This is a genomic window from Halosolutus sp. YCN4, assembly GCF_059736495.1.
On sequence record NZ_JCASSM010000002.1, the window covers coordinates 615634 to 671275 of the forward strand.

Annotated in this window: 54 protein-coding genes, 2 tRNA genes and 4 pseudogenes (2 of these 60 running past the window's edge); 27 read left to right on the forward strand and 33 right to left on the reverse strand. The window is 65.1% G+C overall.

The features are described 5' to 3' along the window. A protein-coding gene (locus AC6I6X_RS09300) for an aldo/keto reductase (protein WP_497930230.1) crosses the window boundary here: on the forward strand, positions 1-283 show its final stretch. Its footprint begins 599 nt before the window's first position; 283 of the gene's 882 nt are visible here — the last part of the coding sequence; its start codon lies beyond the left edge, outside the window; the stop codon is at positions 281-283. Positions 284-438: 155 nt separating this feature from the next. Here AC6I6X_RS09300 and AC6I6X_RS09305 read toward each other — a convergent pair whose 3' ends face one another. Both AC6I6X_RS09305 and AC6I6X_RS09310 read right to left on the reverse strand, forming a co-directional pair. After that, on the reverse strand, positions 439-1740 hold the full coding sequence (locus AC6I6X_RS09305; RefSeq protein ID WP_497930231.1) for a DUF2238 domain-containing protein: 1302 nt from the start codon (positions 1738-1740) through the stop codon (positions 439-441). Between the two features lie 115 nt (positions 1741-1855). Continuing rightward, on the reverse strand, positions 1856-2032 hold the full coding sequence (locus AC6I6X_RS09310) for a hypothetical protein (RefSeq protein ID WP_497930232.1): 177 nt from the start codon (positions 2030-2032) through the stop codon (positions 1856-1858). Between the two features lie 84 nt (positions 2033-2116). Here AC6I6X_RS09310 and AC6I6X_RS09315 point away from each other — a divergent pair. From AC6I6X_RS09315 to AC6I6X_RS09325, 3 genes and pseudogenes are all read left to right on the forward strand, one after another. Beyond that, positions 2117-2537: pseudogene (locus AC6I6X_RS09315) on the forward strand (cupin domain-containing protein). Between the two features lie 100 nt (positions 2538-2637). Beyond that, positions 2638-3492 carry an alpha/beta fold hydrolase gene (locus AC6I6X_RS09320; RefSeq protein WP_497930234.1) on the forward strand — a complete coding sequence of 285 codons (855 nt, stop codon included), beginning with the start codon at positions 2638-2640 and terminating at the stop codon, positions 3490-3492. A gap of 84 nt (positions 3493-3576) precedes the next feature. Beyond that, the gene (locus AC6I6X_RS09325; RefSeq protein WP_497930235.1) at positions 3577-4566 is read left to right on the forward strand and encodes an aldo/keto reductase; all 990 of its coding nucleotides are present in this window, start codon (positions 3577-3579) and stop codon (positions 4564-4566) included. A gap of 127 nt (positions 4567-4693) precedes the next feature. Here the strand turns inward: AC6I6X_RS09325 and AC6I6X_RS09330 are convergent. After that, positions 4694-4765 (reverse strand) — tRNA-His (locus tag AC6I6X_RS09330). Positions 4766-4938: 173 nt separating this feature from the next. Here AC6I6X_RS09330 and AC6I6X_RS09335 point away from each other — a divergent pair. Then, positions 4939-5394 (forward strand): DUF5814 domain-containing protein, encoded by a 456-nt coding sequence (locus tag AC6I6X_RS09335; RefSeq protein WP_497930236.1) that lies wholly within the window; start codon positions 4939-4941, stop codon positions 5392-5394. Positions 5395-5475: 81 nt separating this feature from the next. On the opposite strand, the gene AC6I6X_RS09340 is transcribed toward AC6I6X_RS09335, so the two are convergent. The 3 genes from AC6I6X_RS09340 to AC6I6X_RS09350 form a co-directional block, all read right to left on the reverse strand. Beyond that, the gene (locus AC6I6X_RS09340) at positions 5476-5889 is read right to left on the reverse strand and encodes a DUF8146 domain-containing protein (RefSeq protein WP_497930237.1); all 414 of its coding nucleotides are present in this window, start codon (positions 5887-5889) and stop codon (positions 5476-5478) included. Between the two features lie 208 nt (positions 5890-6097). Next, a complete protein-coding gene (locus tag AC6I6X_RS09345) occupies positions 6098-6730 on the reverse strand; it encodes an RPA family protein (RefSeq protein ID WP_250139377.1) in 633 nt (210 codons plus the stop codon). A 1-nt stretch (position 6731) separates the two neighbouring features. After that, complete coding sequence (locus AC6I6X_RS09350) at positions 6732-7661, reverse strand: replication factor A (RefSeq protein WP_497930238.1); 930 nt, start codon at positions 7659-7661, stop codon at positions 6732-6734. Positions 7662-7875: 214 nt separating this feature from the next. On the opposite strand from AC6I6X_RS09350, the gene AC6I6X_RS09355 reads away from it, so the two are divergent. The 4 genes from AC6I6X_RS09355 to nadC all read left to right on the forward strand — a co-directional run bounded on the left by AC6I6X_RS09355 (position 7876) and on the right by nadC (position 12722). Beyond that, the gene (locus AC6I6X_RS09355) at positions 7876-8859 is read left to right on the forward strand and encodes an LLM class flavin-dependent oxidoreductase (protein ID WP_497930239.1); all 984 of its coding nucleotides are present in this window, start codon (positions 7876-7878) and stop codon (positions 8857-8859) included. Between the two features lie 274 nt (positions 8860-9133). Further along, on the forward strand, positions 9134-10267 hold the full coding sequence (gene nadA / locus AC6I6X_RS09360; protein WP_497930240.1) for a quinolinate synthase NadA: 1134 nt from the start codon (positions 9134-9136) through the stop codon (positions 10265-10267). A 5-nt stretch (positions 10268-10272) separates the two neighbouring features. Further along, complete coding sequence (locus AC6I6X_RS09365; protein ID WP_497930241.1) at positions 10273-11844, forward strand: L-aspartate oxidase; 1572 nt, start codon at positions 10273-10275, stop codon at positions 11842-11844. A gap of 5 nt (positions 11845-11849) precedes the next feature. Continuing rightward, the gene (gene nadC / locus AC6I6X_RS09370) at positions 11850-12722 is read left to right on the forward strand and encodes a carboxylating nicotinate-nucleotide diphosphorylase (RefSeq protein ID WP_497930242.1); all 873 of its coding nucleotides are present in this window, start codon (positions 11850-11852) and stop codon (positions 12720-12722) included. A 25-nt stretch (positions 12723-12747) separates the two neighbouring features. Here the strand turns inward: nadC and AC6I6X_RS09375 are convergent, their stop codons facing one another. After that, positions 12748-13236 (reverse strand): GNAT family N-acetyltransferase, encoded by a 489-nt coding sequence (locus tag AC6I6X_RS09375; RefSeq protein ID WP_497930243.1) that lies wholly within the window; start codon positions 13234-13236, stop codon positions 12748-12750. Positions 13237-13303: 67 nt separating this feature from the next. Here AC6I6X_RS09375 and AC6I6X_RS09380 point away from each other — a divergent pair. Beyond that, a pseudogene (locus tag AC6I6X_RS09380) lies at positions 13304-13502 on the forward strand (aldehyde dehydrogenase family protein); the annotation flags it as partial. Between the two features lie 28 nt (positions 13503-13530). Here AC6I6X_RS09380 and AC6I6X_RS09385 read toward each other — a convergent pair. The 3 genes from AC6I6X_RS09385 to AC6I6X_RS09395 form a co-directional block, all read right to left on the reverse strand. After that, positions 13531-13773 (reverse strand): hypothetical protein, encoded by a 243-nt coding sequence (locus AC6I6X_RS09385; protein WP_497930244.1) that lies wholly within the window; start codon positions 13771-13773, stop codon positions 13531-13533. 284 nt (positions 13774-14057) lie between these two features. Then, the gene (locus tag AC6I6X_RS09390) at positions 14058-14186 is read right to left on the reverse strand and encodes a hypothetical protein (RefSeq protein ID WP_497930245.1); all 129 of its coding nucleotides are present in this window, start codon (positions 14184-14186) and stop codon (positions 14058-14060) included. A gap of 104 nt (positions 14187-14290) precedes the next feature. Further along, positions 14291-14905, reverse strand: coding sequence for a hypothetical protein (locus tag AC6I6X_RS09395; protein ID WP_497930246.1), 615 nt, complete (start codon positions 14903-14905; stop codon positions 14291-14293). A 343-nt stretch (positions 14906-15248) separates the two neighbouring features. Between AC6I6X_RS09395 and AC6I6X_RS09400 the strand changes: the two genes are divergently transcribed. Further along, positions 15249-15542 carry an amphi-Trp domain-containing protein gene (locus AC6I6X_RS09400; protein ID WP_497930247.1) on the forward strand — a complete coding sequence of 98 codons (294 nt, stop codon included), beginning with the start codon at positions 15249-15251 and terminating at the stop codon, positions 15540-15542. A 405-nt stretch (positions 15543-15947) separates the two neighbouring features. Here the strand turns inward: AC6I6X_RS09400 and AC6I6X_RS09405 are convergent. The 5 genes and pseudogenes from AC6I6X_RS09405 to AC6I6X_RS09425 form a co-directional block, all read right to left on the reverse strand. Next, positions 15948-16031 (reverse strand) — tRNA-Leu (locus AC6I6X_RS09405). A gap of 69 nt (positions 16032-16100) precedes the next feature. Then, positions 16101-16445: a ferredoxin gene (locus AC6I6X_RS09410; RefSeq protein ID WP_497930248.1), complete on the reverse strand. Its 345-nt coding sequence runs from the start codon at positions 16443-16445 to the stop codon at positions 16101-16103. An 82-nt stretch (positions 16446-16527) separates the two neighbouring features. Further along, on the reverse strand, positions 16528-17502 hold the full coding sequence (locus AC6I6X_RS09415; protein ID WP_497930249.1) for an oxidoreductase: 975 nt from the start codon (positions 17500-17502) through the stop codon (positions 16528-16530). A gap of 76 nt (positions 17503-17578) precedes the next feature. Further along, a pseudogene (locus AC6I6X_RS09420) lies at positions 17579-18145 on the reverse strand (sensor histidine kinase); the annotation flags it as partial. After that, on the reverse strand, positions 18145-18663 hold the full coding sequence (locus AC6I6X_RS09425) for a peptidylprolyl isomerase (protein WP_497930250.1): 519 nt from the start codon (positions 18661-18663) through the stop codon (positions 18145-18147). The gene AC6I6X_RS09425 and the pseudogene AC6I6X_RS09420, both read right to left, overlap by 1 nt. A 149-nt stretch (positions 18664-18812) precedes the next feature. On the opposite strand from AC6I6X_RS09425, the gene AC6I6X_RS09430 reads away from it, so the two are divergent. Next, positions 18813-19790 (forward strand): succinylglutamate desuccinylase/aspartoacylase family protein, encoded by a 978-nt coding sequence (locus AC6I6X_RS09430; protein ID WP_497930251.1) that lies wholly within the window; start codon positions 18813-18815, stop codon positions 19788-19790. Positions 19791-19832: 42 nt separating this feature from the next. On the opposite strand, the gene AC6I6X_RS09435 is transcribed toward AC6I6X_RS09430, so the two are convergent. Together AC6I6X_RS09435 and AC6I6X_RS09440 are read right to left on the reverse strand one after the other, a co-directional pair. Next, positions 19833-20495, reverse strand: a complete 663-nt coding sequence (locus AC6I6X_RS09435; protein WP_497930253.1) for an HAD family hydrolase — start codon at positions 20493-20495, stop codon at positions 19833-19835. Between the two features lie 81 nt (positions 20496-20576). Next, positions 20577-21338: an SDR family NAD(P)-dependent oxidoreductase gene (locus tag AC6I6X_RS09440; protein WP_497930254.1), complete on the reverse strand. Its 762-nt coding sequence runs from the start codon at positions 21336-21338 to the stop codon at positions 20577-20579. Between the two features lie 656 nt (positions 21339-21994). Between AC6I6X_RS09440 and AC6I6X_RS09445 the strand changes: the two are divergent. After that, positions 21995-23363 (forward strand): annotated as a pseudogene (locus AC6I6X_RS09445) (MATE family efflux transporter). Between the two features lie 577 nt (positions 23364-23940). Here the strand turns inward: AC6I6X_RS09445 and AC6I6X_RS09450 are convergent. After that, the gene (locus tag AC6I6X_RS09450; protein WP_497930255.1) at positions 23941-24714 is read right to left on the reverse strand and encodes an IclR family transcriptional regulator; all 774 of its coding nucleotides are present in this window, start codon (positions 24712-24714) and stop codon (positions 23941-23943) included. Positions 24715-24908: 194 nt separating this feature from the next. Here AC6I6X_RS09450 and AC6I6X_RS09455 point away from each other — a divergent pair, with 194 nt between their 5' ends. Next, positions 24909-26105 (forward strand): acyl-CoA dehydrogenase family protein, encoded by a 1197-nt coding sequence (locus tag AC6I6X_RS09455; protein WP_497930256.1) that lies wholly within the window; start codon positions 24909-24911, stop codon positions 26103-26105. Between the two features lie 9 nt (positions 26106-26114). Further along, positions 26115-27113 carry an MBL fold metallo-hydrolase gene (locus tag AC6I6X_RS09460; RefSeq protein ID WP_497930257.1) on the forward strand — a complete coding sequence of 333 codons (999 nt, stop codon included), beginning with the start codon at positions 26115-26117 and terminating at the stop codon, positions 27111-27113. On the opposite strand, the gene AC6I6X_RS09465 is transcribed toward AC6I6X_RS09460, so the two are convergent. From AC6I6X_RS09465 to AC6I6X_RS09475, 3 genes are all read right to left on the reverse strand, one after another. Beyond that, positions 27086-28075, reverse strand: a complete 990-nt coding sequence (locus AC6I6X_RS09465) for a TIGR03617 family F420-dependent LLM class oxidoreductase (RefSeq protein WP_497930258.1) — start codon at positions 28073-28075, stop codon at positions 27086-27088. The two genes, AC6I6X_RS09460 and AC6I6X_RS09465, sit on opposite strands and share 28 nt — an antisense overlap. A gap of 96 nt (positions 28076-28171) precedes the next feature. Next, positions 28172-29110, reverse strand: a complete 939-nt coding sequence (locus tag AC6I6X_RS09470) for a D-2-hydroxyacid dehydrogenase (RefSeq protein WP_497930259.1) — start codon at positions 29108-29110, stop codon at positions 28172-28174. A gap of 3 nt (positions 29111-29113) precedes the next feature. Then, complete coding sequence (locus AC6I6X_RS09475) at positions 29114-30688, reverse strand: class I adenylate-forming enzyme family protein (protein WP_497930260.1); 1575 nt, start codon at positions 30686-30688, stop codon at positions 29114-29116. A gap of 176 nt (positions 30689-30864) precedes the next feature. Between AC6I6X_RS09475 and AC6I6X_RS09480 the strand changes: the two genes are divergently transcribed. After that, positions 30865-32013: an acetyl-CoA acetyltransferase gene (locus AC6I6X_RS09480; RefSeq protein ID WP_497930261.1), complete on the forward strand. Its 1149-nt coding sequence runs from the start codon at positions 30865-30867 to the stop codon at positions 32011-32013. Next, complete coding sequence (locus AC6I6X_RS09485) at positions 32010-32435, forward strand: Zn-ribbon domain-containing OB-fold protein (protein WP_497930262.1); 426 nt, start codon at positions 32010-32012, stop codon at positions 32433-32435. Before AC6I6X_RS09480 ends, AC6I6X_RS09485 begins: the two co-directional genes overlap by 4 nt. A 14-nt stretch (positions 32436-32449) precedes the next feature. On the opposite strand, the gene AC6I6X_RS09490 is transcribed toward AC6I6X_RS09485, so the two are convergent. Beyond that, the gene (locus AC6I6X_RS09490) at positions 32450-33466 is read right to left on the reverse strand and encodes an FAS1-like dehydratase domain-containing protein (RefSeq protein ID WP_497930263.1); all 1017 of its coding nucleotides are present in this window, start codon (positions 33464-33466) and stop codon (positions 32450-32452) included. A gap of 406 nt (positions 33467-33872) precedes the next feature. Between AC6I6X_RS09490 and AC6I6X_RS09495 the strand changes: the two genes are divergently transcribed. From AC6I6X_RS09495 to AC6I6X_RS09530, 8 genes are all read left to right on the forward strand, one after another. Further along, on the forward strand, positions 33873-34643 hold the full coding sequence (locus AC6I6X_RS09495; RefSeq protein WP_497930264.1) for an SDR family NAD(P)-dependent oxidoreductase: 771 nt from the start codon (positions 33873-33875) through the stop codon (positions 34641-34643). 86 nt (positions 34644-34729) lie between these two features. Then, positions 34730-35491 (forward strand): class I adenylate-forming enzyme family protein, encoded by a 762-nt coding sequence (locus AC6I6X_RS09500; protein ID WP_497930265.1) that lies wholly within the window; start codon positions 34730-34732, stop codon positions 35489-35491. A gap of 42 nt (positions 35492-35533) precedes the next feature. Further along, positions 35534-36826, forward strand: coding sequence for an MFS transporter (locus AC6I6X_RS09505; RefSeq protein WP_497930266.1), 1293 nt, complete (start codon positions 35534-35536; stop codon positions 36824-36826). Between the two features lie 119 nt (positions 36827-36945). Then, the gene (locus tag AC6I6X_RS09510) at positions 36946-38475 is read left to right on the forward strand and encodes a molybdopterin-dependent oxidoreductase (protein ID WP_497930267.1); all 1530 of its coding nucleotides are present in this window, start codon (positions 36946-36948) and stop codon (positions 38473-38475) included. A gap of 323 nt (positions 38476-38798) precedes the next feature. Further along, positions 38799-40151, forward strand: a complete 1353-nt coding sequence (locus AC6I6X_RS09515) for an ABC transporter substrate-binding protein (RefSeq protein WP_497930268.1) — start codon at positions 38799-38801, stop codon at positions 40149-40151. Between the two features lie 105 nt (positions 40152-40256). Then, the gene (locus AC6I6X_RS09520) at positions 40257-41210 is read left to right on the forward strand and encodes a carbohydrate ABC transporter permease (RefSeq protein WP_497930269.1); all 954 of its coding nucleotides are present in this window, start codon (positions 40257-40259) and stop codon (positions 41208-41210) included. Then, positions 41207-42079: a carbohydrate ABC transporter permease gene (locus AC6I6X_RS09525; RefSeq protein ID WP_497930271.1), complete on the forward strand. Its 873-nt coding sequence runs from the start codon at positions 41207-41209 to the stop codon at positions 42077-42079. The genes AC6I6X_RS09520 and AC6I6X_RS09525 overlap by 4 nt, the downstream gene beginning before the upstream one ends. A gap of 43 nt (positions 42080-42122) precedes the next feature. Then, positions 42123-43208 carry an ABC transporter ATP-binding protein gene (locus AC6I6X_RS09530; RefSeq protein WP_497930272.1) on the forward strand — a complete coding sequence of 362 codons (1086 nt, stop codon included), beginning with the start codon at positions 42123-42125 and terminating at the stop codon, positions 43206-43208. 29 nt (positions 43209-43237) lie between these two features. Here the strand turns inward: AC6I6X_RS09530 and AC6I6X_RS09535 are convergent, their stop codons facing one another. The 4 genes from AC6I6X_RS09535 to AC6I6X_RS09550 all read right to left on the reverse strand — a co-directional run bounded on the left by AC6I6X_RS09535 (position 43238) and on the right by AC6I6X_RS09550 (position 46940). After that, a complete protein-coding gene (locus AC6I6X_RS09535; RefSeq protein ID WP_497930273.1) occupies positions 43238-43813 on the reverse strand; it encodes an RDD family protein in 576 nt (191 codons plus the stop codon). 95 nt (positions 43814-43908) lie between these two features. Beyond that, entirely contained in the window at positions 43909-44190 is a 282-nt protein-coding gene (locus AC6I6X_RS09540; RefSeq protein WP_497930274.1) for a hypothetical protein, read from the reverse strand. Between the two features lie 178 nt (positions 44191-44368). Then, entirely contained in the window at positions 44369-45619 is a 1251-nt protein-coding gene (locus AC6I6X_RS09545) for an acyl-CoA dehydrogenase family protein (RefSeq protein WP_497930275.1), read from the reverse strand. 172 nt (positions 45620-45791) lie between these two features. After that, positions 45792-46940 (reverse strand): thiolase family protein, encoded by a 1149-nt coding sequence (locus AC6I6X_RS09550; RefSeq protein ID WP_497930276.1) that lies wholly within the window; start codon positions 46938-46940, stop codon positions 45792-45794. A gap of 161 nt (positions 46941-47101) precedes the next feature. Between AC6I6X_RS09550 and AC6I6X_RS09555 the strand changes: the two genes are divergently transcribed. Then, positions 47102-47887: an SDR family NAD(P)-dependent oxidoreductase gene (locus tag AC6I6X_RS09555; RefSeq protein ID WP_497930277.1), complete on the forward strand. Its 786-nt coding sequence runs from the start codon at positions 47102-47104 to the stop codon at positions 47885-47887. A gap of 89 nt (positions 47888-47976) precedes the next feature. Here the strand turns inward: AC6I6X_RS09555 and AC6I6X_RS09560 are convergent, their stop codons facing one another. The 6 genes from AC6I6X_RS09560 to AC6I6X_RS09585 form a co-directional block, all read right to left on the reverse strand. Further along, complete coding sequence (locus AC6I6X_RS09560) at positions 47977-49413, reverse strand: amidase (RefSeq protein ID WP_497930278.1); 1437 nt, start codon at positions 49411-49413, stop codon at positions 47977-47979. Positions 49414-49419: 6 nt separating this feature from the next. Further along, positions 49420-50640, reverse strand: coding sequence for an acyl-CoA dehydrogenase family protein (locus tag AC6I6X_RS09565; RefSeq protein ID WP_497930279.1), 1221 nt, complete (start codon positions 50638-50640; stop codon positions 49420-49422). 24 nt (positions 50641-50664) lie between these two features. Next, positions 50665-52302 (reverse strand): long-chain fatty acid--CoA ligase, encoded by a 1638-nt coding sequence (locus AC6I6X_RS09570; protein WP_497930280.1) that lies wholly within the window; start codon positions 52300-52302, stop codon positions 50665-50667. 77 nt (positions 52303-52379) lie between these two features. Beyond that, positions 52380-53543, reverse strand: coding sequence for a CaiB/BaiF CoA transferase family protein (locus AC6I6X_RS09575; RefSeq protein WP_497930281.1), 1164 nt, complete (start codon positions 53541-53543; stop codon positions 52380-52382). 72 nt (positions 53544-53615) lie between these two features. Then, a complete protein-coding gene (locus AC6I6X_RS09580; protein WP_497930282.1) occupies positions 53616-54548 on the reverse strand; it encodes a ferritin family protein in 933 nt (310 codons plus the stop codon). Between the two features lie 77 nt (positions 54549-54625). Continuing rightward, on the reverse strand, positions 54626-55165 hold the full coding sequence (locus AC6I6X_RS09585) for a hypothetical protein (protein WP_497930283.1): 540 nt from the start codon (positions 55163-55165) through the stop codon (positions 54626-54628). Here AC6I6X_RS09585 and AC6I6X_RS09590 point away from each other — a divergent pair. Then, the gene (locus tag AC6I6X_RS09590; RefSeq protein ID WP_497930509.1) at positions 55119-55262 is read left to right on the forward strand and encodes a hypothetical protein; all 144 of its coding nucleotides are present in this window, start codon (positions 55119-55121) and stop codon (positions 55260-55262) included. The genes AC6I6X_RS09585 and AC6I6X_RS09590 overlap by 47 nt on opposite strands. On the opposite strand, the gene AC6I6X_RS09595 is transcribed toward AC6I6X_RS09590, so the two are convergent. Beyond that, on the reverse strand, positions 55259-55642 hold the 3' portion of the coding sequence (locus AC6I6X_RS09595; RefSeq protein ID WP_497930284.1) for a hypothetical protein. The gene runs 48 nt beyond the window's last position; only the last 384 of its 432 coding nucleotides appear in the window; the start codon falls outside the window, past its right edge; the stop codon is at positions 55259-55261. The two genes, AC6I6X_RS09590 and AC6I6X_RS09595, sit on opposite strands and share 4 nt — an antisense overlap.

Genomic DNA, 55642 nt, shown 5'->3' on the forward strand with positions numbered 1-55642 from the left:
GGACGTCCTCGCGGTCTGTGACGAACACGACATCGGATTCATTCCGTGGGCACCGATCGACGGCGACGACCTCGCGGAACACGGCGACCGCCTCGACGCCGTCGCCGAGGACCACGACGCGACCCGCCGACAGGTCGCGCTCGCGTGGCTGCTCGAGCGATCGGACGTCGTGCTCCCGATCCCGGGGACGTCGGATCCGTCCCACCTCGAATCGAACCTCGCGGCCTCGCAGGTGTCGCTGACCGACGACGAGGTGCAGGCGATCACCGAGGCGGCGGACTGATTACTCGCGGTTCCGATTCTCGCATCGCGGCCGTCGAACCGATTCTCCGGACCGCGCGCCGATCGCACGCGTCTCATACGGACTACTGGAAGTCATTCCCGGTGCAACCACGATCGCCCTGCGGTTGCACAGGGACATCGTTCCAGCAGACCGTATCAGCCGTCGAACCGATCGGCGATGCGGTGCGTGAGATCGGTGAGGTAGATCGATCCCCAGACCGCCGCGACGGCGGCGCCGACGACGTCGTAGACGAGGTCGACGATCGTATCGTTCAGCCCGTGCTGGGCGAGAACCGCGTCGAGGCCGAGCAGGGCGGCGCTCCAGTCGATGGCGAACTCCAAGAGTTCCCAGAGGACGCCGAACGCCAGCACGAACACGAGAATGAACGCGAACAGCATCGACGTCGGGAAGTACACCTCGTCCGTGTGAAGGTCGATCGCCCGGACGACGGCGTAGCCGCCCGCGGCGACGATCGTCGCGGAGATAGTGTGCGTGAGGCTGTCCCACGGGCCGACGGCCGCGTACAGGCCGGCGGACCCGAGCGCGTGCAGGAAGACGGCCGCGGTCAGCCAGAACACGAGTTCGGGTTCGAGCGGTAGCCGGTAGTCCCGCTCGAGGACGGCCGGGAGGAACGTGATCGCCAGCGCGATCGCCCCGTTGGCGACCGTCGTCAGGTCGCGAACGACGAGTCCGTAACAGAGAATCAGCGCGAGTGCCGCCTGCATCGCCCGTGAGAGTCGCCACACGGTCCGTTCGGACACGTCCAGTCGATCGCGGACTAGCGAGGGGACCGGAGCCGATTCCGACTCGGGCGCCGATCGTTTCGGCTCGGACGTCCGTTCGGCCGTGCCCCTCGCGGAGTCCTCGGCGAGGCGGTCCGTCGTGGACCGACCGTACCGATCGAAGACGACGCCCGCGAGCAGGCCGGCGACCGCCGCGTAGGCGAAGTCGTACATCAGCACCCGGTTGGCCGCGTCCTGCGATCGCCCGTCCAGCACGTAGCCCGTCCCGAACGCGACGTCCGAGGCCCACTGGGCGACGTTCCACGCGCCCGCGACGGCGAGCGTCGTGAGCACGACGAACGCGATCGCGAATCCGTGGTTCATCCGGACCGCGGTGAAGCGATCAATTTCGACGGCGACGACGAGGGCGACCGCGGCGACGGCGACGTAGACGGCGATCGTCGTCAGGAACGATTCGCCGAGGATCGTCGCGTCGACGACGGGAAGCAGGACGAGCACCAGCAACTCCCAGGGCGGCACCGCCAGCGGATCCCGGAACGCGGCGACCGGGGCCAGCACGATCGCGATCGCGAGCGCAGTAAAGACGAACCAGCGGTACGATCCCGCGAGCGCGTGGTTGACGGCCAGGACGGCGAGGACAGCCGTGACGATCCAGCTCAGGATCGCGTTTCGGTGCGGACTGTCGACCATCCCGTCGAGTCGGGCGTCCGCCATACGCCCGCTACGGGGCGGAGCCCCTAAACGCGCGACCTTGCGCGACCCGCGGCGCGACCTCGTGCGACCCGCGTACCGCGGCGCGTGCGATCCGCCGTTCGCTCCCGGTGCTCGCTCACTCGCCCACGAATACCGTCTTCAGGCGGCTCCCGCAGTTCGGACAGCACAGCGTCTGCCACTTCGCCGGATCCAGCCCGCCGATCGTCTTCGTCCGGCGGGCGTCCTCGAAGGGGATCACGGCCCCGCAGGTGTCACACTCGAACTCGTCCCCCGTCCCGTCGTGCTCGGACATCGACGTTCGGGACGGTACGGGACCGCCGGTGTTAGCGTTATCCGCGGCGGGTCGATTTTGGGGGCGGGACGCGGACGATCGGGTGTGGGCTACGACACCGCCGCGAAGACGGACGTGGACTCGGTCGTCCCCGAGGAGTGGGGCGGCATGTGGTTCCTGAAGGACGCACTCGAGACCGACGAACTCGGGTTCACGGTGCTCGAACTCGAACCCGGCGGCAAGGGGAACGCACACGACGAGACCGAGAGCGGCCAGGAGGAAGTCTACTACGTCGTTAAGGGGACCGTCGAGATCGAACTCGCCGACGAGACGCTCTCGCTCGAGGCCGATACGGATTGCTGTACCGATGTACCGGCGCGACCGCCGCCGGGATCGCAGTTGCGCCGGAAACGACTTACAGTATACCGTAGAGGAGGCGATCCGGCTCGACCCCGACGAACGCCGACAGATCCGCAACCGCGGCGACGATCGGACGACGCTCGTGCTCGTCGGCGCGCCATTGTAACGCCGTCCTGCACCGCCGGCACGCGCCTCGCATCGGTCCCCGCTCGATCGCGGCCCAAACACGACGGAAGGGTGATACGTTCGTGCGGGAATACTGAAACATGGTCTCAGTCGACGACGTCGAACTCGAACACGGGCTCGCCCGGGTCAACCGGGTCAAGATCCACTACGTTACCGCCAGCGACGCCGACGGCCCGCCGCTGGTCCTGCTCCACGGCTGGCCACAGACCTGGTACGAGTGGCGCGCGGTCATCCCGGATCTCGCACAGGAGTACACCGTCATCGCGCCCGACCTCCGCGGCATCGGCGATTCCGGCACGCCCCGATCGGGTTACGACAAGGACACCGTCGCGACGGACGTCCGGGAACTCGTCGCCCACCTCGGCCACGACGACGTCCTGCTCGTCGGCCACGACTGGGGGATGCCGACGGCCTACGCCTACGCCGCCCAGTACCGCGACGAGGTGCGCGCGCTGGCCGTCCTCGACGCCGGCCTGCCGGGGATCAACGAGGAGCACAAGCGACGCCTCTGGCACACGCGCTTCCACAGCGTCCCCGACCTGCCCGAGCAACTCGTCGCCGGCCGTGAGCGGCTGTACCTCTCGTGGTTCTTCAAGGAGGGTGCGTACGATCCGTCGGCGATCGACGCCGACGCCCGGGACGAATACGTCCGCTGTTACGCCCAGCCTGGCGGCCTCCGCGGCGGTTTCGAGTACTACCGGGCCTACGAGACGGACGCCGAGCACAACCGGCGCCACGCTGAGGACCCGCTCGCGATCCCCGTCCTCGCACTGGGCGGGACGGAGTCGTTCGGCGACCTCCCCATCCGGGACATGGAGGCCGTCGCCGACGACGTCGACGGCGAAGTCGTCGATCGGGCCGGCCACTGGATCCCCGAAGAGCGGCCCGGGTGGCTGGTCGATCGGCTGACGTCGTTCTTCGGGGACGCGACGTAGCGACGCTGCTCGCCTCCCGTCTCTCCTCCGCGGTCGATTGCCCCCAGGCCAAGACATACCCGGCGGTAGGAACATCGACCACACATGAACCATCGACGACTCGGTTCGACTGGGTACGACGTCTCGGAGGTCGGACTCGGCACGTGGAACGTTGGCGGGGGCTGGGGCGACGTCTCGGACGAAACCGGCCGCGAGGTCGTTCGCGCCGCCCTCGACGCGGATATCGACTTCATCGACACCGCAGACGTCTACGGCGACGGCCGCAGCGAGCGACACATCGGTCACGTGCTCGACGAACGCGACGCACACGACGACGTCGTCGTCGCGACGAAGGCCGGCCGACGGCTCGATCCCCACGAGGCGGATCGGTACACGTACGACACCCTCTCCGCGCACGTCGATCGGAGCCGCGAGTACCTCGGCGAGGACACGCTGGATCTCCTGCAGTTGCACTGCCCGCCGACCGAGGCGTACTACCAGCCGTCGACGTTCGAGGCCCTCGAACGGTTCAGCGACGAGGGGCGGATCGCCCGCGCCGGCGTCAGCGTCGAGAAAGTCGAGGAGGCGCTCAAGGCGATCGAGTACGACGTCGTGGAGACGGTCCAGATCATCTTCAATCCGTTCCGCCAGCGCCCGAAAGAGTTGTTCTTCGAACAGGCCAGGAAAGAAGACGTCGGCGTCATCGTCCGCGTCCCGTACGCATCGGGACTGCTGACCGGCGCGCTCGATCGCGAGCAGTCGTTCCCGGAGGACGACCACCGCAACTTCAACCGCGAGGGCGAGGCCTTCGACGTCGGCGAGACGTTCGCGGGCGTCCCCTACGAGACGGGCCACGACGCCGTCGAGGCGCTCGAGGCACACGTCCCCGGGGACCGCTCACTGGCCGAATTCACCCTCCGCTGGATCCTCGACCACGAGGCCGTCTCGACGGTCATCCCGGGCACCACGTCGCCGGCCCACGTCCGGGCGAACGCCGCGGTTTCCGACCTCGACCCGCTGTCCAACCAGGCTCACGGTGCGACGCGAGACGTCTACGAGGAATACGTCGCGGCACACGTGCACCATCGCTGGTAGGCCGGATCGATCGGCAGAACGGGCCCGGATGCGAGAATCGAACCCGACTGTGAGACTCGTAACGCTCGTCTCGCGTGGTTCGATTCACTGACGACTTCTGTGGCTCACGAGTTGTTCGCCACAGAAGGTCCGGGTGCGAGAATCGAACCCGCGTCTCAGCCTCCACAAGGCTGAAGGATAACCACTACCCCAACCCGGACACGCGCACACCTCTCTCTAAACGCGGATGGCCTGAAATACGTTACGACTCGGGGACGGTAGTGTGCGACTCCGTACCGCGGGTTTTGGTCCGTGCGATCGTCACTGCCCCTCGCTCCCGATCGCCCGGGACCGGGACGCTTTTCGGCCCGACCCCCGTAGCACCGCCAACGCGTGGCCATCACCGACAAGATCTACGTCAAGAACCACCGCCAGCTCAGCTCCCAGCTCGAGACGAACATCCCCAAGGGCGCGTTCAAGGGGGCGACGCTGGACATGCTCTTCCGCGGCGACGGCCTCGAGAAACTCGACGACACGACTCGCGATCGGGTGCTCGACTTCGCCGAGGACTTCCTGGACTGCGACTGCGACGACAACCCATACTGTGGCTGTCCGGAGCGGAAGTTCGTCCGGTACCTGCTGGAGTTGCGCGCGCAGGGGCTGGGACCAGATGCGATCGTCGACGTGATGACCGACGACTACATGGTGTACGCCTACTCCGGGGACGTTCTCTCCTTCCTCGACGATGGCGTTCGAACCCTCGAAGCGGCGGAATCCCTCGCGCGCGTCGACGGTGCGGACGACAGAGCCGACGAGATCCGGCAGTCGAAACGGGATCTCGCGCGGTAGTCCGCCGGCTCTCGATCGCTCAGGGTGTTTCTCCCGGGCCCGGACTCGACTCGTCCCAACTCGACGCGCACAGTCGATCGGCTACCGGAGTTGTGAGGGGCCGTCGGCCTCGTCGAGGTCGTCGAGCAGGAGGACCTCGTTTTCCTCGTCCTCCAGGCGGTCCCGCAGGTCGGTGACGTAGGCCTTGTACTCGTCGAGTTGCTCCCGAAGGTGGTCGGCCTCGAGTTCGAGCCGCTCGTGTTCGCGGATGAAACTCTTCGAGACCTCGACGGTCGGTGGGAACGCGAGGTCTCCGTCCCCCTCGCCCCCGCCATCTGTCCCCTCGAGACGGGCCTCCGGCACGACCGCGACCTGTCCGTCGTGTTCGACGAGCTGATCGACGTAGTCCCGGAAGACCGCGGACAACGAGATATCGCGCTCTTCGGCGATGTCCTGGAGCGCCTCGAACGCGTCCTCGTTCACGCGAAACGAGATCGTCTTGTTCTTGTTGCCCATTGATTCGGCTAGTTGACGTTCACCATACTTAATAATTTGTCGGACGCTCGCGGTCGACCGCCCAGCACCCGATCGAGACGTCGAAAAATTGCGGCCCGAGGTGGTGTATTAGACGGTCTGCTGTAACGAGTTCCCCGGCACAACCGCGAACCGCCCGCGGTTGTGCCGGAACTGACTTACAGCGGTCCGTGTCGGACGAGACGGCCGGTCAGGCCGTGGCGTCCGTCTCGATCTCTTCGAGGCTCTCGAGCGCCTGAATCACGTCACGGCGGTAGTTTTCGACGGGCGAGTCGTACCGTTCGCGGGCCATCTGGGCGTACTCGTTCGTGGGCGCAGTCGACCCGCTCTCGGGCGCTTCCTGCTCGGCTTCCCACTCGCGGAACGCCTCGATCCGATCGAGCGTGCGCTCAGCGGTTTCGACGACCCAGCGGTCGCGGGTGTCGTCGTCGACGACCGCGATCGACTCGGGTCGTACGGAGACGTTGACGGTACCGTCGTCGGTCTCGTAGGTGCGGGGTTTGCCGACGATGGAGACGTACGCCGGCGGCTCCGTATCACGGAGGACCGAGGCGGCCTCGGGCTGGTACTGGCCGGCGTAGACGAAGAACGTCCCCGTCGGATCGACGACGCGGCCGCGCCAGTACTCGCTGTCCTCGCCGACGTCTTCGGTCTCGGTCAGGGTGCCGACGATGAACACGCGGTTCGCGCGATCGCCCGTCGGGAGGAGCGCGTAGTTCGGTGCGCGCTCGTCGTCGCTCTCTTTGAATGCGTACGTCGCGTCGTTGAATTCGGAGGCGAAGACGCGGCGGGCGACTTCGCGGGTGAGTTCTGCCTGGCTCATGTCACATCGACCTCGCTTTGATCAGCAGTTCCTCGGGATCCGTCGGCCCGTCGAGTTCGGTGACGTCGTCGGCCAGCACGTACCGGCCGAACGTCGGCCCCTCGATGCGGTAGTAGGTGCCGACGACCTGGTCGCGGATCTCGTCGGCGACGACGGTCGTGTCGAGCGCGTCCATCGCCATGTCCTTGGCCTCTTCCAAACTGATGCCGGTTAGGTCCTCGGTGGCGTCCTTGTCGAAGATTACCTCGTGGGCGTCGATACCGTCGTCGACGACGGCCTTGATCCGGAGGTCGAACTCGCCCTCGACTTCGCCGTGTTCGTTACAGCGCCCGTTCTGGAGCACCCGGGTGCAGTCCTCCTCGGGACAGCGTTTGATGAGGCCGCTGCCGCTTTGCATGTCCACGAGTGCGCCCTCGATCTCGCTGGTGTCGTCGCCGACTTCGATGTCCTCGTCGAGTTCTTCGATGACCGTCGTCGAGTTGAGTTTGACCGAGTACCGGCCCTGGTACTCGTCGGTGACGACGTTTCGCAGTTCGTAGACGCCGCCTTCCTCGAGCGCGGGGAGGTCCGATTTGGCCCACTTGGTGAACTTGATCGTCCCCGTCGGATCGCCCAGCAGGCCGACCTGCGCGACCGAGTCGCTCCGGGGATCCCAGAGTTCGATGACCTTCGCCGTGAGGTCGATCCACTGCTCCGGTTCGTCGACGGCTTCGATCTGGACCGCCTCGCTCGACCCGCTCGAGAGGTCCTCCCGATCGAGCCCCGCCTCGTCCAGGTAGTGGTTGGTGACGCTCCGGCGCGCCTCGTCGATCGGGACCGTGTACTCGTCGACGAGCGTTCGCAGGCGCTCCTCGACGTCGTCGACGCTGATGTCGAGATGGTCCGAAAACTGGTCGTGTATGTCGTCCGCGTGCTGTCGTACGTCGCTCATGGTGTCACGCCTCCTCCTTGGTTTCACTGGGAGGCATACGCCGGTTCGTTCCCGATCGTATTTAAAATACCGCCACCGGAGCGAAAGTGAAGCGGACCCCGATCGACGGACGAATCGCGATTCCCGCCGCGGGTCCGCGTGGTGGTACCGCGACGACCCGCTCGCGTTCCGAACGACCGGACCTGTTTTCGTGCTGGCCGTTTACGACCCGGGCATGGACGTTGGACTCATGGTGACGGCCTTCGGCGACGTGGATCTGGCCGACGTCGCCGTACGAGCGGAGGAGCGGGAGTACGACGCGGTCTGGGTCGGCGAACTCTGGGGGGCCAGCGGCGTCGTCCAGCTGACGGAGATGGCCTGTCGAACCGAGTCGATCGACCTCGGGTCGGCGATCCTGAACGTCTACTCGCGGTCGCCGGCCGTCCTCGCGATGACGGCCGCGTCGCTCCAGGACGCCTCGAACGGACGGTTCACGCTGGGCCTCGGGACCAGCACCCCGAAGGCGGTCGAGGACCTCCACGGGATGTCGTTCGATCGCCCCGTCCGCCGCGCCCACGAAACGATCGAGATCGTCCGCGAACTCACCTCCGGCACCGGCGATCCGGCCGCCTACGACGGCGAAGTGCTCTCGGTCGCGGACTTCCCGTCGATCGACGCCGACGTCCCGGTCTATCACGCGGGGCTGGGTCCGGCGAACCGCCGCGTGGTCGGGCGACTCTGTGACGGCTGGATCCCGCACAACATTCCGTTCTCCGAACTCGACGACGCGTTCGAGGTCGTCGCCGACGCGGCCCGCGAGCGCGACCGCGATCCGGCGGCGATCACGATCGCGCCCTACGTCCCGTCGGTCGTCAGCGACGACCCCGACGAGGCCCGAGACGTGCTCCGACGGCACGTCGCCTACTACGTCGGCAGCGGCGAGGGGTATCGACGAGCGGTCGCGACGCGCTTCCCCGAGGCCGCCGATCGGATCGCCGAGGCGTGGCGAAACGGCGAGAAACGGGCGGCCGCCGGGGCCGTCACCGAGGAGATGCTCGACGACCTCGGCGTCGCGGGGACCCCCGAGGACGCCCGCGACCAGTTACAGCGCCTCGTCGCGGAAACCGGGATCGACCATCCGATCGTCGTGATCCCCGAACCCGCCTCGAGCGAACAGACCGAACGGACCATCGACGCGCTCGCGCCCGATCGCGCGTAGCGAAACTTTGCGTCGTCGCGGACCGGGGGGTCGGCGTCCTCGGCCGCGTTGCGACGGCGTCCGTTGGCTCCGTACTGTTTTCAGCCGGCATCTCGAATCGATTCGATCCACCAGCTCGACTCTTCTGGGAGAAAACCTATCCTGAACGCCGAAAAACGGGTATGGGATTTTCGGTAGCTCGATCCCTAAGTGGTATTCCCCCAGATTCGCCTATCGAAGGAAAAAGTTATTCAATAGTCGGGACTGACGTGTGAATACTCACAGGTGACGTGACATGGTCAAAATGGAAACGGCGGAGCTGGAAACCGACCTGAGTCTGTTCAAATACGACAACCTCGAGCAGTTGCCGCCCCGGTACCGGGACCTCGAGGAAGGGGAACGGACCGAACGTATCGAGGCGGCGCTCGAGGAACTCGGCGACGACGTCGTGATCCTCGGCCACAACTATCAGCGACGCGAGATCGTCGAGCACGCCGACTTCGTCGGTGACTCCTATCAGCTCTCGAAAGAAGCCGCGAACGCGGACGCGGAGTACGTGATCTTCGGCGGCGTCACGTTCATGGCCGAGAGCGCGGACATCATCACCGACGACGACCAGACCGTCATCCTGCCGAGCATGGAGGCCTCGTGCCCGATGGCCGGGATGGCCGAGGCTCTGCAGGTCGACAGCGCGTGGGCCGAGATCACCGCGGCCGCGCCCGACGAAGAGATCGTCCCGATCACCTACATGAACTCCTACGCGGACCTGAAGGCCTTCTGTGCGAGCCAGGGCGGCCTCGTCTGCACCTCCTCGAACGCGCACAGGGCGTTCGAGTACGCCTTCGATCGGGGTGACAAGGTCCTCTTCCTGCCCGACAAGCACCTCGGGGAGAACACGGCCCATCGGCTGGGCATGGAGGATCGGATCGCCGAGTGGGACCCGTGGGATCCCGACGGAAAGGACGCCGAGGAGGTCGCCGAGAGCGACATTATCCTCTGGGACGGCTACTGCCAGGTCCACGAACGGTTCCGCGAGGACCACGTCACGGCGATCCGCGAGGATCACCCCGACGCGAAGGTCGTCGTCCACCCCGAGTGTCGCCGCGAGGTCGTCGAAGCCGCCGACGTCGTCGGCTCGACGAGCACCATCTGCGAGACGATCGAGACGGCTGACCCCGGCGACACGTGGGCGATCGGGACCGAGATCCACCTCACGAACCACCTGCAACGGTGGCATCCCGACGTCGAGGTCCTCCCGCTGTGTGGCGACGCCTGCATGGACTGCAACGCCATGCGCCAGATCGACCCCAACTACCTCACCTGGGTCCTGGAAGAACTCGTCGAGGGTCGCGAACGCAACGTGATCGAGGTCGCCCCCGAGGAGAAAGACCTCGCGGAACTGGCGCTCGATCGAATGCTCGAGATCTAACGACCATGACTGACACATCGGACCACGAAACCGCGGACGTCCTCGTCGTCGGCAGCGGCATCGCGGGCTGTGCGGCCGCGCTACAGGCCGCACGCGAGGGTGCTGACGTCCTGCTGGTGACCAAGGCCGAACGGCCCGACGACGCGAGCACCGACTGGGCACAGGGCGGCATCTCGACCACGCGCGGGGATCCCGAGAGCCTCAAGGACGATATTCTGGATGCCAGCGACGGTACGGCCGACCTCGACGCCGTCGACGTCCTCGTCGAGAACGCCGACGACGCGGTCGAGGACGTCCTGCTCGATACGTTGGGGATCGAGTTCGACGAGACCGCTGATGGGAACTTCGACTACACGCGCGAGGCCGCCCACTCCGAGTACCGTATCCTCCACGTCGACGCCGCGACGGGGACCCACATCCTCCGGCCGTTCCTGAACCACGTCGACGATCACGATCGGATCGAGGTGCGACAGGACACCGCCGCGCTCGAACTGATCACCCACGAGGGACGCGTTCACGGCGTCGTAAGTGACGAGGCCCCCGAAGGCCACCCGATCTACGCCGGCGCGACGATCCTCGCGACCGGCGGGATCGGCGCGCTCTACGGCCGATCGACCAACCCCGGCGACGCGACGGGCGACGGGATCGCCATGGCCGCGCTCGCGGGCGCGGACGTCGCGGACCTCGAGTACGTCCAGTTCCATCCGACCGCGTACGTGGGCGACGACCCGTTCTTGCTCTCGGAAGCGCTCCGCGGGGAGGGCGCGGTATTGCGCAACGGCGACGTCTCCGGGTCGAGAGACTCGGAGGCTCGGGAGACGGAGTCTCTCGGTGGCGATCGGTTCATGGACGACTACCACCCCGACGCCGAACTCGCGCCGCGGGACGTCGTCGCCCGTGCCGTCGAGACCGAACGCGAGGCGACCGGCGAGGTCGTCCTCGACGTGTCCCCGATCGCGTTCGAGGACGACTACCCCGCGATCGCAGAGAAGTGCCGCGATCGGGGCATCGAGGGCGACGAGATCCCCGTCGCCCCCTGCGAGCACTTCCTGTGCGGCGGCATCGACGTCGACGATCGCGGCCGAACGACCCTCGATCGGCTCTACGCGGTCGGCGAGTGCGCCCGGACCGGCGTCCACGGCGCGAACCGCCTCGCGAGCACGAGTCTGCTCGAGGGGTTGGTCTGGGGCCTGCGGGCGGGCGGGGACGCTGCCGGCTCCGGAGCCGAGCCGGTGATCGTCGAAGCGCCAGAACTTCGGGACAGCGACCCCGACCTCCCCGAGCGGTTCGCCGCCCAGAAGTTCACCCGACTGAAACGGACGATGGACGACGCCCTCGGCCTCGAGCGCGATCCCGACGAGATCGCCCGGGCGAGCGCCGTTTTCCGGCGTCTCAAGGGTGAGGTCGACGCCTACACGCGGACGCGAACCGCGCGGGACCTCTACGAACTCCGGAACGCCTGCGTCGTGGCGCTGCTGATCGCGCGCGCCGCCGGCGAGAACACCGAGTCGATCGGCTGTCACTACGTCGTGGCGGAAGACGCCGAACCGCCGGCCGAACGGCCGGCGGACGACTGATCGCCATGATTACGGACGCCCAGATCGATCGCTGGCTCCGGGAAGACGTCGGCCACCACGACGTGACGAACCAGGTCCCCGGAAAGACGACGGGTCGCCTCGTCGCGAAAGAATCCGGCGTCGCCGCGGGCCTCGACGCCGCACGCGCCGTCTTCGACTACCTCGACGTCGACGTCTCCGAGTCGATCGCGGACGGGACCGCGATCGACGACGGCGACACCCTCCTCCGGGTCGAGGGGCCCGTACGCGACGTGCTCCGCGGGGAACGCGTCGCCGTGAACCTCGCGGGCCACGCGTCCGGGATCGCGACCCGAACCAGGGCCGTCGTCGACGAGGTACGAGCGGCGCAACGCGCCTCGGATACGCGAGCGGTCGCCGGCCGCGAGCAGCGTTCCACGTCCGGCGAGGTCCGGATCGCCGCGACCCGCAAGACGACGCCCGGCCTCCGGGGACTCGAGAAACGCGCCGTCGTCGCCGGCGGCGGCGACACCCACCGGCTCGACCTCTCGCACATGGTCATGGTGAAGGACAACCACGTCGCCGAGATGGGGCTCGAGGGTGCGATCGAGCACTTCCGGGAGCGAACGTCGTTCGCGACGAAGATCGACGTCGAAGTCGAGGCGGTTGCGGACGCCCCGCGAGCCGCCGCGGCGGGTGCCGATATCGTTCTGCTGGACAACATGACGCCCGCGGAGACGCGGGATGCCGTCGATCGGCTCCGCACCGAGGGGCACGACGACGTGCTCGCCGAGGCCAGCGGCGGGATCACGCTGGAGAACGTGGCCGACTACGCGGCCACGGGAGTCGACGTGATCTCGATGGGGAGTCTCACGCACTCCGCGCCGTCGCTGGATCTGTCGTTCCGGACCGGCGAGTAGGCGGTCCGGCCGCGACCCGATCGCCCTACACCGGCCCGGCCCGCGATCCGGTCAACGACTTCTCCATCGAGACGACGTCCGATCCCCAGGCCGGCTGCTCCTCGCGGTCGACCGGTTCGTAGCCTCGATTGTGGTACCACTCGAGCAAGAACGGGTGGTCCTCGAACGTCGTGAGGCGGAGCCGATCGTCGCCCCGCCCCCTGGCGAGCGCCTCGACTCGATCGAGCAACAGGGTCGCGATTCCTTCGCCCTGGCGCTCCGGGACGACCGCGAGGCGTTCGACGCGCGGGACGCCATCGTCGACGAGACGGATCGTCCCGATCAGCGCCCCGTCGTCCACGGCTACGAGGCTGACACCGTCCCGATCGAGCCACCTGGCGATCGTCTCGGCGCCGACGTCGGCCAGACGGCTCGGGCCGCGTTCGGGAGCCGTCGCGTGCGCCCGCCGGTAGCAGCGGGCGATCGCGGCCGCGTCGTCGCGGGTCGCACGACGGATCTCGATGGCGCTGGTCACGGGTGAAGAGAGACGTCGGACGGGTAAAACCGTCTCGAGAGCCTCAACTACGGGCTTGCCCCTGCATGTCGACCAGGCCCGCCGGATCGCCGATGGCATCGAGACGGGGATGATCCACATCAACGACCAGCCGGTGAACGACGGGCCCCACGTCCCCTTCGGCGGGCCGAAACAGTCCGGTCTGGGCCGGCACAACGCCGACTCCATCCTCGCTGACGACGAAGTGGATTTCGATCCAGCGCGAGCCACGGGCGTACCCGTTCTGAGGGGTCGATCGGCCTCGCTCGATCGCTCTCAGTCGAAAAACGAGAGGACCCGCCTCCAGCCCCAGATCGCCAGCGCGACTCCGACCGCGATCAGGAAGCTGACCAGGGGCACGGCGTCGATCGCGGGCCCGCCCGGCGGAACGAGAAATTCGAGCCAGCCGTACCGGTAGAGGATGGCGAGGCCCACGACGACGAGGACGGTGCCGACGACGATCGTCGCTGCCATCCGGTTCGCCGCGACGCGGGATCGATCCCGGTCCGGAGCGCCCATGGTGTCCGTCGCGTGCGGAGTCGTGCCGGTCGCGTGAAACGGTGCGCCCTGCACCCTCCGGCCGATCGGCGTGGTGGACTGATCCGATCGACTCGGACGTGTCGTTTGGATTCTTACCGCGATCGATCGTCGACGTGACGCTCGCAGAGGATCTGGTAGACGATCCCGTCCGTCTTGACGTCCCCGCCGGGGGTCTTCTTCACGATCGAGATGCCGTACTCCGTGTCCTCGTCGCAGTCGATGCAGGTTCCTCGCGGTCCAGTTACGCCTTCGGTCTTGTGTCCCTACTCGCGGATCTCGGCGCAGTCGCGACAGAGCCACCACTTCCGGTCCGACTCCGAGAGTTCGAAGAGCTGATGGGCCATCGTGTGCTGGCCGAACCGTACCGGCGCTCCACAGAAGCGACAGTTCACACGTGAGGACGCCAGTAGCACGGCCAAAATGGTTCTCCACGAATGCTAATGGCCGGTCCGTGAGCGGGCGGACTGGGTTTCGGACCGCGTGACGACGAGTCTTGCTATCGCTCGGCAGCTATCTCTCGTATCGCGTTTTCGCATCTTTCGAAGATCTCCTCGTTTCGTTCCGCCACGTGTGGACCGAACTCGTCACCAGCAGCGAGTGGCTCGATGATCTCGCCGTTTGCCCTCCCGAGCACCACGACTGGAGCCAACGTCTCCGGATCGTTCAACTGGATCACGGACTCGGATTCGACGCCGTCGACCGAATTGTACGAATTCTTGACGGTCGCCGCGTACATCTCTTGATTCTCGTAAATGTGTCGCAGATTGTATTCGGTTCCAGCGAACCCGAGCGTAAATCGTACGAGATTCGTGGGGTGGTCGTGTGAACTCCCCTCGAAAAAGAACTCCCTCATTTTGTTGAATTGCCGGATGATCTCGTTCGCTCCGGTCGCCTGCCGCACCGCGTATTCGGACTTCAACTCGTAGACGAATCCGTTGGCGTTCGGCCGATCGTCACTCTCCTCGACGATGTACAGGTCGGCCACCCCACGGTTGCCGTAGTGGTTGTAATGGGCTTCGGGATAGGCGTCGAAGTCGTACTCCATGATCTCGCTCAACTGTCGATGTTCGTCTATGATCGAGTTGGCGAGTTCGTCCTCCGTAATTCCCATCGACAGACCGTTCTGCTGGAAATATAATCAATGGTGGCGTTGTGGGACGGCCGTTCGGTCCGTGACGTCACACCAGTACGCGTCGACTCGTTCCCTTCGCCGATCGACGGTGAATAGTGGCCGACGTCCTTATGAAAGAGGTGTGGTATTAACAGCGGTTCGTAACCGGCGTATTCGTTCAGGGTTGCACGTGAACCTCGTGTTCAGTACAGGAGAGAGACTTGCCACTCAATACAGTGAGGGTCCTCCCGGAACTGCCTCGGTGGAAGTGGTGACTACCGCCGATCAAACTGGGCGGATATGAAGGCCGAGATATTTTGTTGGCAGTCGTTGTAGGTCCGGTATGGCAAACGACGAACAAGAATCTGAGACCGAAGCGGAATCGGCAGCTGATGAGACGGAACGTGAAGGTGAGCGAGTGATGAGTCGGGCAGACGGTGCGGGAATCCTCCGTGAAGTCGCTGATGGCGTCGAGGACGGGACGATCGACATCGAAGGAGAGGACGGCTTCACGGTGGCGGTTCCGGAGCGCTTCGAACTGGAAGTCGAGTACGAGGTTACCGACGACGAGGCCGAGTTCGAAGTCGAACTCGAATGGCGGATGGAAGACGGCGAACCGGTATCTGCGGACGAATGATACGATTGGCGGCACCCTATTGCAGCCACTCCTTGGAGATTCGTATCCATCCATTCATCGACGCACGTGTTTGCCAGACCGGATAACTCCCCCACCAGAGAGCACCGGGTCCGATCAACAGAGAGTTCCACCCCGTCATGTACACCAATAGTCGTGTTACTCACTCGGTCAAACCCCGGCAAAACCCGTCGATGTTAAACGGCCGCCGTCGCGGGATTACACCCCGCTCCGACGGTGGCTCGAACCGAGGGCGAACAAGACGAAGGGCTGATCGTTCAATCGAGTCGGTATGCGAGGGAAGGGATTTGAACTACGCCCGAGAACCTGCTCGCTCCGCTCGCAGAACCTCGGTCTGGTTCAAATCCTTCGTGTCGCAGTCATCGCTCACGGATGTTCGCGATGACATGCGAGGGAAGGGATTTGAACCCTCGGACCTCTACAGGAGCGGGTCTTAAGCCCACCGCCGTTGGCCTGCTTGGCTACCCTCGCACAGAAGCGCGCTTGATGGTAGTCGCTCCCGTGGAATGTGCGTTTCGATGTTCGGCCCGGCGCGCGACGCTACCAGTCGACGCTCAGCGTCCCGTCGCCGTGCGGATCGGGCGCGATCTCCTCGTCGGTGCGCCGATCGACGACGTGGATGCAGCCGTCGTCTTTCTTCGCCGGGCAGACCTCCGCGGCGCGGACGTTGTGGTCGAGGTCCTCCTCGCCGATGAAGTAGGTGTTGGGCCGGGCCATGCCGGATTCGATCGACATCTCCCAGGTGTCGCTGACCTCGGCGCACTTGCCCGCGCCGAAGCACTTGTTCGCTTCGAAGATGATCTTGTAGGGCTTTTCCTCGATCGGCGGGGCGTCGCCCGAACCGACGTCACTGGGATCCTGTATCTCGGCGTCCAGGTCGCTCATTACGTATCCCTTCGCGTGCGTCGCCTTTCGCGTTACGGTCGATCCGCGGTACGGGCCCGGGTCGCGGTTCGAGTGGCGGCGGTCACCGGGCCGCTCCGGATTCGGGTTCCGGACTCGCCGCCGGCCTCGGCAGGTCGTAGGTGACGCCGGTCAGGTCGCTCGAGACCTCCCACAGGCGGCGCGCGGTCGCTTCGTCGTACGATCGGTCCGACGAGGCCTGCCGTTCGGGCGCGCCGCGCATGTTCAGGACGCCGCCGGGGCCGTAGTACGCACCGCCCTCGACGTCCGGCGCGGTCGCGGCGTACAGCGTCGGAAGCGCGCCCTTCGCGGCCGACTGAGCCATCACCGTGTTCAGGATCCACATCGCCGCTTTCCGGAGTCGCTGGCCGTTCTGCTCGGGGCCGCGGAACTGCAGATTCGTGTCCGCGTAGCCCGGATGGACCGCGACGCTCTTCGCGGTCGCTCCCGCCGTGAGCAGTCGCCGTTCGAGTTCGTACGCGAACAGCACGTTCGCCAGTTTCGACTGGCCGTAGGCGTCCCACGGGTCGTAGGCGTCCTCGCCCTGCAGGTCGTCGAAATCGATCGCGCCCCGTTCGTGCATCCCGCTCGAGACGGTGACGATTCGCGACTCGTGTTCGTCGTCGCCCGCCGCGAGGAGGTTCTCGAGCACCAGCCCCGTGAGCGCGAAGTGGCCCAGGTGGTTGACGCCGAACTGGGTCTCGAACCCGTCGTCGGTCTCCGATCGCGGGATCGCCATCACGCCGGCGTTGTTCACGAGGACGTCGATCGGGTCGTCGTCGAGGCGGTCGGCGAACGCACGGATCGAATCGAGACTCGCCAGGTCACACGCCTCGACGCGCAGGTCGGCGTCGGGAACGTCGTCGCGGACGTCGCGGGCCGCCGTTTCGCCGCGATCGGCACTCCGGCAGGCCATGATCACGGTCGCGCCGTGGCGCGCGAGTTCGCGGGTGGTTTCGAGGCCGATCCCGCTGTTCGCACCCGTGACGACGACCGCGCGGCCCTGCTGGTCGGGAACGTCGTCGGCTGTCCAGCCCATGGGCCGCTCACGGTCCGTCGACTCAAAATCGGTTGGGCACCGGCGATTCGCGAGGGAACCTCGGCGAGGTGCCGACTCACCGATCGTCGTCCATCGCGGGGAGCGCGAACGAGAACGTCGCCCCCTCGCCCGGGTCGGACTCGACCCAGATGTCGCCGCCGTGGCGCTCGACGATGCGCTCGCAGAGGACCAGGCCGATGCCCGTTCCTTCGTCCTCCTCGCGGCTGTGGAGTCGATCGAAGATGGTGAACACTCGGTCCCGATCGTCGGGATCGATCCCGATCCCCTCGTCCCGGACCGAGATGACCCACTTCCGGCCCCGTCGCTCGGCGTCGACGTGTATCCGGGGCGTCTCGTCGCCGCTGTAGGTGATCGCGTTCGAGAGGAGGTTCTGGAAGACCTGGCGCAACTGGCTGGCGTCGCCCTCGACCCGCGGCAGGTCCGCCGTCGTGATCTCGGCGCCGCTCTCGTCGATCCGGAGCGACAGGTCCGCGAGCACTTCGTCGACGATCGCGTCCAGGTCGATCGGTTCGAACGGATCGCCGCGCGTTTCCACCCGCGAGTACTCGAGGAGGCCGTCGATCATCTCGCGCATCCGATCGGCCCCGTCGACGGCGAAGCGAAGGAACTCCTCGCCGTCCTCTACTCGTAGTCGACCGACACCGACTCGAGGACGACCTCCTCGCGTGGCTTGTCGTTCGGATCGGTATCGACGCTGCCGATCTCGCGAACGACGTCCATCCCGTCGATCACCTTGCCGAAGACGGAGTGGCGATCGTCGAGGTGCGGCTGCGGGTCGAGCGTGATGAAGAACTGTGACCCGTTCGTGTCGGGGCCGGAGTTGGCCATGCTCAGGATGCCCTCGTCGTCGTGGCGCAGTTCGGGGTGGAACTCGTCGTCGAACTGGTAGCCGGGGCCGCCGCGACCGGTCTCGGTCGGATCGCCGCCCTGGATCATGAAGCCCTCGATGACGCGGTGGAAGGCGACGTCGTCGTACAGCGGTTCGCCCTCGACCTCCTCGCCCGTCTCGGGGTCGGTCCAGGTCTTGCCGCCGGTCGCGAGGCCGACGAAGTTGTCGACGGTTCGCGGCGCGCGCTCGTCGTAGAGCTCGACCTCGATGTCGCCACGGTTCGTGTGCAGGGTGGCAGTAACGTCTCCCATGTCTTCGGCGACGTCGGGCCGCGTGAAAACGGTAGTGGTCTCGCCCCGGTCGCCACCTGTGAGGGACGCTGCCGGCAGTCGCCTCCCCGGACGGATCGCCGGCCGTCGCCTCCCGCAGGTACATACCGCGGGAGGTGGTAGGCCCGGCCATGACTGCCGGGACCCACACCGCCGAGTCGGTGACGCTCGCGAGGCTCCCTTCCGGCGTCGAACTCACGACCACGATCCACACCTACCGCGGCGCCGAGAGCGGGCGGACGCTCTACGTGCAGGCGGCCCAGCACGGCCGCGAGATCAACGGGAGCGAGACCCTCCGTCGGTTCCACGATCGGCTCCCCCTGCGATCGCTGTCGGGAACCGTCGTCGCGGTCCCCGTCGTGAATCCGCTGACGTTCGATCGGGTCTCCTACACGACGCCGGAGTCACTCGACAGCGTCAACTCGAACATGAATCGGGTCTGGCCGGGCAACCCCGAGGGGAGTCTCCACCAGCGGATGGCCGCCCGCCTCTGGGCGTACGTCGAACGGGCCGATGCGGTCGTCGACCTCCACACGGGCAGTCCGGACATGCTCCCGCACGTGGTCTACCTCGAAGGTGACGAGCGGTCGCGCGACCTCGCGCGAGCCTTCGGGACCGACCTCCTGCTCTCGGAGCAGGCCGACGAGGACGCGTCCGAGGAGTGGCACCGCCGCGGCTTCGACGGCAAACTCCGCGTCGCCGCCGCCAACGAGGGAATCCCCTCGATTACGCCGGAACTCGCCCACAACAAACAGATCGTCGAGGACGTCGTCGAGACGGGCGTCGAGGGCCTGCTCGACGTCTGCCGATCGCTCGACCTGCTCCCCGGCGAGGTCCCCGATCGGGACCAGACGATCGCCCGGAACCACCTGGGACAGGTGTCGGCGGCCGACTCGGGGCTCTTTCGGCCGCGACCGTCGCTCGAGGTCGGCCAGTTCGTGCCGGCGGGCGCGGACCTCGGGACGGTCTACGACCCGACGACCTACGAGGCGCTTCAGGCGGTGACGACCGATCGGGACGGTCTGCTCTACTCGCTGACCCGGGAAGCGACGGTCACGGCCGGGGATCAACTCGCGAGCGTCGCGCTGGTCCGGAAAGAGAACGAGTAGGAACGACCCCGGACGGCAACGCGATCCGCGAGGTCGATCGGATCAGTCGGTCACCAGGTCGGCGACCTCGTGGAGCGTCGACACCTCGTAGGTGGGCGTCGTCGAGAGCGTTACGTCGCTACAGTGCGAGCGACGGACGAACGCCGAATCGAGTCCCGCCCGGTGGGCCGCGATCACGTCGCTCTCGCTGTCGCCGACGTAGAGGGCCGACTCGGCGTCGAGGTCGGCGAGCGCCCGTTCGAGGTAGTGCGGATTCGGTTTCTTCAGGCCGAGACTCTCGATCGTCTTCGGTCGGCCGTAGTAGGTGTCGACCCACGGCTCCAGGTCGAAAAACTCCAGGACGAACTCGATCGTGCTGTGGTGGTTGTTGCTCACGATTCCGCAATCCTGATCGAGGGCCGTCGCCGCCGTCACGTCCCCGTAGCGGTCGCGAGATCCCGCACGGAACTGCTCGAACTGCGATCGCTCGTCGTGGCGCTCGCGGGCGTCCCAGAGCGCCGTCATGTCGACGTCGTAGGTCGCACAGATCTCCCGGAGTCGATCGACGGTCACGCCGGCGACGAGGTCGTCGACGTCCCGCTGGTGGGGGTCGTCGATGCCGAGATCCCGGTACGCGGCCCGTACCGCCTCGGTCTGGGTTTCGAACGCGGGCGGTTCGACCAGGACCCCGTCGCTGTCGAACAGGATCGAATCGTACGTTGTCACTTGTGGGGACAATCAAGCGGACCGAAGTAACTGTTTCGTCGACCAGGGCCCGACGGCCGCCCACCACGCGCCGCTCGCCGATCAGCAGGTCGAGAAGCCCCCGTCGACGACCAGACCGTGGCCGCTGACGAAGGAGGACTCGTCGCTCGCGAGGAACAGGATCGCGTCGGCGACCTCCTCCGGTTCGCCCAGTCGCTTGAGCGGGTAGTTCTCGGCCATCGCTTTGCGGGCCGCCTCGGGGTCGTCCTGGGCCGCCAAGTACTGCTCCAACAGCGACGTGTCGGTAAAGCCCGGACAGACCGTGTTCGCTCGCACCCCGTAGGGTCCCGCCTCCGCGGCGATCGCACGGGTCAGGTTCAACACCGCACCCTTGCTCAGCGAGTAGGCCGCCTGCTTCGGGAGGCCGAGAATGCTCGCCAGCGAACCGACGTTGACGATCGAACCGCGTCCCTGCTCTTTCATGTGCGGGAGGGCGGCGTGACAGCCGTTCCAGACGCCCTTGACGTTGACGTCGATGACGAAGTCCCGCATCGAGTCGTCGGTGTCCTCCAGGCGGGCCGAGGGGTGGCCGGTCCCCGCGTTATTGACGATGATATCGAGGCCGTACTCTTCGGTGACCGTATCGACGACCGCGTGGAACTGCTCGCTGTCGGTGACGTCGAGGTCGTAGAACTCCGCCTCGCCACCGCTCTCCACGATGGCTTCGGCGACCGCTTCGCCACCGTCGGTATCGATGTCCGTGACGATGACGCGCGCCCCCTCTTCTGCACAGCGTTCGGCCGTTGCCTGCCCGATCCCCGACGCCGCGCCCGTGATAACCACTGTCTTGTCTTCGAGTCGCATGAATTCGATATCGGACGGCTGCTACATAAATTCGTTCATAATTTTTCCCTGTAGAAGCGTCGCTGTTTGCGAAACTGCCAGCGGGAGCGAACACTGGTAAATCTACTCGCGGGAAGAGGTCGTCTCCTCTCGGGTAGGTCCAACCGCCGAGCAATCCAGTCCGGTCGTCGCCGACCTGCCCGAGTGGCAGCTGAATCCGGTCCAGTAAAAAGATAGAAAACGTAGTGGATGGAGATAACAAACTAATACTGATAGGTACTATCCGCTTGCCCGTACCGCTTTCTCTCGATTCGATCCCCTAGCTTTCTACTTTGTCGTCGTCGACACTCACGTCACTCTTGTCGCTCTCCGACACGGCCGAGTCGAATCTCCGAATGGCGACAGAACGGAGTGATGCGCTAATATACTGGACTTGGGGGAGCCCGGACCCCGAGTTGAAGTGGCTGCCGAGGCGGAGTAGCCCAGTTCGGACATCGCTTCGATGAGGGCAATTTAGTTCTCGAGTAGTGGAGAGATTGGGTCGTAATAGCCACCAGTATGGATCATATGTAGTATTAAATAACTATATTGAATGATGGTAGGTTATCGCGGATAAGTCGCTGGCACCTGCCGGGATCAACGCGGTGATCGGACGGATCCCCGTTGCCGAACGATGTATAGGTGAGCGTAGCGGCCGTGTCCGGAGCGCGTGGCGGCGAACGTTCTCGCTCTCGTGGCCGATTGCGGTCCAGCAGACGTTCAATACGCTGGTGCGGACGGTCGACATCATCGTCACCGATCTCTTCTCACCGGCAGCCGTCGCCGCGGTCGGGCTGGCGGATCTCTACGCGTAACTCCCGTTGCGACTCGGACTCGGTACCGGTGCGATCGCCCCCTCGAGTCAGGATACCGGTCGCGGTGCTGAGGCGACCCGGGACCGGGCGATTACACAGGCCCTCCTGATCGGATTTCTGGCAGGCGTTCCGCTGACGGTCGTGGGGCTGGTGCTGTTGGGGCCGCTGATCGCCCTGCTCGATGCCGAGCCGGGGGTCGTCTAGATTAGCGATCGCTACCTCACGCTGGTCTTCGCGGCCGCGCCGATGCGGATCGGCGGTCTCCTGGGCGCCCGGGCGCTGCAAGGGACTGGCAACACCCGAACGCCGATGGTCGTCAACGGGATTGCGAACGTCATCAACATCGGTGCGACGGTAGGACTGGGACTCGGTCTCGGCGTACTTCCTGGACTGGGTATCGTCGGTGTCGGGCTGGCGACGGCGATCAGTCGGTCCGTCAAGGCCGTCGCGATCACGGCCGCGATCGGGATCGACCGAACGGAGCTGTCGTTCGCTCGTCCGCGGAGTCTGGTGATCACGCGCCAACTCTTGGCAGTGAGTTTACCGAACATCGCGGAGGGACTGAGCACCTCGCTCGCGAACTTTCCGTTCAACGCCCTGTTGCTGGTGTTCGGGACCGAGGTGACTGCACAGCCTATCATATCGGTCACCGAAGTTACCAGCAGTTCAGCGGGCCGCTTTATTGCTCCTACAGCGTTGCTGCGAGCATCGTCGTCGGGCAAACGCTCGGGGAGACTCGGCCCGACGACGCGCGGTTATCCGGACTGGCTATTACGGCACTCAGTATCGCGACACTCGGTCTGGCGGAGACGATCCTGATCGTCGCCCACCGTCCATCGTGAGGCTGTTCACGAGCGATCCAGCTACGCTCGAGTACGCGGCGACGTTCACCCGCGTCTTCGGCGTCTCGATGTTCTGGTTCGGGTTCTTCTTCCCGCTGTTGGGCGGCCTCCGTGGTGCGAGCGATACACGGACACCCTTCTACGCCCGACTCGCGGGAACCGCCGGTTTTCTGCTCGGGTTTTCGTATCTCACCGCGATCACGCTCTGCTACGGATTTCCCGGTATCTATGCCGAAATCGTGCTCAACTATCTCTGGTGGACGATCGTCGTGGGGGCCGGGTTCCTGTGGGGCGGCTGGGCTGACACGGTGACGACGATGATGGCGGGGCGATCGACCGACGCCGATTGATTTTCGTCTCGGTCTCTCCGTCGTCCCGTGGTCGATCGCCCCTATCGATGGATATGCGAGCCGTCGATCCCCCTATTCGGATCAAGTAGTAATTTAACATATACCTCTCGGTATAGATCAGATTCAGTAGATATTATCTGCTCGCTCCTCAGATGACACAGCGAATCCCGAAATACACTCGAGAAAGGGCAGAAAGACAAGCAATTCAGCGGACGATTTCCCGACAGAACTGGCCTTAGAGATAAATCCGAAATTTCGTACGATAGAACACACCTAATCGGTCATATCGGCGGTCGAATCCTCTGAATGTGGTCCAAATATAGTATTTATACAAATACATATGCGCTTCTGATACTACTGCCGGCTGAGAACCCTGACGACTACTGGTTTCGGGCAGGTGGTCCTCGAGTTGCGAACGCATGAAGCATCCGACGGATGGCGACGACGAGCCGATGAATTACAGGCATATGATTGTAATCATTGGCCGGCGTCGAACTCGAGGACTGATCAGTTGGATCGAAGCGCAACGCGGAAGGCCGTCGTAGATCCACTGGAGGCGTTCACTCTGGTTGAACGCTTACGAGAACATCACGTTCACTTCGATCGTGTTCGCCGTCGACAGCAACTGGTTTCGGAGGTCGTTTTCAGTCCACTCGTTCTCGAGTCGCTGATGGGGGCCGGCGACGGTAACTGCACCGTAGACGGTTCCCTCCGTGTCCAGAATTGGTGCCGCGATCGCGATGATTCCCGGCAGGTATTCCCCGCGGTTGTACGCGACTCCTTCGTCGCGAATCGCGGCGAGTTCCTCGAGGAGGGCGTCTCGATCGGTGATCGTCTTGTCGGTGAACGCGGGGAGCCCCCACTTCTCGACGATCTCGTCGATTCGTTCCTCCGAAAAGTGAGCAAGCATCGCCTTCCCGCCCGCGGAGTTGTGAAGGTAGGTATGCGTTCCAACGTCGATATCGCTGGTAAACGAGCGGGTTCCCTCGCTGACGTTGATGATCGTTCCGAGCCCGTTCTGATGTGTCGAACAGAGCACTCGTTCGCCGACCTCCTCGGACAGTTCGTCGATGGGGGCTTCAGAGGCTGCATACAGCGGCTCAGCGTGTTTGACGTGTTCGCCGAAGGAGAGGAATCGTAGACTCAGGCGGTATTGGGTCCCCTCCTGGACGACGTACCCCTTCGAACACAGTGTCGTCAGATGAGCGTGAACCGTGCTCTTTGCGAGGCCTGTCCGCTCGGTGAGTTCCGTCACTCCGGCCCCTTCAGCCTGCCACAGCGCCTCGAGCACGTCGAGCGTTTTCACCACTGCTTCGACCCGATTTCCCCCGTCCGTGCCTCCCGGTGCCATACCATGTGTTCAACGAAACGGATCAAAACTGTTCCGCTCTGCTGAACACCACTCTGGCTCGAAAAAATCGATCCAAATCGCAGATAACTGTTTCCGACCCTAATTCGGTCGGAAACAGGCAGCTAGCTGTTTCTGTGGTGGTTGAAAACCTATGACACGATAACGCTTAAGTGCGGTGTTATGTAAAGCGGATTATGGACTTCAGCGAACCGTCCGAAGCCGTGCAGATCAGGAAGGCGCTCGACGACTTCATCGAGCAGGAAGTCGCACCGCTCGAGAACGAGTACGATCAGTTCCTTGGCGCGGATTACGAGAAATATATCGTCGACGACGACCACCGTCAGGTTCCCGAGTACCGGAATATCGTCGAGCAGATCCGGCAGAAATCGGTCGAAGCGGGCTTCTACGGAATGACGATGCCGGAGGAGGTCGGTGGTGGCGACGTCGACATCCTCACTCGGGCCATCGTCGGCGAGCACATGACCAACCGACCGCCAGGCTTTCACAGCGCGATTTTCGGCGGCGCCGGCGGACCGACGCCGATCCTCCTGTCCTGTGACGAACAGCAACGCGAGGAATACCTTGAGCCGTTGATGGACGGCGAGATCACGACCTGCTTCGCGCTGACCGAGCCGGGCCACGGGAGCGACGCCCATCACATGGACACGAAAGCGGAGAAGGACGGCGACGAGTGGGTCATCAACGGGCAAAAAGTGTACATTACGAACGGACCGTACGCGGACTTCGCCATGGTGTTCGCCCGGACGAGCGGCGAAGACGGCGATCTCGAGGGAATCACCTGCTTCCTCGTCGACGACGACACCCCCGGCTTCGAGGTCGGGAAGATCCACCGGGCGATGGGGATGACGCCCGGAACGCACGCCGAACTGCACTTCGACGACTGCCGCGTCGGCGAGGACCAGGTCCTCGGCGAGGTCGGCCAGGGGTTCCAGGCGGCGATGAGCTGGATCGGCGGCGGCCGGATCAACATCGCCGCCGGGGCCGTAGGGACGGCGGAGTTCCTGCTGGACATTTCGGTGGAGTACGCCCGAAACCGGGAGACGTTCGGCAAGCCCATCGGCCACCGGCAGGGAATTTCCTTCCAACTGGCCGAACTGGCCACTGACATCGAGCAGGTTCGCCAACTCTACCGCTACGCCGCCTGGAAGATGGATCAGGGCGAGCGAGCCCGCAAGGAAGAGTCGATGGCGAAGCTCCGGGGCGCGAGGCTTGCTAACGACGCCGCCGACGTCGCGATGCAAGTCCACGGCGGTGCTGGCTTCATGAAGGATCTCCCCATCGAGCGCAACTATCGCTCGGCGCGAGTCTTCCGCATCTTCGAGGGGACTGACGAGATCCAGAAACGGACGATCGCCCGCGAACTCATCTGAGGGTCCACGATGGACGACCCGACCCAACGGGATCCTACCGCTGTCTCGTCGGCGGTCTCGCGGCTCGACTTCGATATCGAGTGGCCGCCGAAACACGCCGCGGCGTACCTGATCGAGGAGCCCGAACCGATCCTCGTCGACGCCGGGGACCCACAGGAACGTGCCGAAGCGACGATCCACGAGGGGCTGGCCGCGACCGGATACGAGGTCGAGGACGTCGCGGCGGTCGTCGTCACTCACCCCCATAGTGACCACATCGGGCAGGTCCCGCTCTTGCGTGAGGCGGGTGCGACGGTGCACGCCCCCCAACCCGTGCTCGAGCGACTCGAGCGCGATGAAGATAACCTTGCCGCGGGGGTCCGCGAGATCGGCCGATCCGCGGGCTACCGTGGGGAAGCGATCGAGCACGAAGTCGACCGCGCTCAGTCGTCCTTGCGTCGCAATCGGCGCTTACTGTCGCCCGAGGAGACCGTTCCGTTCGAGTTCGGCGACCCGTTTACCGTTGCGGGCCGCGAGTTCGAAGCCGTCCACACGCCCGGCCACCAGATTCACCACGCGAGTCTGGCCACCGACCTGAACGGCGAACGGGCGCTGTTCAGCGGGGACGCGCTCATCGAGCCGTTCCGACCCGGCGCGATCCACGTCGGCATCGATTACGGAGCGTACGACGCCGTCGAAGCGTTCCACCGGGCGATGGATCGACTCGAAGGCAGGACTGCCGATCGCGTCTTCCCCGGTCACGGTCCGGTCTTCACCGACTACGAGGGCGCGATCGAAAACACGCGGTCGGCTCTCGAGGTGCTCACGGGGGAGTGTCTCGAAGCCGTTACGGCCGTCGGTCCGGCGACGCCCATGGAGATCACCCGCCACCGCGCCGGCGAGGTCCGGTATCCCGCGCAGCTACTCGATACGCTCGGCGCGCTGGGGACGCTCGAGAAACGGGGTCGAATCGAGTACGAGGAGCGCGACGGCGTCCGCTACTACTCGTTCAAGAAGGCGTCGCCGTGATCGACTGGGAGAACGACGCGGTCGGCGACGCCGCCGTAGAGATCCTTCGCTTCGGCGAGTAGCGCTTCCGGTGGCGCTTCGATCGCGAACGTCGAGACCATCTCGTCCGTGATCCGTTCGGCCATGTCGGCCCAGCGCTGCTCTTTCGAGAGTTCGTGGAGTTCCTCGCCGACCGACCGCCAGCCGTGGTGCTCGAGTACGTCGTGATAGGTTCGTGTACTGCCGTAGAAGGCGATGCGCTGCCGGACTTCGCGTCTGGATCGCTCGCGCTCTTCGTCGGTCGCTCCGGTTACGACGAACGGGCTCGCGGAGAGGGAGACGTCCTCGAGCGAGCGGTCCTTCTGGTCGGCTCCCTCGGCGACCGTTGGCGCGATAACGTCGTCGGTGTACTCGGGGGTGTTGAAGGGGTGCATCGCCAGCCCGTCGCAGAGTTCGCCCGCGAGGCGGATGTTGTACTCGTTGACGCCGGCGATGTAGATCGGGACGTCTGGATGGTCGATCGGTCCCGGGTCGAACGTGTCGGTCATGAGCGAGAACGAGTAGTGGTCGCCCTCGTAGTCGAGTTCGGCCTCACCCTGGAATACGTCGAAGATATGCCGGAGCGACTCGACGACCTCGCGAAGCCGTGGCCCCGGCGACGTCCAGTCGACGCTGAACCGGCGCTCGTTGTGGCCCTTGACCTGCGTACCGAGACCGAGTACGAATCGCCCATCAGAGTGCCGTGCGAGCTCCCAGGCGGTGTAGGCCAGCGCCATCGGACTCCGGGTGAACGCGAGTGCGATACGGGTCCCCTGCTGGATCTCGTCGGTTCGCTCCGCGATGAGCGGGTGCGGGAGGAACGCGTCGTTGTCCGTCTCCGGCGTCCAGACGCCGTCGAACCCCTGTTCCTCGGCCCGTGCGGCGGCTCCGCCGGGGTCGGTCGATAGCCCACCTACCGTCGCGTCAATGCGAAGGTCTGACATACCTGGTGGTCGACGGGCCGCCCCTTCAATCTACGTATAGGTTGACACTGCACCGTTCTGAACCGTTCGAGACGGACGGGAACCGCCGTTCACGGCTCAGACGACCCGATTCTCGAGGTCTCTGCTGTCGACGAACCGGTCGTAGTTCCGGAGGAAAACGTCCGCACACCGTTCCCAGTAGTGAGGCGTGCTCCCGGCCATGTGCGGCGTGATAAGTACGTCGTCGCGGTCCCACAGCGGTGAGTCCTCGGGGAGCGGTTCCTCTTTGAAGACGTCCAGCGCAGCGCCGTCGAGGTTGCCTGCCTCGAGCGCGCCCACGAGCGCGGACTGATCGACGATCTGGCCGCGGGCAATGTTGACGAGTACTGCGTCGTCAGGCAAAGTCGCCAGAGCGTCGGCGTCGATCAGCCCCCGGGTCTCGTCGGTCAGTGGACACGCGATGACGAGATAGTCGCTCTCGGCGAGAACGGACTCGAGGCCGTCCGGACCGTAGATCTCGTCGACGCTATCCGGCGCGTCGGTCGGATTCCGCTTGGTCCCGACGACGCGCGCGTCGAACGGCTGGCAGTAGTCGGCGACACTGGAACCGATCGCGCCGACACCGACGATGCCGACCGTTCGATCGCCGAGTTCGCCACCGGTGTACCGGTTCCACTCCCGGCGGCGTTGCTGGGCGATCGCACGGTCGAACCGCCGCTCGAAGTGCAGCAGGTAGCCAAGCACCTGCTGGCCGATCGGTTTCGCGTGGATCCCCGAGACGCTCGTCAGGGCGACGTCACGGTCGGCGAGCGCCTCGTGGTCGAAGCGGTCTGTCCCGGCGCTGAGCGCTTGAACCCACTCGAGGTCCTGGGCGGCTTCGAGCACCTCCTCTGTCAGCAAGTGGGTGAGGAGGACGTCCGCATCGCCGACAGTCGTGAGTAGTTCGTCTTCGTCCTCGACGTGCTCGATATCGATGTCGGGACGTCGCTTGCGGATCTCGTCGGTGACGAGCGGACCGCCACCCGCGAGGACGTGTGGTGTGACGACGACTCGCACGGGTTACTGTTCCTCCGACTCGTCTCGCTCCTCGAGCTTGTACTTCTGAATCTTCCCGCTCGTCGTCCGGGGGAGTTCGTCGATGAACTCGACTTCGCGGGGGTGTTTGTAGGAGGCGACGTTGTCGAGGAAGTACTCCCGAATGTCGTCCGCGGTGAGGTCGACGCCCGGTTCGACGTCCGGCGCGGTGACGACGTAGGCTTTGGGCACTTCGTTGCGCCGCTCGTCGGGGATCCCGACCACTGCGCCCTCGGCGACCGCTTCGTGCTCGGCGAGGAGTTCCTCGAGTTCGCTGGGGTAGATGTTGTAGCCGGCGGAGTTGATCATGTGCTTCTTCCGGTCGACGATCTCGTAGTAGTTGTCCGCGTCCCGCCGGGCGATGTCGCCGGTGCGGAACCAGCCGTCTTCAGTAAAGGCCCGCTCGGTGGCCTCGGGCATCCCGTGGTAGCCCTTCATCACCTGCGGCCCGCGCACGAGGAGTTCGCCCTCCTCGCCGATGTCGACCGGTTCGCCGGTCGAGTCGACGATCTTCGCCTCGGTCATCCGGGTCGGCTGGCCGATCGTCCCGTGGCGGAGTCCGAAGGTCGAGCCCGTCTGGGAGTGGGTCGCGCCGTTGGTTTCGGTGAGGCCGTACCCTTCGGCCAGCTCGACGCCGGCGACTTCCTCGAACTCTTCCTGGACCGCGACGGACATCTTCGCGCCGCCCTCGCCGGCCGACTCGAGGCTGGTGAGATCGTACTCGCCGAAGTTTTCGCTGTTGATCATGTCGACGTACATCGCGGTGACGCCGACGTAGTGGGTGATCCCCTCTTCCTCGATCAGCTCCATCGCGGCGTCGCCGTCCCAGTTGGCCGCGCTGCGGAGGTAGACGCTCCCGCCCCGGATCAGCGGCTGCCACGCGGTGTGGGTGAAGCCGGTGATGTGGTAGAGGGGGAGCCAGACGAGGCTGCGGACCGCCTCGTCGTCGAGCGCGTGGTCCTGCGAGAGGACGGCAAACGTCTGGGCCCGGAAGTTGCGGTGTGTCAGCTGAACGCCCTTCGGGTTACCCGTCGTCCCCGAAGTGTAGGGCAACAGTGCGACGTCGTCGTCGGCCTGCTCGACAAACGTCTCCTCCGCCCGGACATCGTCGAAGGCGTGGACGCCGTCCGTCTCCGTCCCGACCGAGATTACGACGGGATCCCAATCGATTTCGGCGAGGGCCTCCTCGAGAAACGGTTTCAGCGCCTCGTGAGTGAGAACGCCTGCCGCCTCGGTATCATCGAGCTGGTAGGTCAGCTCCCGCTTGCGGTACTGCGGATTGACCGGTGAGACGATTGCACCGGCCTTGAACGCCCCGAGCGAACCGATCAGGTACGGCGGGCAGTTCGGCAGGTACTGCAGCAGGATGTCGCCGGGCTCGATCCCGAGGTCGGCCAGTCCACCAGCGAACCGCGAACTCTCGGATTTGAGGTCGTCGTGGGTCAGCGTCTGCCCGTGGTACTCGATCGCCTGTGCGTCGCCGTGGTGCCGCGCCGTCTCGTCATGTAACCGGGCGACGTTCCCCGATCTGGCGTCCTCGCTAACGTTTGCCAAGTCCATGTGGCGTGATATTATGGGTTGATATAAAATCTTGTCCCCGCGTTCGGCGACGCAAGCCGCCATTTCGAGCCAGAGGGGCGACGAGAGGGGGTCATGTCCCCTCTTACCACAAACTATTTGCGTTCCGTCGGGATATCGAGAGCCCATGGAACGATCCCCCAACCGGAGGGACACCTGTGGCTGAACCGATCGTCGCGGGCGTCGCGGAAAGCGAACTCGGCGAGACGCCCGGCCGGAACTGGCTCGACAACGCGGCGATCGCGACCGTCCGCGCCCTCGAGGACGCCGGCTGCACGCTCGCGGACGTCGACGGCGTCGCGGTCGCCGGCGTCGACGACTACATGCCGGCGCTGGTCCTGTCGGAGTATCTCGATCTCGATGAGCCATCGTTCCTCGAAGGGACCGAAATCGGCGGTTCGTCCTTCGAGAACTTCTGTGACCACGTCGGCGATGCGATGGCCCGCGGCGACACGGACGTCGTGGTCGTCGCCTACGGCTCGACGCGCAAGACCGGTCCCAGCGACGATCGCTCGCTCGAGGAGACACACCCCGTCGACGGCTTCGTTCGGCCGACGGGACTGTTCCGACCGCCAGGCGCGTACGCGATGGCTGCACGGCGGCACATGCACGAGTACGGGACGACCGACGAACAGCTCGCCGAGATCGCCGTCGCGACCCGTGAGTGGGCGTCGATGAACCCCAAGGCGGCCCACCGGGAGCCGATCACGGTCGACGACGTCCTCGAGTCCCGGCCCGTCGCGGATCCGTTCACCCTGCTCGACTGCTGTCTGGTCTCGGACGGCGGCGGTGCAGTAGTCCTCGTTGCCCCGGAGAAGGCACGAGAACTCGGCGTCCCGGAGATCGCCGTCGCCGGCGTCGCATCGACGAGCACCCACCGGCAGGACATCAGCGAGATGCCCGATATGACGAGGACTGGTGCCGCGGTGACCGGCCCGAAGGCGTTCGCGCAGGCCGGCATCACCCACGACGACGTCGACGTCGCGGAGATTTACGACTCGTTTACCTATACCGCGCTGGTCACGCTCGAGGATCTGGGCTTCTGCGAGAAGGGCGACGGCGGCGAGTTCGTCACGGGCGGAACGACCGCCCCCGGCGGCGAACTACCGATGAACACGCAGGGCGGCGGGCTCTCGTACTGTCATCCGGGCCACTTCGGCGTCTTCGTTCTCATCGAAGCCGCTCGTCAGCTTCGGGGCGACTACACGGGCGAGCGCCAAGTCGACGAGGCCGAGGTTGCGGTCGCCCACGGCACTGGCGGCTTGCTGTCCTCGAGTAGCACGGTCGTGCTCCGGAGGGAATCATGAGCGCGCCAGTCGAGGACCGCCGCGAGAAGTGGGAAGGCCCGGTTCCCGTCCCGACCGGCGCGACGGTCCCGTTCTGGGCGGCGACGCTCGAGGGTGATTTGCTGTATCAGGCGTGTGACTGTGGCAACCGCCAGCTCTACCCGCGCGCGGTCTGTACCGACTGCGGGGTCGAGGATCCACCGTTCGAAGTAAGCGAAGGCCTCGGGACGATCTACAGCTACACCGTCTGTCACGTCCCCGGTGAACCGGGGTTCGCGGATCGGGCCCCCTACGCCGTCGGTGCAGTCGATCTCGCCGAGGGACCGCGGCTCCTCGCGCTGGTCGATGCCGACCCGGAGACCCTCGAAATCGGCACCTCCGTTGCGGTCACCTTCTGGCAGATCTCCGAGGACGCCGCGATTCCGGTGTTCGTGCCGGAGTAACCGCCTCGCCGATTTCACTCGAGATCGGCCGTCGCCGAGCCGGTCAGCAGCGTCTCGCCGTCGGTCGTCCGCGCTTCGAGTTCGGTCTCGACGGTCCCCGAATCGTGATCGATGTCGACGACGTCGCCGGTCGCGGCGACGGTGTCGCCGGGGAATACCCGCGACTGGAACCGGAGGCTGAACGTCGAGACGTCTCCCAGATCGAACCAGTTCGTAACGACGCGGGAGGTGATCCCGGCGGTGAACATTCCCTGCCCGAAGACGCTCTCGTTGCCCGCGGCCGTCGCGTAGGGTTCGTCGTAGTGGATCGGGTTGAAGTCGCCGCTGGCACCCGCGTATTTGACGAAGTGCTTGCGCTCGAGATCCTCGACGAGGACCGTCGGACCGCTGTCGCCGACCGCGATGTCAGTGAGGTCGCGGACGCGGTCGAACTCGCCGGCGGTTGGCGACGGACCGATACCCTCCGTAGAGGTGCCGCCGTTGGGTTCGGTCGCGTTCCGGGCGTCGGTATCGTCGCCATTAGCCTCGCTCTCGCCGCCGTCGTCGACCGCTCTTTCCGTTTCGATCGCGGTCGATCGATCGGTGAGGACGAGTTCGCCGTCCCGCGTCCGGTACTCGGTCTCGAGGACGGCGAACGTCATCGTCCCCGCCCGCCCCCCCTCGCGCTCGAAGACGTTCGCGAGGGTCGTCGTCCCCTCGAGGACGTCGCCGACGTAAATCGGGCGCTCGTACTCGTGGGCTTGCTCGCCGTGAAGGATGTACTCCGGCTGGAACCCGAGGTCGAACCCCTTGCGGTCGACGCCCGGAGGGGTGTACCGCGGGAACCGGCCCACCTGCGTGTAGGTTAGCGGTGCGGGGACGCGGTCGTGACCTCGTTCGGCGGCCGTCGCCTCGTCCCGAAAGACCGGATTCTCCGACGTGATCGCCCGGGCGAACTCCTCGACTTTGCCGGGCTCGATGCGTAGCTCCTCGACGGTGACCCGTTCGTCACCGATCATCGCCTCGAGTTCCTCGAGTGGCCTATTCGGCATCGTGTCCCTCCGCAGTGACGCCGCTGGCCCTCGCCCATCGGTCGGTTGCGACGCGCTGCGTTCCGGGTCCGTGTTGTCCGCGTCTCATTGCCACTACGGTTTGCGTACGACTGACATAACAGTACCCTCTCGAATCCCAGTTACGGCGGGCCGATGCCGACGAGCGATCTGCTCACGCTGCCACCGAGAGACGTCCGCGGCCTCCCTGCAGGCCTGCGAAAATACCCCGACAGTGCCCCTCTCGATACCGTTTCGTGCCGCGCACCACGATATGGTTCGACACACGGGGGCCGTCGAACAGCTTATATCGGCGGTCGATGAACCCATACACGATCATGCTTGTGACTGTCATGCGTGGATTGAGAGAACGGTCAGTAGAACAGACTCGCCTCGCGGAGGGTGATCGATGACGACCAAACAGTTCAGCGTCGAGGAGACGACTGCGATCGTCACCGGGTCATCGAGTGGTATCGGGAAGACGATCGTCGAACGGTTCGCCGGCGATGGGGCCAACGTCGTCGTCACGTCTCGAGAGACAGAGAACGTCGAACCGGTCGCCAACGCCATCAACGAGAGCGAGCGACCGGGTGAGGCGCTGGCTGTCGAATGCGACGTCACTGATCGCGACGCCGTCCAGCGCCTCGTTGACGTGACCGTCGACGAGTTCGACGGGCTCGATATTCTGATCAACAATGCCGGCGCGAGCTTTCAGGCCCCGCCGGCCGAAATCAGCGAGAACGGCTGGAAGACCATCGTCGACATCAACTTGCACGGCACCTTCCACTGCTCGCAGATCGCCGGCGAGTACATGCGCGAGCACGGTGGCGGCCGGATCGTCAACTTCGCCAGCGTCGCGGGCACCCGGGGATCGAAGACGATGAGCCACTACGGCGCCGCCAAAGCCGGCGTCATCAACTTCACCACCTCCGTCGCGGCCGACTGGGCCGAGGACGACATCTGGGTCAACTGCATCGCGCCCGGTCTCGTGGCGACCGAGGGGGTCCGCACCCAGATGGGCGTCGAAGACGACGCGGACGAGATCGCCCGGACGACTCCGGATCGCACGATCGGCAAACCCGAGGAGGTCGCCGACCTCGCGCAGTTCCTCGCCAGCCCCGCCGCCTCGTACATGGTCGGCGAGACGGTCACGATCAAGGGAGTTCCGCGCCTCGAGTAGGCCCGATCCGAACATGTGAACCGACGTACGTTCCCTGTTACCACCACCCGTATATTTTTCAGGTGGAACGACAATTCACGGACAACATGGAGCTCGATATCGCCTCCGCGCAGACACTGTTGGAGCCACCATACGATGGGAACGTCGCTCGACTGCTGGAGCGAGCGGTCGCGGAGCAGCCCGACGCTACCGCCATCGAACACGCCGGCGAGACGATCACCTACCGCGAGTTCGGCGACCGCGTCGCTCGCTTCGCGACCGGCCTTCGGGAACTCGGCCTCGAGCCGGGCGACCGGGTCGGCGTCCCGCTCTCGGAGGGGTACGGGCTGACAGAGACGACCGCGACGTCCCACACGATCCGGTGGTCCTCGCTCGGAAACAGGCCCGGCAGCGTCGGGCAACCCGTCGGCCACACCCGCTCGAAGGTCGTCGACGAGGACGGCACCGAGGTCGGCTACCTTCGCACCGGCGACATCGGGACCCGGGACGCGGACGACTACTACTACATCAGGGGCCGGGAGAAGGAAATGATCCTGACCGCGGGGTACAACGTCTACCCGCGAGAGATCGAAGACCTGCTTTACGAACACCCGGCCATCCCCGAGGCGGCGGTCTTCGGCCTCCCCGACGACCGACGGGGCGAGACCGTCGTCGCCGCGATCACGCCGAAACCGGGTGCGGACCTGACCGAGGACGACGTCGAGGCGTACGTGCTCGACGAACTCGCGCCCTACAAACACCCGCGGGTCGTCGAGATTCGTTCCGAACTCCCGAAGACGAGGAGCGGGAAGATCCGCAAGACGGCGTTACGGGACGAACTCCTCGAGGAACGCGGCATCGAATCGTGAGCCACTTGCACGCGAGCGCTCGAATCGGTGACTATCGCCCGAATGTCTGACCAGCCACCCTATTCGACGGCCGAGATACGGACCATCGCGCTCGCGGTCATCGCCGGCGTCTTCTTCGGCGGGGTGGCGACGGGCGTCGCCTTCCCGACGCTACCCCTGCTCGACGAGACGCTGGCCATCTCGGCGATCATGTTGAGCCTGATCCTCTCGGCCAATCGGATCGCGCGGCTGTTCATGAACACGCCGGCGGGAACGATCATCGACCGGATCGGGTCGCGCAAGCCGATGATCTTCGGGCTGTTCACGCAGGCGCTGGCTCCCTTCGGGTACATTGTCGGCCTCTACACCCCCGCGATCGACCTGGGGGTCGCGCCACTGATCGGCGCGGTGTCCCTCCCCGGTATCGTCTTCGTCCTGGCACGGCTGTTCTGGGGCGTCGGCAGCGCGTTCGTCTTCATCGGGGCGTTCGCGACGATCACACACGTGACGACGGCCGACAACCGCGGTCGATGGGTCGGCTACATGCGCGGCGGGCAGTCCCTCGGCTTTCCGACCGGGCTCGTCGTGGGGGGTATCCTGACCGACATCGCCAGCATGGAGTCGGCCTTTCTCACCGCTGGCGTGCTCGCGCTGATCGCCGGCACCGTCGCCACGCTCGTCCTGCCGGACGTCCACGGCGGTGCCGAGGGCCGTGCCGCGAAGCTCCGAGAAGTGCCCTCGCTGCTCGCCGGCAATCCCACCGTCGTCCTGATCGGCTACGGCAATTTCACCGTCCGACTCCTCTGGGGCGGCATCGTCCTCTCGACGCTGGCCCGCTACGCCAGCGAGTACGGGCTTGAGCTCTCGATCCTCGGTGCGGCTGGCATCAGCGGTATCGTGATGGGACTCGGCGTGCTCACCTCGGGATCGATGACGGTCGTCACCGGCTGGGTGTCGGACATGGTCGACGACCGGACGCTGCTGACCGTTCCCGCGTTTTTGGCGATGGGTACGGGCTTCCTGATCATCGCCTACGTGCCGACGATCGAGGCGCTGCTCGGGGCGATCGTGCTCGTCGGCGGCGGGATGGGCGCCGCCGCGCCGTCGCTGCTCGCGATCATGGGAGATCTCACGCCCGGCGACGAACTCGGCCGAATGGGCGGGGTCTACCAGGTGATGGGCGACGTCGGGCTCAGCCTCGGTCCGCTCGTCGCGATTCCGGCGGTCGATCTCTGGTTCGGCTACCGCACGACGTACGTGCTCTGTGCCGTGCTCGTCTTGAGTTGCCTGACGATCGTCTCGCTCCCGCTGTTGCGGAACCCCGAGGTCTCGAGGGCGGGCGTGAAAGCGGACTAGCGGTCGGAGGAACCATCAGTCGACTGACGGGTCAATCCGATCGCCGGCGAAGAATCACGGGGCGCGACCGGGCGGCGTTTGGGGAAGCTTTGATAGCCGCCGACGCCTATTGTCATACAATGACTCGCATACGGGGGACGGCGGCCCGCGTCCGTCCGTGGCTCCCCGCGGTCGTCGTGGCGCTGGCCGCGGGACTCGCCGCCGTGGGGGGATCATATCTCTCCGTCGGCCGACGGCCGGCCTTCGTCGCGACGCCGATCGACAGAGTCGTCGTCACGGTCAGCCCCGAGGCGCTCGTAACGTTCGCGATCACCGAGCTCGGGACGTTCGGTCACCTGCTGGCGTTCCTGACGGCCATCGCACTCACGTGCGTCCTCTTCGGACTGGTTGCGTTGCCCGGCGTGGTACTCCTTCGGGGCGGCGGCCCAGTTTCCGGCGTGTCGTCTCTCCAGGGTGGCAGGCCCACCGCCGGCGTACTCGTCGGAGCGGCGCTACCGGGTGCGGTCGCGTTCGGATTGACGGGGTCGCCGGTGTCGAGTACCGGCACCGCCGCGGGGGCCGGTCTCGTCTTGCTGGCGATGGCCGGAACGGCCGAACTCGTCGCCGGTGAGGACGCAGCGCTCGGCCGGCGGCGCGTCCTCGGGGCCGTCGGATCGGCGATCGGCGTGAGCGTGCTCGGACTCTTCGTTCGCGGCACCGGCGAGGAACCGTTCCCGTCGGACCTCGAGATCCCCGAGGACGCCCGACCCGAGGTTCGAGAGTTACTCACGCTGGCGGAAGACCGGTCGTTCGCCGTCGACGGGCTCGAGCCGCTGGTGAGCACGGACTTCTACGAGGTCGACATCGCCAACGTGAATCCCGACGTCGACCGCGCGGAGTGGACGCTCTCGATCACGGGCGCCGTCGAGGAGGAGGCGGAGTACGACGCTGCGGCCATCGAGGACGTGGCTCTCGAGGACCGGTTCGTCACGCTCCGGTGCGTTGGCGATCGGCTCAACGGCCGGCAGATGGACACCGCCCTCTGGAGCGGCGTGCCGGTCCGACGGCTTCTTGAGGCGGCGAACCCCGACGGCGACCGCGTCGTCCTGCACGGGGCCGACGGCTACTACAACGAGTTCCCGCTCGAGGCGCTGTGGCCGGGGCTGTTGGCGTATCGAATGAACGGTCGCCCGCTGCCGCGAGCCCACGGGGCTCCGCTTCGCGCGCTCGTCCCGGGCCACTGGGGCGAGATCAACGTGAAGTGGCTCACCGAGATCGAGGTTCGCGACGAGGACACCATGGGTTACTGGGAGTACCGCGGTTGGCACGGCACGGGCCCGGTCGAGACGGTCGCGAAGCTCTGGCAGGTCAACCGTCTCGGCGGCGGCCGCTTCGAGGTCGCCGGCCACGCGTACGCCGGTACCAGGGGCATCGAGGCCGTCGAAGTCTCGACCGACGGCGGCGACACCTGGGTCGAAGCCGAACTGTCCGAGCCGCTTCCGGGCGAGGACGTCTGGCGGCAGTGGCGCCACGAGTACGGAGCGGCCGGGACACACGAGGTGATCGTCCGGGCCCGCGACGGCAACGGGGACCTCCAGATCCCCGAGGAGGACGGTCCGAAACCCGACGGCGCTACGGGCTGGGTTTCGAAAACCGTCGGGCCGCAGTGAGCGCCTGGCCGTCCCCGAGAGACGACCCTGCGCGGACCGAGGCAAGCCGTTCAATTACGGAATCGCCTCCGTCTTCCTCCTCCCTCGACTACGTCTCCGGCCATCGGTGACTTCGACACCAGTGAAAATAGCCGTTAGGGTCGTCTGTCGACCATCTCCCGTCCCTGAAAAAAACGGCAACATTACTGTGGAAAAAACATGAACGTTTATGTGGGTCTGTAGGGATGATAGCAATGGACAAGAGTCCTTGAGTAGAGATGACACGGGACACTATTGACAGGCGTCAGGTGCTTACAGGTGCTGGTGTAGGAATCGCTTCAGCGATGGCAGGCTGCTTGGGTGGTGGTGGTGGCGACGAGGGCGACGGTGAGGTCCACTTCATCACGGACTACTACAACGATTCCTGGGAGGCCCTCTGGGGCGACCTCGAGTCGGAGTTCGAAGACCAGACCGACATCCAGATGAACATCGAGGAGGGCGGAATGTCCGGCACGCAGGAGGGCCGTCTGGCCCAGCTGATCCAGTCGGGAAACCCGCCGGACGCGAACACCTCCACGTTCGACCAGGTGGCCGACATCTGGGTGACCGACCAGCTTGAGCCGGTCAACGACGTGGTCTCGTCGATCGAGGAGGTAAACGGGGAGGTGATGACCGGCGGGGCGTTCCTCGGCGGCGACGACTACTATCAGGTCCCTCACGGCCAGTACATCTCGAACTTCCAGTACCGGGCGGACATCTACGACGATCTCGGGCTGGAGGAACCGGAGACGTTCCAGGACGTCCTCGACAACGCTCGAGCGATCGACGAGTCGGACGAACATGACGCGCGTGGCTACGGCCTGGCGGGGATGCCGACCGGCAAGAGCCAGGACGAGTTCCAGGTCCTCCTGGCGAGCGCCGGCGTCTCGGGACTCGGCGTGCGCTGGAGCGACCCCGAGGCGAGAGACGAACTCGAGGTATACTTCCCCGAAGAGGAGGTGACGACGGTACTGCAGTACATGAAGGACCTCGCCCAGTACTCGCCGGATCCGACCAGCATCGGCTGGGCGGAGTCGCTCGGCGGGTGGGTTCAGGGCCAGTACGCCCAGTGTTACCATCTCAACGCCTGGCCGGTCGGTGTCACCGCACTGACGGCCGAGGCCGAAGACAACGACGCCCTGCGCGGACTGGCCGAGGCGACCCAGGTCAGGGCGTACCCGACCTGGAGCGAGATCGACAAGGAGGAGAACTGGCTCTCCTCCCCGGCCCCCGACGGCTACCATATCTTCGCGAACGCCGAGAACACGTCGGAGGCCAAGGAGTGGTTCGAGTGGCTCTACGCCGACAGCATGGAGCGGACGGTGAGCTTCTACGAGGCGGATCCGGGCCGGTTCCTGCCGACCTACGCCGACGTACTGGATTCCGATGCGTTCCAGAACCAGGGTATCATGGAGGCTCATCCGCACCTGCTCGAGAAGCTCCAGTACGTCCAGGACGAGATCTGGGGCAACCACTACGGCAACGTCGACGAGGCCGACGTTTCCTCGCCCGAGGCGCTGTACATGCAGCGCCAGTGGTTCTACGGCGAGATGGTCAACCGGGTGGTCACCGACTCCGATACCGTCCAGGAGGCCTACGAGTGGGGTCGCGGCCAGCTCGAGGAGGCTCTCGCGGAGGCCAAAGACCAGTTCTCGTAGTCGGTCCCGGCGGAGTCGACTCTTCGTTCGACCGCGTTCGTGCAGGGCGAACCGGGTGTGAATAACCGTGAGATTAACAAGCATAGATGCAGAGGAGACGTGTATATGGCTGGTGAGACCGGAGAAACGATTCGACCTCGCAGGGAGTTCATCCCGTGGGACGATCTCCCCGTGGAGCGGGAGACTATCGTCGGGATCGGGACGGTACTTCCCGTCGTCGTACTGTACTTACTCATCGCGGTGCTTCCGATCGCGTTCGCGTTCTGGGCATCGTTACACAACGTTCACACGCTCAATCCGGTGTGGGAGTGGGCCGGCCTCGCGAACTACCGCGAGGTTCTGAACATTTCCACGTTCTGGGGCTCGCTGTGGCGCGGTATCGTCTACATGGTCGGTAGCACGCTCCTCCAGCTTGCCGTCGGCCTCTGGATGGCGCTCGTGTTGAATCGCGTCACCCGCGGCCAGAAGCTGCTGACCGCGGTGGTCTTCACGGCCTACCTGATCCCGACGATCATCGTCTCGCTGATCGCGCTTCGCGTGTTCGATCCGCAGGGAGGCGTGTTCCAGATGATCGGCGCCGAGTGGCTCAGTCTGTGGGACGTGCGGGAAGCCCCGTTAGGAACGCAGACGTGGGCGATGCCGCTTTTGATCCTAATCGGCAGCTGGAAGTTCTCGGTCTTCATCACGATCTTCACGCTCGCACAGCTGCGAGCGATTCCCAACCGCTTCTACGAGGCGGCGAAGGTCTGCGGCGCGAACCGATGGCAGATGTTCCGGGACATCACGTTCCCGCGCATCATGGGGATCATCCTGGTCGTCGTCTTGCTCCGGTCGATCTTCATGTTCAACAAGTTCGACATCATCTGGCAGCTCACGCAGGGCGGCCCCGGTAACGCGACGACCACGCTCCCCGTGCTCGCTTACAAGACCGTCTACACCGATCAGGCGTACGGACTCGCCAACGCGATCTCCGTCGTCATGTTCCTCTTCCTGTTCGCGGGAGCGATCGCCTACTTCAAACTCTTCAATCCGAGCGACGAGGTAGAAACGACCACATGAGTCAGAGCGAACCACCGGGAGGCATCTTCGGCCTCTCGTACGACTGCGAGACCAGCATCTTCGAGACATTGAAGCTCATCAGCACCGCGATAATCGTGCTCGTCGGAGCCTGGCCGATCTACTGGATCACCCAGCTCGCGTTCACCGAGTACGAGACCGTCGAAGACGCCGTCACGTACTTCCCTACCCCCGACATCTTCACGCTCGGCAATTTCGTCGTCCTGACGCAGCCGAGGATGTACACCTACATCTTCAACACGGTCGTGGTAGCCATCGGGACCATCGTCACCGTCGTCCTCGTCTCCTTGATCGCCGGCTACGGTCTGGCGCGCCTTGAGTTCCCACAGAAGGAGAACTTCGCGCGGGTCCTCCTGATCGGCTACCTCTTCAGCCCCATCGTCATCGGCATCCCGCTCTACCAGATCTGGCGGAGCATCGGGCTGCTCGGTACCCGAATCGGGCTCATCATCGCCCTCTCGGCGATCTCGATGCCCTTCGCGGTGTGGCTGATGTGGAAGTACATCATGACGATTCCGGAGGCCCACGAGGAGGCCGCGTGGGTCGACGGCGCCTCGCGGTGGCGGGGCTTTCGCGACGTCGTCGTCCCCCAGTGTCGACCGGCGATCATCGCCGCGGCCCTGTTCGCTTTCGCGCTCGCCTGGAACGACTTCACGTTCGCGCAGATCCTCCTGCCCCAGACCGACACCACGACGTTCGCTCCCGGCATCCTCCGGGCGATGGGGCAGGCGCAGTTCCTGCCGGACGCCTACCTGATGGCGATCTCGCTCGCTATGACGCTGCCACCGCTGCTGTTCGCCTACTTCATGCAGAGCTACCTGCTGAAGGGGTTCCAGGTCAGAGCGCTCTGAGCGCGCACCGCATTTATAACTAATACACGAGGAACACTAACATATGCCAGACATCGAGATTCAGAATCTGACGAAAGTGTACGAGGAATCGGGCAACAGAATCGTCGCCGTGGACGACGTCGACCTGACCATCGAGGACGGCGAGTTCGTGACGCTCGTCGGTCCCTCGGGCTGTGGCAAGACCACGACGCTGCGCTGCGTCGCGGGATTGAACAAGCCCACGAACGGCACGATCAAGTTCGGCGACCGCGACGTGACGGACAAGCCCGTCCAGGAGCGCAACATCGCGTTGCTCTTCCAAGACATCGCGCTGTACCCGCACATGAGCGTCCAGGAGAACATGGCCTACGGTCTCAAGATCACGGGCTTCTCGCGGGAAGAGCGCATCGTCCGCGTTCAGGAGGCCGCCGAGTTGCTCCAGATCACCGACCAGCTCGAGAAGATGCCCGCCGACCTCTCGGGCGGCCAGCAACAGCGCGTCGCCCTCGGCCGGTCGCTCGTGCGCGATCCGGAGGTGTTCCTGTTCGACGAGCCGATGTCGGACTTAGACGCCAAGCTCAAGGCCGAGTTGCGGCCGGTCATCGAGAAGGTGACCGACGAGATCGGCTGTCCGACGCTGTACGTTACCCACGATCAGGAGGAGGCGATGACGATGTCCGATCGCGTCGCCGTCATCAACGACGGCCGACTCGAGCAGGTCGCCCCGCCGAAGGAGGTGTACGACGAACCGGACTCACAGTTCGTCAGCCAGTTCATCGGCCAGCCGTCGACGCAGTTCTTCGACGGGACCATCAGGGCCGTCAACGGGACCGCCGAGCTGGTGGTCGGCGACTACGAGTACGACCTCGCCCGCGACGGCCTCGAGGGGTGGGCCGGTGACGACGTCCGCGTCGGCCTCAGACCGCAGTACATTCGGGTCAGCAACGATCCCACTGCCGGGATCCCGGCGACGCACCTGCTGGACGAGCCCCTGGGCGATGCGACGCACAGCTTCTTCGACACCGAGTTCGGCGAGGTCGTCGTCGTCACCGATCCGGACTTCGAGGGCAACGGCCAGGAGTACGGGCTCGTCTTCCAGTCGGATTCCATCCAGTTGTTCGACAGCGAGTCCGGGGTCCGGATCGCCTGATACGAGCGGCCGTCTCACCGGTCGTGCGGTCAGTTCTTCCCTGTGTCGTCCGCTCGAGCCGCCGCACTCGTATCGACGTCGCTCGAGGCCGCCACGTCCCGATCCGTCGGTGCCGTCGAGCGGACGACGACCGTCCCGGCGGCAAGGTCGCCGAGGCGACGGCCGTCGGTCACCAGCGCCGACAGCAGTCCGATCACGAGCGGCGGGACGCCGAGGAGATCGACGTACAGGAAGAGGTTCCGCACGGCGCTGGCGCGGTAGGTGCACGGCCGACCGTCAGCCATGACGACAAGCAGGCCGCGATTTACCTTCCCCGGTGTCCGGCCGTAGCGCCACTCGAGGACGAACGAGTAGCTGGCGTAAATCGGCGCGAGGAGGACGATCGACAGGACGATCGCGAACCCCCCGAGGGCCTCGTACGGTCCGCTGAACACCACGCTGAAGCCGTATATCAACGGGAGTTCGATCAAAACGTAACAGACGAACAGATCGATCGCCGCCGCACCGCCGCGGGCGAGCAACACGCTTCGGTCGTCTACAGTCTCCAGTCGGGGTGCCGGTTGCCGCTGGGTCGGCAGGAATCCGTCTAGCTTCCAGTCGATCACGGTGCTATCGTCCCGCCGTTCATGGAAGACTCATTCGGCAGGGTGCACAAAATACCTCCCCCTCGAGCGGCCTCGGTAATCGACCTCAGCACCCGTTACTCCATGCTGATGTCCGTTCGGAGCGTCACGAGGAAGTAGATCAGTAGAAGGAGCGTGATCCCGGCGAACACTTGCGAGTCGATCGACAGATACCCGTCGACCTGATACAGGAGGACGCTGGTAACCGCCAGCACGAGAATGGAACCGGCGGTTCGCCACCGTTCGTAAATATTCTCGACGGTTACCGACAGCGTGGACTGTTCCACCGCGTCCGACGCCTCGCGGATGTTTTTCAGCCCGCCGCCCTCCGATCGCTGAGGTGTGGTATCTCCACTCATATAGTCGCGACATTCCCATCGGAGCGTAAATAACTATGGGTGCCAGTGTCACGGTGTGGCGCCGCCACTCGCTCCGGGGGGCCGCGTCTCGCCCGGTCGGTCCTCGAATCGGGTTCGGATCCGCTCTCGACCGACGGCGACGCGTGAATCAAACGGGAGCCGAGGGGTCGCCTCGATATCAGTCGTCGAGCGCGTCGATGCGAAGGTCCTCGTCGAACCGAAGCACGTCCTGGACCTCGGTTTCGTCGACGTCGTCGAACGCCCAGCGGGCGATCGATCGACGGTGAACCTCGTCGGCCCCGTCGACGATCCGGAACGCGCGCACGTTTTCGTAGAAGTGTGCCAGCGGCAGGTCCTTCCCGATCCCGTTACCGCCACAACACTGGACGGCGAGGTCGATGGTCTCGTTGGTAACGTTCGCCGCGTACATCTTCGCCATCGCGACCTCGATCCGGGCGTCACCCTCGTCGAGTTCGCGGGCCGCGTGCCGGACCATCGTGCGGGCGGCATGCAGGCGCGTCTCGGCGTCGGCGATCCGGTGGCGCAGCGCCTGTTTGTCCTCGAGCGAGGTGCCAAAGCCCTCGCGCTCGCCGAGGTAGGCCTTCGCGATCTCGAGCGAGCGCTGGGCCATTCCGGAGTAGCGCATGCAGTGGGTGAGCCGGCCGCCGCCGAGTCGCATCTGGGCGATCTGAAACCCTTGTCCTTCCTCGCCGATCGTGTTCTCGACGGGAACGCGGACGTTGTCGTACTTGATCTCGGCGTGGCCACCCGTCCGTTCGACGGGGCCGTGGTCACCCAGGTGATCGATGTTTCGCACGACGTTGAGCCCGTCAGCGTCGCTGGGAACGAGGATGATCGAGGTCCCTTCGTAGGGGTGGGCGTCCAGATCCGTCCGGGCCATCACCAGATAGAAGTCGGCGTCCAGGCCGTCGGAGGTCCACCACTTGTGCCCGTTGATGACCCACTCGTCGCCGTCCTTCATCGCAGTCGTCTGGAGCATCTTCGGATCGGAGCCGCCGCCCTGCATCGGCTCGGTCATCGAGAACGCCGAGGAAATCTCACCTTGGACGAGCGGGCGCAGCCACTCCTCTTTCTGCTCCTCGGTGCCGACCATCTCCAACGTGTGCATGTTCCCCTCCTGGGGCGCGTTCGCGCGGATCGAGAGCGCGCCGATAAGGGATCGACCGACCTGCTCGAAGGAGGGCAGCATGTCGCTGAAGTCCAGTCCCTGCCCGCCGTACTCCTCGGGGACCTGCGGCGCGAACAGGTCGCGATCCTTGGCCTGCTCCCAGAGGTCTTCGATCTCGTCGTTCGTGATGTCCTCACCCGTCCTGAGCGCTTCGCGCTCCCGCGGGATCACGACCTCGTCCATGAACGCCTCTACTCGGTTCGCAACTTCTTTCGCTTTCTCGGAATCGTGGTACTCCATATCAATCATGATTGTATACAGCATTGTAAAGCTATAGGTGACAGATCGCATAAATTGGCAACCGATAGCCGTACGATCGGCTGTTCGATCCCGGCCACCGTCCGCCAACCCCAGCGCGTCCGCGCTCCCCTCTCAGTCGCGTTCGCGGGCGTCTCCGCCGGCGTCGACCGGCTCAGACTCGCTCGAGGATCGTCGCGACGCCCTGTCCGAAGCCGATACACATCGTCGACAGCGCGGTCTCCTGTCCGGTTCGCTCGAGTTCGTGGGCCAGTTTCGTCAGGAGCATCGCGCCGGTCGCGCCCAGCGGGTGCCCGTGGGCGATCGCGCCGCCGTTGACGTTGACGTCCTCCCACGACGCACCCGTCTCCTCGAGCCAGGCCCCGACGACCGAGGCGAACGCCTCGTTGACTTCGAACAGGTCGATGTCACTGATGTTCATGTCGGCTTTCTCGAGGACCCCCTCAGTCGCGGGAATCGGCCCCTTCAACATCGTAACGGGGTCGACGCCGACCACTTCGGTCTGGACGATTCGGGCCATGGGCTCCCAGCCGTGTTCTTCGGCCGCCTCCTCGCTCGTAATGAGAAGTGCAGCGGAGCCGTCGACGATCCCGGACGAGTTGCCCGGATGGTGGAACCCGTTGCCCTCCTCGCGGAACGACAGCGGCAGTTCGGAGAGCGTCTCCATGTCGGTGCCCGGACGGGGGTGTTCGTCCTGCTCGACGACGACGTCCTCGCCATCGAGTTCGGTTTCGACCGGCGTGGTCTGGTCGTCGTAGCGGCCCTCGTCCCAGGCCTGCTTCCAGCGGCGCTGGGAGTCGACGGCGATCTCGTCGAGCTCCGTCCGCGTCAGGCCGTACTCCTCGGCGATGCGCTCGGCACCCTCTCCCTGCGTGGTCAGTTCGTCGAAATACTCGAAGTACGTGTCCGTCGGCGCGTCGCCGTCTGATCCCATCGGGACGCGGGTCATGTGCTCGACGCCACCCGCGATGAGCACGTCGTGTTGGCCGGCCATGACGTTCGCCGCGGCGAAGTTGGCCGCCTGCTGGCCCGAGCCACACATCCGGTTGAGCTGGACGCCGGGAACGATATCGCCCCAGCCCGCGACCATCGGTGCGAGCCGGCCGATATTGAGCCCTTGCTCGTCGACGGGCGTTACACAGCCGTAGATCACGTCCTCGATCGTTTCCGGCTCGAACCCGTTGCGCTCTCGGAGCGCCTCGAGCGGTTCTGCGGCCAGATCCTGCGGGTGCGTGTCTCTGAACGAGCCGTCGCGTTTCCCGAACGGCGTACGGACGGCATCGACGATAACTGCGGAACTCATGCTGTACACCTGAGTATTCGGCGATCGGTCATAGAAGTTGTGCATAAATTCGTGAACATCCGTTCTGGGCTCTTTCCGTACCGATCCGGGCCGTCATCGACCGTGATCTCTGTTATCTCCCCACAATCATTAAATCAGATACTGTAGTATTCGCTCGGGAGATGGACCTCGGAATTCAGGATAGAACCGCCGTCGTCACTAGCGGTGCCGGACGAATCGGAAGCGCCGACTGTCGACTCCTCGCGAACGAGGGCGCGAACGTCGTCGTCCTCGACGTCGATGCGGACGGTGCGGCGGAGACCGCCGCCGAAATCAACGAGACCGCCGATAGCGGCGAGGCAATGCCTCTCGAGTGCGACCTCACGGACCGTGAGGCCGTCGCCGACTCGATGGCCGACGTGCGTGACGCGTTCGGCGGCGTCGATATACTCATCAACAACGCGGCGATGGTCGACGCCCGCTCGCGCGTCGGCGATTACGACGACGACGTCTGGGACCGCGACGTCGAAATCAATCTGACGGGAACGTACAACATCAGCAAGGAACTCTTCCCGCGGATGTGCGAGCGCGGCTGGGGGCGGATCGTCACCATGTCCTCGATGGCCGGCTGGTACGGCGGCTTCGGTCAGTTCTCCTACTCGGCGACCAAAGCGGCTATGATCGGTGTCGGCCGGACGATGGCCCTCGAGGGTGCCCAGTCGGGGGTCACCTCGAACGTCATCGCACCCAACATCGTCGTCGGCGACTGGGCCGACATGAGCCCCGACGAACTCCGGGAGAACATCGACGAGTACTACGCGCGAATCGCCGAGGCGACCCCGATGCGTCACCTCGGGACCGAAGAGGACGTGGCGAATATGGTCACCTACCTCTGTTCCGACCAGGCGTCCTACGTCACCGGACAGGTGATCGGCGTTACCGGCGGTATCGACCTGTTCAGCTTCTAATCCCGGTCGGAGAACCGTTTGCGATTCCGTATGGATACGGAGAATCGTTTGCGACTCAGTCGGAATACGGAGACACTGCCGGCGGCCGATCACTCCGGATACTCGTCGTGCCATGGCCGCTGGCGTTCGAACGCGGCGCTGGCGGCGATAACGTCGTCGTCGGCGTGTCGGTGGCCCGCGATCTGCAGTCCGACTGGGAGTCCGTCGACGAAGCCGGCCGGGACCGAGGCCGCCGGATGGCCGGTGAGGTTGTATGGCTGCGTGAGCACCCAGCCGCGCAACGGTTCGATCTCGACGCCGGCTATCTCCGCGGGTTCCTCGTCGTGGGGGAACGGCGTCGTCCCGACGGTCGCCGTGACGAGGAGGTCGTACTCCGCGAAGAGATCCTGCAGCCCGTCGAAGATGCCCGTCCGAACCACGTCCGCGCGCTTGTACTCCCGCGTCGTCGGCTCGTCGGCGTCCATGATGAGGTCCACAAGGTACGGCCGCAGGCGGTCGCGATCTTCGCCTCGCGGATCGAAGCCGTCCGTCTCGAGCGAGTCCAGCAGCGACTGCCATCGGACGGTCGCCATCGTGTAGTAGGCGTCCAGTATCTCCTCATTGTCGTGGCCCAGGTCGGGATCGACCGGGTCGACGGTTGCGCCGGCGCGCTCGAGTGCCGAAACGGCATCGTCGAGCACCGCCCACACGTCTGGATCGACGGGATAGGTGCCCATATCCGGACTGTAGGCGATCGACAGGTCGTCGACGGGTCGGTCGACGGCAGCGCGGTAATCGGTTTCGTTCGGGACCGAGAAGGGGTCTCGCGGGTGGGACCCAGCCATCACGTCGAGAGACAGGGCCGCGTCTTCGACAGTCCGGGCCATCGGTCCCGTGGTAGCGAACGGCGTGTGGCTCGCGAAGCCGTTCGGTCGGCTGACGTTCGGGATCACACCCTGCGTGGGTTTCAGTCCGTACACGCCACAGAAACTCGCCGGGACGCGGACGGAGCCGCCAGCGTCCGATCCCGGTGCGAGCGGCACGAGCCGATCGCCGAGTGCTGCACCGGCTCCCCCGGAGGAGCCCCCCGACACACGGTCGGGGTCGAAGGGCGTTCCAGTCGGTCCGGCGACGCGGTTGTCAGTCGTCGTCCCGAGGCCGAACTCCGGCGTGTTCGTCTTCCCGACCACGACCGCGCCGGCGGCCTTCAGCCGGGCGGCGAACGGCGAATCCGAGTCGGCGATGCGGTCGTCGAAGAGCAACGATCCCGAGGTCGTTCGGACGCCGTCGACGTCGTCGAGATCCTTGATGGCGACGGGGACGCCGTGAAGCGGCCCGAGCGGCTCGCCGTCAGCGATTGCACGTTCGGCCTCCGCGGCCATCTCGCGGGCCAGATCGTCCGTGACAGTGACGAAGGCGTTCGTCCGGTCGTTCCGTTCGTGGATGCGCTCGAGGACGGAGTCGACCACATCGGTCGGCGAGTACTCGCGGTCGCGGATCGCTCGTGCGAGACCGGCAGCGGTCTGGTTCGTGGGTGGGGCGACCATGGCATATCAGTCCGTAACTCCCATCGAGTTCGCGATCGTGTTGAGCTGGATTTCGTCGGTTCCCTCGACGATCCGGAGAATTCGCGCCTGATGAACGATGTCCATGTAGGGGTTCTCCTCGGCCAACCCATTGGCTCCGTGGACCTGCACGGCCGCGTCCGCAACCTCCCACAGGACGTTCGTGGCGAACCATTTCAACACGGACGAGTCCATCACCGTCCGCTCGACCTGTGCCATCTTCCAGGCGAGTTTTAGCCCCGCTGCGTCGGCGGCGTAGGTCTTCGCTCGCCCTTTGGCGAGCTTCGTGGAGACCTGCTGGAAATTTCCGATCGGCCGCCCGAAGGCCTCGCGCTCGGTGACGTAGTCGGTGGCATCCTCCAGCAGGTACTCCGAATAGCCGACGGCCTCGGCACCCAACTCGAGTCGCCCCAGCGAGAGGAACTCCATCGCGGCGTAGAACGCCTCGTCGACGTCGCCGAGAACGCGATCTTCGGGGAGTCGAACGTCGTCCAGTATAATCTCGGCCTGGGACCCTTCGGCACCGACGGCGTTGTTGTACGACCCCAGTTCGTACTCGTCGCGCTCGACGATGAAGCAGGTGATACCGCCGTAGCGGCCGGCCTCCTCCTGCGGCGTCGTCCGGGCGAACAACTGGACGAAATCGGCGTAGGGCGCGTTAGTGATCCACTGCTTGCGCCCGTTCACGACCCACTCGTCGCCGTCTTTCTCCGCGACTGTTTCCATGTTCGGCGAGTCAGACCCGTAGCCGGGCTCCGTCTGCGCGAACGCCGTCGACTTCTCCGCCCGAACGGTCGGCTCGAGGTAGCGCTCGACCTGCTCGCCCTCAGCCTGTAACAGGAGCGGCTTCGGCCCTTCCGGCCCGGCGAGGGCGTACCGCTCGAGCCCGCCGCCGTGGTTAGCGAGGTGTTTTTTCGCCCGATACCAGGTAACCGGCGAGAGTCCCTCGCCACCCGCTGATTCGGGGAGGTTCATCGCGTAGAAGCCGGCTTCGGCCGATCGACGCCGGATCTTCTCTCGAGCCTTGAGCAGCTCGTCGGTCCAGCGTCCGTTCTCGTGGTGTCCCTTTCTGGGATTGGCGTAGACGTCGCCGAGTTCCTCGACGATCGGCTCGACCTCGCGTTCGACGAACTGGTCCAAACTGTCGAGTATCAGTTCGGTCTCTTCGTCGGTGTCGAAACTCACGCCGCCTGTCGTGTTTGCTACCATGGTGAAATCTGTCGTTGAAACGGTCTACTGCTGGGCCGCCGCCTCGTCGTCCTCGGCCTCGAGAACGACATTGAACTGCTCGCGAAGCGTTTTCTTGTCGAACTTCCCGGTCGAGGTCTTCGGAATCTCGTCGAGGAACTCGTACTCGTCCGGCAGCCACCACGAGGGGAACGTCTCCGCGAGGTGGACCTCGAGGTCGTCGGCGGTAAGCTCTGACTCACCTCGGGGAACGACGATGGCCAGCGGCCGCTCCTGCCAGCGCTCGTGCTCGACCGCGATGACGGTCGCCTCGCTAACTCCCTCGTGGGCCATGAGTTCGTTCTCGAGTTGGACCGACGAGATCCACTCGCCGCCGGATTTGATGACGTCTTTGTCGCGGTCGACGACGTCGATGTAGCCCAGTTCGTCTCGCGTGGCGATGTCGCCGGTTCGCAGGTAGCCGTCGTCGGTGAACGACTGCTCGTTCTCCTCGGGCCGGTTGTGATAGTGATCGGTCACCCACGGACTGCGGACCTGTAGCTCGCCCATCGTCTCCCCGTCGGCCGGGACCTCATCGCCGTCGTCGTCGACCACGCGGGTCTGCATCCCCGGCACCGGGAGGCCCGCTTTCGCGCGGTACTCGTACTGCTCGTCGCTCGGCAGTTGAGCGGTCTCCTTGCGGAGCGTGCTGAGCGTTCCCAGCGGCGAGGTCTCGGTCATTCCCCAGCCCTGGAGGATCGGCGCGTCGTACTCCTCCTCGTACCGCCGGATGAGGGATTCGGGCGGCGCGCTCCCCCCGACCGTCAGTCGGTCGATGTTCGAGATGTCGACCTCGGGGTTCTCGTCCAGGAACTCGGCCATCTCGAGCCAGATGGTCGGCACCGCCGCCGAGAACGTTACGTCCTCTTCGTCGATCAGCCGGGCGATCGTTTCGGGATCGGTGTGGACGGAGGGGAAGACCTGCTTCGCGCCGACGAACGTCGCGCCGTAGGGGATTCCCCAGCCGTTGGCGTGGAACATTGGGACGACCGGCAGAATCGTGTCGCGCTCGCCGATCGCGTTAGCATCGACGTGGCCGCCCATGATGCTGTGGAGGTACATCGCCCGGTGGGTGTAGGGCACACCCTTCGGCAGCCCGGTGGTCCCCGAGGTGTGGCACATCCCGTACTCCGCGTCCTCGTCGATGTCGGGCCACTCGTACTCCGTAGAGTGCCCCTCGAGCAGGGATTCGTAGTCGGTCACCGGTTCGAGGCTCGTTTCGGGCACCTCGTCGTCGAGGACGACGTACTGCTCGACGCTGTCCAACTCGTCGGCGTTGGCTTCGACCTTCTCAACGAGTCCCGGGTCGACGAATATCACCCGATCTTCGGCGTCCTCGATCGTGTGGACGAAGTGATGGTCGGGCAGCCGCATATTGCACATGTGGATCGACCGCCCTGAACACGCCGGGCCGAAGTACAGTTCGTAGTGCCGGTAGTGATTCGTCGCGACGACGCCGACGCGGTCCCCCATTTCGAGTCCGAGGTCGTCGAGCGCGTGCGCGAGCTGATTGATCCGTTCGTATGCATCGGCGTACGTGTAGCGGTGCGTGCTCCCGTCGGGCAGTTTCGTCACCAGCTCCCGGTCGGGGAACAGGTCGACTGCCCGCTCAAGCATCTTGTCAAGTGTTAACTGGACACCCATCATGGACGGATACAACTTTTCTGTCCAGTACCTTATGATTTGGGACGGGTTCCCGTTGTACAGAACTGACGGGCCGGTTAGCGGATGGCTCCCGCGTCTCGAAGGGCGGCCCGATCTGCCTCGTCGTAGCCGACAGACGCGAGCAGTTCGTCGGTGTGTTCCCCGTGGTTCGGTACCGATTCGTCGTGACTGTCGGGCACGGTCGACCCCCGAGCCGGGAAGCCGATCCGCGGGGGTGCGTCGTCGGGGCGTTCGATCAGCCCGCGTGCCTCTAGCTGGGGGTGGTCCAGGGCCTCGGCCGGCGTACACACCGGCCCGACCATGGTCTCGTCGGAAAGCGCCTCGAGCCACGCGTCCCGTGATCGGCTCGCGAACAGCCCCGTCAGTTCCTCACGGATGGCTTCCAGTTCGGCGGGATCGTCGGTCCCGTGTCGATCGGCGAGATCTTCCCGGCCGACCTCCTCGCAGAACTCGGCCCAGAACTTCGGCTCGAGCGCCGCGAACGTGAGGTATCGCCCGTCAGCGGTCTCGTACACGTCGTACCAGGGGACCGCTCCGGTGAGCGCCGTCTCGCCGGGCCGCGGGTCGCCGCCGGTGAGTGCCTCGTGAGCGACGGCCTGTGAGAATGACGCGACCACGTCGGTCATCGCCACGTCAATATACTCGCCGCCGTTGCCCAGTTCACGCGAGAGCAGCCCGCCGACGATGCTGAACGCCGCGAACAGGCCGCCACCGAGGTCACCGATCTGGTAGCCCGGTATCTGTGGGGCCATCGATTCGTCCTCGCGGGTCATGTCGAGCAGCCCTGCGACGCCGACGTAATTGAGGTCGTGGCCCGCCCGTTCGGCGTCCGGTCCCGTCTGTCCGTAGCCGGAGAGCGAGCAGTAGATTACCTCCTCGTTGTACTCAGTGAGAGTCTGATACCCGATCTCGAGTCGCTTGGCGACGCCCGGTCGAAACTGCTCGAAGACGACATCTGCTTCTTCGACCAGTCGGTAGAACGCGGTCCGCCCCTCGTCGGATTTGAGGTCGATGGCGATACTCCGCTTGCCGCGGTTGATGCCGTCGAACAGCGCGCCGACGTCGCGATCAGTCATCGGCGGCGTATACCGTGCGTAGTCACCGGCGTCCGTATCCTCGACCTTGACGACGTCTGCCCCGGCGTCCGCGAGGAGTTGCGTCGCGTACGGTCCCGGAAGCAGGCGCGACAGGTCGAGTATCCGAACCGAATCGAGCTGCATGGTACTACGTCCCGACCGGGTTCCAAAAGCCTACTGTCGCCAGTCGTCACTCTACTGCCGGTTGCTGACGGCTCAGTCGTCGCCCTCGAGTCGCACGAGCTCGTCGACGTCCGGAATGTCCGCCGCGGCGTCCGTGATCTGTTGCATCCGATCCGTGTGTTTGTCGACCGCGTAGGCGGCTAGCTCCCCGTCCTCGATGCCGACGCGCTCCTCGGGGTCGTCGGGCTGGAACCGGTCGTCTTCGGTGATCCCCTGCACGAGTGGGAGGAGGTCGTCGACGGTGCTCGTGACGACCTCCGGATCGATGCCCTCGGCGATGAGCTTCTTGAGCTGATTCATCCCGAAGCCGACGTGGCGGCCTTCGTCACTGCGAATCTTCGTGAACCCTTCGACGAGCCCCGGCAGATGCGGAAGCTCTTCGAACTGGCCGCCGTAGGAGGTTTGCATCCCGTAGTAACCGGTCTGGGCGAGGATCCCCTCGACAGTGAGGTGGTAGTGACAGTAGGCCTTCGCTCGGTTCTCGGGGGTATCGTCCTCAAGCAGTCGGAACTGCGCCTTCCGGTTGCGGTCGAACAGTTCGATGTAGGGGTCGTTGAACCACCGCTCGTGGCGCGGATCCGACCGCTCCCAGCCGAGTTCGTCCTCGACCGTCCAGATGACTTCTCGCCAGTACCGATCGAAGAAATCCGCGTGCTTCGCTTCCTCGTACATCTGGGTCGTAAGGAACAGCTGGTCGTCGATGTTGTCGAGTACCGCCCCGAGGGGCGCAAGGTCTTCGGTGACCGCGTCTTCGCCCGCACCGAACTTCGCGATGCCGTTGAGCGTTCCGTACCACGATTCCTTGTCGTAGTCCGCTTCCCCGTCGATGTATTGTAGCAGGTTCTCGACGTCCTGCTCGAGGTCGATTTCACCGGGGTCCCAGTGGCGCTCAACCGCATTCCGATAGTAGCGGTTCGATCTGGACTCCCGGTCCATCATCTCCGTTGGCGTGTACTCCGTTTCCATATATCATACATAATCGGCTCGAGTATTAAATGTACGGTCGTTGTCGTCTCTGCTCGGCTCGGTGCCGGACTGGGGACTCAGTCGTCGGTCTCTCCGGCGTCCTCGTCAACCTGTTCGTGGCGGTCGAAGGTCGTCATCTGATGATAGGTTTCGGCCCGATCGGTTCCCTCGAGCCGGTACCGGTAATAGACGTACGCGAGGACGAACCAGCCGATGAGAACGGCGCCGACGAGGGGTTGCTGGAGCAGCGTTACGATCCAGAACGCGGCGGTGACGACTGCGCCGCCCACCACGGCGAGGAGGAGGCAGCGGTAGCGGCGGAGACGAAACGGGGCGGCCGCGTAGTGCTCGGGGAATTCGCGTGGCAGGTTCCAGAGGCCGATTGCACAGAAAAAGTACGCGGTGAGACTGGCCAACCCGATGAACACGGACAGTCCGACGATTTCCCGCGCGATGGGAACGAACAAGAACGGGGGAACGCCGAGCACCGAGACGGCGTAGCGGGGTGTCTCGAAGCGGGAATGGATTCGGGACAGTGACGCAGGAAGAATGCGGTCACGACTCGCACGCATGAGCGTCCGCGAAAAGACCAACAGCGTCGTGTTCACCGTCGTCACGACCGCGAAGACGGCACCAGCGGCGACGACGTACTCGCCCCACCACGGGAGAAATTGGGAAGCGGTCGGCGCGAGGTCGGCCTCGTTACCCGGTTAGGTGTAGGGAACGACGCCGACGAGGACGGCGATCAGGCCCACGTAGAGCACGGCGACAATCCCGATACTGAGCCCGAGAACGAGCGGAATCGTCCGGCCCGGATCGTCGATTTCCTCGCCGAGTTCGACCAGTAACCCACAGCCAAGAAACGGGTAAAACAGCGCAACTACGGCGATACCGAACGCGCCGTAATCCGGAAGAAATGGCGTGTAATTGGCGGTATCGATCGCGCTCATACCGGGGACGATGAACGTCAGGAGTGCGATCACGAGGACGGCGAAGAAGACGATCTGGACCTGGGCGACGGCTCTGAGCCCGACCAGATTGACGACCAAGACGAAGGCGAGCAGCACGTAGACGAACACTGTCGACGGGACGTC

Excerpts from the sequence above, each read along its gene's own strand:
- AC6I6X_RS09305 (WP_497930231.1), bottom strand. The coding sequence starts at position 1,740 with ATGGCGGACGCCCGACTCGACGGGATGGTCGACAGTCCGCACCGAAAC.
- AC6I6X_RS09310 (WP_497930232.1), bottom strand. The coding sequence starts at position 2,032 with ATGTCCGAGCACGACGGGACGGGGGACGAGTTCGAGTGTGACACCTGC.
- AC6I6X_RS09320 (WP_497930234.1), top strand. The coding sequence starts at position 2,638 with ATGGTCTCAGTCGACGACGTCGAACTCGAACACGGGCTCGCCCGGGTC.
- AC6I6X_RS09325 (WP_497930235.1), top strand. The coding sequence starts at position 3,577 with ATGAACCATCGACGACTCGGTTCGACTGGGTACGACGTCTCGGAGGTC.
- AC6I6X_RS09340 (WP_497930237.1), bottom strand. The coding sequence starts at position 5,889 with ATGGGCAACAAGAACAAGACGATCTCGTTTCGCGTGAACGAGGACGCG.
- AC6I6X_RS09345 (WP_250139377.1), bottom strand. The coding sequence starts at position 6,730 with ATGAGCCAGGCAGAACTCACCCGCGAAGTCGCCCGCCGCGTCTTCGCC.
- AC6I6X_RS09350 (WP_497930238.1), bottom strand. The coding sequence starts at position 7,661 with ATGAGCGACGTACGACAGCACGCGGACGACATACACGACCAGTTTTCG.
- AC6I6X_RS09355 (WP_497930239.1), top strand. The coding sequence starts at position 7,876 with ATGGACGTTGGACTCATGGTGACGGCCTTCGGCGACGTGGATCTGGCC.
- nadA (WP_497930240.1), top strand. The coding sequence starts at position 9,134 with ATGGTCAAAATGGAAACGGCGGAGCTGGAAACCGACCTGAGTCTGTTC.
- AC6I6X_RS09365 (WP_497930241.1), top strand. The coding sequence starts at position 10,273 with ATGACTGACACATCGGACCACGAAACCGCGGACGTCCTCGTCGTCGGC.
- nadC (WP_497930242.1), top strand. The coding sequence starts at position 11,850 with ATGATTACGGACGCCCAGATCGATCGCTGGCTCCGGGAAGACGTCGGC.
- AC6I6X_RS09385 (WP_497930244.1), bottom strand. The coding sequence starts at position 13,773 with ATGGGCGCTCCGGACCGGGATCGATCCCGCGTCGCGGCGAACCGGATG.
- AC6I6X_RS09395 (WP_497930246.1), bottom strand. The coding sequence starts at position 14,905 with ATGGGAATTACGGAGGACGAACTCGCCAACTCGATCATAGACGAACAT.
- AC6I6X_RS09400 (WP_497930247.1), top strand. The coding sequence starts at position 15,249 with ATGGCAAACGACGAACAAGAATCTGAGACCGAAGCGGAATCGGCAGCT.
- AC6I6X_RS09410 (WP_497930248.1), bottom strand. The coding sequence starts at position 16,445 with ATGAGCGACCTGGACGCCGAGATACAGGATCCCAGTGACGTCGGTTCG.
- AC6I6X_RS09415 (WP_497930249.1), bottom strand. The coding sequence starts at position 17,502 with ATGGGCTGGACAGCCGACGACGTTCCCGACCAGCAGGGCCGCGCGGTC.
- AC6I6X_RS09425 (WP_497930250.1), bottom strand. The coding sequence starts at position 18,663 with ATGGGAGACGTTACTGCCACCCTGCACACGAACCGTGGCGACATCGAG.
- AC6I6X_RS09430 (WP_497930251.1), top strand. The coding sequence starts at position 18,813 with ATGACTGCCGGGACCCACACCGCCGAGTCGGTGACGCTCGCGAGGCTC.
- AC6I6X_RS09440 (WP_497930254.1), bottom strand. The coding sequence starts at position 21,338 with ATGCGACTCGAAGACAAGACAGTGGTTATCACGGGCGCGGCGTCGGGG.
- AC6I6X_RS09450 (WP_497930255.1), bottom strand. The coding sequence starts at position 24,714 with ATGGCACCGGGAGGCACGGACGGGGGAAATCGGGTCGAAGCAGTGGTG.
- AC6I6X_RS09455 (WP_497930256.1), top strand. The coding sequence starts at position 24,909 with ATGGACTTCAGCGAACCGTCCGAAGCCGTGCAGATCAGGAAGGCGCTC.
- AC6I6X_RS09460 (WP_497930257.1), top strand. The coding sequence starts at position 26,115 with ATGGACGACCCGACCCAACGGGATCCTACCGCTGTCTCGTCGGCGGTC.
- AC6I6X_RS09465 (WP_497930258.1), bottom strand. The coding sequence starts at position 28,075 with ATGTCAGACCTTCGCATTGACGCGACGGTAGGTGGGCTATCGACCGAC.
- AC6I6X_RS09475 (WP_497930260.1), bottom strand. The coding sequence starts at position 30,688 with ATGGACTTGGCAAACGTTAGCGAGGACGCCAGATCGGGGAACGTCGCC.
- AC6I6X_RS09485 (WP_497930262.1), top strand. The coding sequence starts at position 32,010 with ATGAGCGCGCCAGTCGAGGACCGCCGCGAGAAGTGGGAAGGCCCGGTT.
- AC6I6X_RS09490 (WP_497930263.1), bottom strand. The coding sequence starts at position 33,466 with ATGCCGAATAGGCCACTCGAGGAACTCGAGGCGATGATCGGTGACGAA.
- AC6I6X_RS09495 (WP_497930264.1), top strand. The coding sequence starts at position 33,873 with ATGACGACCAAACAGTTCAGCGTCGAGGAGACGACTGCGATCGTCACC.
- AC6I6X_RS09500 (WP_497930265.1), top strand. The coding sequence starts at position 34,730 with ATGGAGCTCGATATCGCCTCCGCGCAGACACTGTTGGAGCCACCATAC.
- AC6I6X_RS09505 (WP_497930266.1), top strand. The coding sequence starts at position 35,534 with ATGTCTGACCAGCCACCCTATTCGACGGCCGAGATACGGACCATCGCG.
- AC6I6X_RS09510 (WP_497930267.1), top strand. The coding sequence starts at position 36,946 with ATGACTCGCATACGGGGGACGGCGGCCCGCGTCCGTCCGTGGCTCCCC.
- AC6I6X_RS09515 (WP_497930268.1), top strand. The coding sequence starts at position 38,799 with ATGGCAGGCTGCTTGGGTGGTGGTGGTGGCGACGAGGGCGACGGTGAG.
- AC6I6X_RS09520 (WP_497930269.1), top strand. The coding sequence starts at position 40,257 with ATGGCTGGTGAGACCGGAGAAACGATTCGACCTCGCAGGGAGTTCATC.
- AC6I6X_RS09525 (WP_497930271.1), top strand. The coding sequence starts at position 41,207 with ATGAGTCAGAGCGAACCACCGGGAGGCATCTTCGGCCTCTCGTACGAC.
- AC6I6X_RS09530 (WP_497930272.1), top strand. The coding sequence starts at position 42,123 with ATGCCAGACATCGAGATTCAGAATCTGACGAAAGTGTACGAGGAATCG.
- AC6I6X_RS09540 (WP_497930274.1), bottom strand. The coding sequence starts at position 44,190 with ATGAGTGGAGATACCACACCTCAGCGATCGGAGGGCGGCGGGCTGAAA.
- AC6I6X_RS09545 (WP_497930275.1), bottom strand. The coding sequence starts at position 45,619 with ATGGAGTACCACGATTCCGAGAAAGCGAAAGAAGTTGCGAACCGAGTA.
- AC6I6X_RS09550 (WP_497930276.1), bottom strand. The coding sequence starts at position 46,940 with ATGAGTTCCGCAGTTATCGTCGATGCCGTCCGTACGCCGTTCGGGAAA.
- AC6I6X_RS09555 (WP_497930277.1), top strand. The coding sequence starts at position 47,102 with ATGGACCTCGGAATTCAGGATAGAACCGCCGTCGTCACTAGCGGTGCC.
- AC6I6X_RS09560 (WP_497930278.1), bottom strand. The coding sequence starts at position 49,413 with ATGGTCGCCCCACCCACGAACCAGACCGCTGCCGGTCTCGCACGAGCG.
- AC6I6X_RS09565 (WP_497930279.1), bottom strand. The coding sequence starts at position 50,640 with ATGGTAGCAAACACGACAGGCGGCGTGAGTTTCGACACCGACGAAGAG.
- AC6I6X_RS09570 (WP_497930280.1), bottom strand. The coding sequence starts at position 52,302 with ATGGGTGTCCAGTTAACACTTGACAAGATGCTTGAGCGGGCAGTCGAC.
- AC6I6X_RS09575 (WP_497930281.1), bottom strand. The coding sequence starts at position 53,543 with ATGCAGCTCGATTCGGTTCGGATACTCGACCTGTCGCGCCTGCTTCCG.
- AC6I6X_RS09580 (WP_497930282.1), bottom strand. The coding sequence starts at position 54,548 with ATGGAAACGGAGTACACGCCAACGGAGATGATGGACCGGGAGTCCAGA.
- AC6I6X_RS09590 (WP_497930509.1), top strand. The coding sequence starts at position 55,119 with ATGAGCGTCCGCGAAAAGACCAACAGCGTCGTGTTCACCGTCGTCACG.